This window comes from Oceaniglobus sp. K40-3, from assembly GCF_055808395.1.
This window is the reverse complement of record NZ_JBVVRW010000006.1, coordinates 1-55,731: the sequence shown is the minus strand read 5'-3', so window position 1 is coordinate 55,731 and position 55,731 is coordinate 1. Positions and strand designations below refer to the sequence as shown.

Annotated in this window: 53 protein-coding genes and 10 pseudogenes (1 of these 63 only partly in view); 23 read left to right on the top strand and 40 right to left on the bottom strand. The window is 60.3% G+C overall.

Annotated elements, in window-relative coordinates; translation table 11 throughout:
- Positions 1-626 (top strand): annotated as a pseudogene (locus AC0L7P_RS22980) (hypothetical protein); it begins 129 nt to the left of the window's first position.
- A 120-nt stretch (positions 627-746) separates the two neighbouring features.
- Here AC0L7P_RS22980 and AC0L7P_RS22975 read toward each other — a convergent pair.
- From AC0L7P_RS22975 to AC0L7P_RS22965, 3 genes are all read right to left on the bottom strand, one after another.
- Positions 747-974: a hypothetical protein gene (locus AC0L7P_RS22975; RefSeq protein ID WP_007120687.1), complete on the bottom strand. Its 228-nt coding sequence runs from the start codon at positions 972-974 to the stop codon at positions 747-749.
- A 169-nt stretch (positions 975-1,143) separates the two neighbouring features.
- Complete coding sequence (locus AC0L7P_RS22970) at positions 1,144-1,401, bottom strand: helix-turn-helix domain-containing protein (protein ID WP_007120686.1); 258 nt, start codon at positions 1,399-1,401, stop codon at positions 1,144-1,146.
- Positions 1,402-1,525: 124 nt separating this feature from the next.
- Entirely contained in the window at positions 1,526-1,786 is a 261-nt protein-coding gene (locus AC0L7P_RS22965; RefSeq protein WP_007120685.1) for a hypothetical protein, read from the bottom strand.
- A 201-nt stretch (positions 1,787-1,987) separates the two neighbouring features.
- On the opposite strand from AC0L7P_RS22965, the gene AC0L7P_RS22960 reads away from it, so the two are divergent.
- The 15 genes and pseudogenes from AC0L7P_RS22960 (at position 1,988) to AC0L7P_RS22890 (ending at position 13,687) form a co-directional block, all read left to right on the top strand.
- Complete coding sequence (locus tag AC0L7P_RS22960) at positions 1,988-2,356, top strand: hypothetical protein (protein WP_007120684.1); 369 nt, start codon at positions 1,988-1,990, stop codon at positions 2,354-2,356.
- A gap of 43 nt (positions 2,357-2,399) precedes the next feature.
- Positions 2,400-3,020, top strand: a complete 621-nt coding sequence (locus AC0L7P_RS22955; protein ID WP_040701729.1) for a lytic transglycosylase domain-containing protein — start codon at positions 2,400-2,402, stop codon at positions 3,018-3,020.
- Positions 3,021-3,127: 107 nt separating this feature from the next.
- Positions 3,128-3,412 (top strand): TrbC/VirB2 family protein, encoded by a 285-nt coding sequence (locus tag AC0L7P_RS22950; RefSeq protein WP_473436406.1) that lies wholly within the window; start codon positions 3,128-3,130, stop codon positions 3,410-3,412.
- Complete coding sequence (locus AC0L7P_RS22945) at positions 3,405-3,683, top strand: VirB3 family type IV secretion system protein (protein ID WP_243254692.1); 279 nt, start codon at positions 3,405-3,407, stop codon at positions 3,681-3,683. Before AC0L7P_RS22950 ends, AC0L7P_RS22945 begins: the two co-directional genes overlap by 8 nt.
- Positions 3,673-6,047, top strand: a pseudogene (locus AC0L7P_RS22940) (VirB4 family type IV secretion/conjugal transfer ATPase). Before AC0L7P_RS22945 ends, AC0L7P_RS22940 begins: the two are co-directional and overlap by 11 nt.
- On the top strand, positions 6,044-6,211 hold the full coding sequence (locus tag AC0L7P_RS22935) for a hypothetical protein (RefSeq protein WP_165481287.1): 168 nt from the start codon (positions 6,044-6,046) through the stop codon (positions 6,209-6,211). The pseudogene AC0L7P_RS22940 and the gene AC0L7P_RS22935 overlap by 4 nt, the downstream one beginning before the upstream one ends.
- Complete coding sequence (locus AC0L7P_RS22930; RefSeq protein ID WP_007120678.1) at positions 6,201-7,355, top strand: lytic transglycosylase domain-containing protein; 1,155 nt, start codon at positions 6,201-6,203, stop codon at positions 7,353-7,355. The genes AC0L7P_RS22935 and AC0L7P_RS22930 overlap by 11 nt, the downstream gene beginning before the upstream one ends.
- Positions 7,355-8,164: a type IV secretion system protein gene (locus AC0L7P_RS22925; RefSeq protein ID WP_007120677.1), complete on the top strand. Its 810-nt coding sequence runs from the start codon at positions 7,355-7,357 to the stop codon at positions 8,162-8,164. Before AC0L7P_RS22930 ends, AC0L7P_RS22925 begins: the two co-directional genes overlap by 1 nt.
- Positions 8,165-8,278: 114 nt before the next feature.
- A complete protein-coding gene (locus AC0L7P_RS22920; RefSeq protein ID WP_007120676.1) occupies positions 8,279-8,932 on the top strand; it encodes a VirB8 family type IV secretion system protein in 654 nt (217 codons plus the stop codon).
- A gap of 2 nt (positions 8,933-8,934) precedes the next feature.
- Positions 8,935-9,629: pseudogene (locus tag AC0L7P_RS22915) on the top strand (TrbG/VirB9 family P-type conjugative transfer protein).
- Positions 9,626-11,005 carry a TraB/TrbI/VirB10 family type IV secretion system protein gene (locus AC0L7P_RS22910; RefSeq protein ID WP_007120674.1) on the top strand — a complete coding sequence of 460 codons (1,380 nt, stop codon included), beginning with the start codon at positions 9,626-9,628 and terminating at the stop codon, positions 11,003-11,005. Before AC0L7P_RS22915 ends, AC0L7P_RS22910 begins: the two are co-directional and overlap by 4 nt.
- Positions 11,006-11,009: 4 nt before the next feature.
- The gene (locus tag AC0L7P_RS22905; protein WP_007120673.1) at positions 11,010-11,996 is read left to right on the top strand and encodes an ATPase, T2SS/T4P/T4SS family; all 987 of its coding nucleotides are present in this window, start codon (positions 11,010-11,012) and stop codon (positions 11,994-11,996) included.
- On the top strand, positions 11,993-12,187 hold the full coding sequence (locus AC0L7P_RS22900) for a DUF4177 domain-containing protein (RefSeq protein ID WP_007120672.1): 195 nt from the start codon (positions 11,993-11,995) through the stop codon (positions 12,185-12,187). The genes AC0L7P_RS22905 and AC0L7P_RS22900 overlap by 4 nt, the downstream gene beginning before the upstream one ends.
- Positions 12,184-12,597: a hypothetical protein gene (locus AC0L7P_RS22895; RefSeq protein WP_007120671.1), complete on the top strand. Its 414-nt coding sequence runs from the start codon at positions 12,184-12,186 to the stop codon at positions 12,595-12,597. The genes AC0L7P_RS22900 and AC0L7P_RS22895 overlap by 4 nt, the downstream gene beginning before the upstream one ends.
- Positions 12,598-12,609: 12 nt before the next feature.
- Positions 12,610-13,687 (top strand): annotated as a pseudogene (locus AC0L7P_RS22890) (TrbL/VirB6 family protein).
- Positions 13,688-13,918: 231 nt separating this feature from the next.
- Here AC0L7P_RS22890 and AC0L7P_RS22885 read toward each other — a convergent pair.
- From AC0L7P_RS22885 to AC0L7P_RS22875, 3 genes are read right to left on the bottom strand one after another with little or no spacing between them, the layout of a single operon-like run.
- Positions 13,919-14,713, bottom strand: a complete 795-nt coding sequence (locus AC0L7P_RS22885; RefSeq protein ID WP_407705406.1) for an E2 domain-containing protein — start codon at positions 14,711-14,713, stop codon at positions 13,919-13,921.
- Positions 14,710-15,735: a nucleotidyl cyclase domain-containing protein gene (locus tag AC0L7P_RS22880; RefSeq protein WP_473436399.1), complete on the bottom strand. Its 1,026-nt coding sequence runs from the start codon at positions 15,733-15,735 to the stop codon at positions 14,710-14,712. The genes AC0L7P_RS22885 and AC0L7P_RS22880 overlap by 4 nt, the downstream gene beginning before the upstream one ends.
- A complete protein-coding gene (locus tag AC0L7P_RS22875) occupies positions 15,617-16,312 on the bottom strand; it encodes a hypothetical protein (protein ID WP_473436398.1) in 696 nt (231 codons plus the stop codon). Before AC0L7P_RS22875 ends, AC0L7P_RS22880 begins: the two co-directional genes overlap by 119 nt.
- A gap of 128 nt (positions 16,313-16,440) precedes the next feature.
- Here AC0L7P_RS22875 and AC0L7P_RS22870 point away from each other — a divergent pair, with 128 nt between their 5' ends.
- Both AC0L7P_RS22870 and AC0L7P_RS22865 read left to right on the top strand, forming a co-directional pair.
- Entirely contained in the window at positions 16,441-17,316 is an 876-nt protein-coding gene (locus tag AC0L7P_RS22870) for a WYL domain-containing protein (protein ID WP_007120668.1), read from the top strand.
- The gene (locus AC0L7P_RS22865; protein WP_473436397.1) at positions 17,295-18,077 is read left to right on the top strand and encodes a cyclic nucleotide-binding domain-containing protein; all 783 of its coding nucleotides are present in this window, start codon (positions 17,295-17,297) and stop codon (positions 18,075-18,077) included. Before AC0L7P_RS22870 ends, AC0L7P_RS22865 begins: the two co-directional genes overlap by 22 nt.
- A 610-nt stretch (positions 18,078-18,687) precedes the next feature.
- On the opposite strand, the gene AC0L7P_RS22860 is transcribed toward AC0L7P_RS22865, so the two are convergent.
- From AC0L7P_RS22860 to AC0L7P_RS22830, 7 genes and pseudogenes are all read right to left on the bottom strand, one after another.
- A complete protein-coding gene (locus tag AC0L7P_RS22860) occupies positions 18,688-20,667 on the bottom strand; it encodes a type IV secretory system conjugative DNA transfer family protein (protein WP_473436396.1) in 1,980 nt (659 codons plus the stop codon).
- An 8-nt stretch (positions 20,668-20,675) separates the two neighbouring features.
- A pseudogene (locus tag AC0L7P_RS22855) lies at positions 20,676-23,010 on the bottom strand (relaxase/mobilization nuclease domain-containing protein).
- Positions 22,997-23,590, bottom strand: coding sequence for a helix-turn-helix domain-containing protein (locus AC0L7P_RS22850; protein WP_473436395.1), 594 nt, complete (start codon positions 23,588-23,590; stop codon positions 22,997-22,999). Before AC0L7P_RS22850 ends, AC0L7P_RS22855 begins: the two are co-directional and overlap by 14 nt.
- Before the next feature lie 564 nt (positions 23,591-24,154).
- Positions 24,155-24,361 (bottom strand): hypothetical protein, encoded by a 207-nt coding sequence (locus AC0L7P_RS22845; RefSeq protein WP_007120662.1) that lies wholly within the window; start codon positions 24,359-24,361, stop codon positions 24,155-24,157.
- Positions 24,362-24,897: 536 nt separating this feature from the next.
- Positions 24,898-25,827, bottom strand: coding sequence for a DUF2493 domain-containing protein (locus AC0L7P_RS22840; protein WP_007120661.1), 930 nt, complete (start codon positions 25,825-25,827; stop codon positions 24,898-24,900).
- A 568-nt stretch (positions 25,828-26,395) separates the two neighbouring features.
- Complete coding sequence (locus AC0L7P_RS22835; protein WP_007120660.1) at positions 26,396-26,881, bottom strand: PIN domain-containing protein; 486 nt, start codon at positions 26,879-26,881, stop codon at positions 26,396-26,398.
- A gap of 7 nt (positions 26,882-26,888) precedes the next feature.
- On the bottom strand, positions 26,889-27,950 hold the full coding sequence (locus AC0L7P_RS22830; RefSeq protein ID WP_473436394.1) for a helix-turn-helix domain-containing protein: 1,062 nt from the start codon (positions 27,948-27,950) through the stop codon (positions 26,889-26,891).
- A gap of 178 nt (positions 27,951-28,128) precedes the next feature.
- On the opposite strand from AC0L7P_RS22830, the gene AC0L7P_RS22825 reads away from it, so the two are divergent.
- Genes AC0L7P_RS22825 through AC0L7P_RS22815 form a run of 3 tightly spaced genes read left to right on the top strand, consistent with a single transcriptional unit; the run spans position 28,129 to position 31,429 of the window.
- On the top strand, positions 28,129-29,454 hold the full coding sequence (locus tag AC0L7P_RS22825; RefSeq protein ID WP_007120658.1) for an SMODS domain-containing nucleotidyltransferase: 1,326 nt from the start codon (positions 28,129-28,131) through the stop codon (positions 29,452-29,454).
- Positions 29,435-30,043, top strand: a complete 609-nt coding sequence (locus AC0L7P_RS22820) for an SLATT domain-containing protein (protein ID WP_007120657.1) — start codon at positions 29,435-29,437, stop codon at positions 30,041-30,043. Before AC0L7P_RS22825 ends, AC0L7P_RS22820 begins: the two co-directional genes overlap by 20 nt.
- A 3-nt stretch (positions 30,044-30,046) precedes the next feature.
- Positions 30,047-31,429, top strand: a complete 1,383-nt coding sequence (locus tag AC0L7P_RS22815) for a phospholipase effector Tle1 domain-containing protein (protein ID WP_473436393.1) — start codon at positions 30,047-30,049, stop codon at positions 31,427-31,429.
- Positions 31,430-31,838: 409 nt separating this feature from the next.
- On the opposite strand, the gene AC0L7P_RS22810 is transcribed toward AC0L7P_RS22815, so the two are convergent.
- The 16 genes and pseudogenes from AC0L7P_RS22810 to AC0L7P_RS22735 all read right to left on the bottom strand — a co-directional run bounded on the left by AC0L7P_RS22810 (position 31,839) and on the right by AC0L7P_RS22735 (position 45,430).
- Positions 31,839-32,567: a DUF736 family protein gene (locus AC0L7P_RS22810; protein WP_007120655.1), complete on the bottom strand. Its 729-nt coding sequence runs from the start codon at positions 32,565-32,567 to the stop codon at positions 31,839-31,841.
- 124 nt (positions 32,568-32,691) lie between these two features.
- Complete coding sequence (locus AC0L7P_RS22805) at positions 32,692-32,994, bottom strand: hypothetical protein (protein ID WP_007120654.1); 303 nt, start codon at positions 32,992-32,994, stop codon at positions 32,692-32,694.
- Positions 32,995-33,094: 100 nt separating this feature from the next.
- On the bottom strand, positions 33,095-33,565 hold the full coding sequence (locus tag AC0L7P_RS22800; protein ID WP_040701721.1) for a DUF6915 family protein: 471 nt from the start codon (positions 33,563-33,565) through the stop codon (positions 33,095-33,097).
- Between the two features lies 1 nt (position 33,566).
- On the bottom strand, positions 33,567-33,953 hold the full coding sequence (locus AC0L7P_RS22795) for a DUF6878 family protein (RefSeq protein WP_007120652.1): 387 nt from the start codon (positions 33,951-33,953) through the stop codon (positions 33,567-33,569).
- Between the two features lie 121 nt (positions 33,954-34,074).
- Positions 34,075-38,338: pseudogene (locus AC0L7P_RS22790) on the bottom strand (strawberry notch-like NTP hydrolase domain-containing protein).
- Between the two features lie 102 nt (positions 38,339-38,440).
- On the bottom strand, positions 38,441-38,593 hold the full coding sequence (locus AC0L7P_RS22785; protein WP_007120650.1) for an antitoxin PaaA2 family protein: 153 nt from the start codon (positions 38,591-38,593) through the stop codon (positions 38,441-38,443).
- Positions 38,583-38,747, bottom strand: coding sequence for a hypothetical protein (locus AC0L7P_RS22780; RefSeq protein WP_007120649.1), 165 nt, complete (start codon positions 38,745-38,747; stop codon positions 38,583-38,585). Before AC0L7P_RS22780 ends, AC0L7P_RS22785 begins: the two co-directional genes overlap by 11 nt.
- Before the next feature lie 94 nt (positions 38,748-38,841).
- Positions 38,842-39,360 carry a type II toxin-antitoxin system YhaV family toxin gene (locus tag AC0L7P_RS22775; RefSeq protein WP_007120648.1) on the bottom strand — a complete coding sequence of 173 codons (519 nt, stop codon included), beginning with the start codon at positions 39,358-39,360 and terminating at the stop codon, positions 38,842-38,844.
- Complete coding sequence (locus AC0L7P_RS22770) at positions 39,357-39,683, bottom strand: type II toxin-antitoxin system PrlF family antitoxin (protein ID WP_040701733.1); 327 nt, start codon at positions 39,681-39,683, stop codon at positions 39,357-39,359. Before AC0L7P_RS22770 ends, AC0L7P_RS22775 begins: the two co-directional genes overlap by 4 nt.
- A gap of 125 nt (positions 39,684-39,808) precedes the next feature.
- Positions 39,809-40,463: pseudogene (locus AC0L7P_RS22765) on the bottom strand (DUF6927 domain-containing protein).
- Positions 40,463-41,056, bottom strand: a complete 594-nt coding sequence (locus tag AC0L7P_RS22760) for a hypothetical protein (protein WP_007120644.1) — start codon at positions 41,054-41,056, stop codon at positions 40,463-40,465. The pseudogene AC0L7P_RS22765 and the gene AC0L7P_RS22760 overlap by 1 nt, the downstream one beginning before the upstream one ends.
- 72 nt (positions 41,057-41,128) lie before the next feature.
- Positions 41,129-43,111: a ParB/RepB/Spo0J family partition protein gene (locus AC0L7P_RS22755; protein ID WP_007120643.1), complete on the bottom strand. Its 1,983-nt coding sequence runs from the start codon at positions 43,109-43,111 to the stop codon at positions 41,129-41,131.
- Between the two features lie 158 nt (positions 43,112-43,269).
- Complete coding sequence (locus AC0L7P_RS22750; RefSeq protein WP_007120642.1) at positions 43,270-43,659, bottom strand: DUF3768 domain-containing protein; 390 nt, start codon at positions 43,657-43,659, stop codon at positions 43,270-43,272.
- Between the two features lie 87 nt (positions 43,660-43,746).
- Positions 43,747-43,956, bottom strand: a complete 210-nt coding sequence (locus tag AC0L7P_RS22745) for a DUF6330 family protein (RefSeq protein ID WP_007120641.1) — start codon at positions 43,954-43,956, stop codon at positions 43,747-43,749.
- 23 nt (positions 43,957-43,979) lie between these two features.
- On the bottom strand, positions 43,980-44,918 hold the full coding sequence (locus tag AC0L7P_RS22740) for an ArdC family protein (protein WP_007120640.1): 939 nt from the start codon (positions 44,916-44,918) through the stop codon (positions 43,980-43,982).
- A 40-nt stretch (positions 44,919-44,958) separates the two neighbouring features.
- Positions 44,959-45,430: pseudogene (locus tag AC0L7P_RS22735) on the bottom strand (hypothetical protein).
- A gap of 366 nt (positions 45,431-45,796) precedes the next feature.
- Here AC0L7P_RS22735 and AC0L7P_RS22730 point away from each other — a divergent pair.
- On the top strand, positions 45,797-46,090 hold the full coding sequence (locus AC0L7P_RS22730; RefSeq protein WP_007120638.1) for a hypothetical protein: 294 nt from the start codon (positions 45,797-45,799) through the stop codon (positions 46,088-46,090).
- A 28-nt stretch (positions 46,091-46,118) separates the two neighbouring features.
- Here the strand turns inward: AC0L7P_RS22730 and AC0L7P_RS22725 are convergent, their stop codons facing one another.
- From AC0L7P_RS22725 to AC0L7P_RS22690, 8 genes and pseudogenes are all read right to left on the bottom strand, one after another.
- Positions 46,119-46,475, bottom strand: coding sequence for a hypothetical protein (locus tag AC0L7P_RS22725; RefSeq protein WP_007120637.1), 357 nt, complete (start codon positions 46,473-46,475; stop codon positions 46,119-46,121).
- A 52-nt stretch (positions 46,476-46,527) separates the two neighbouring features.
- A complete protein-coding gene (locus AC0L7P_RS22720) occupies positions 46,528-46,797 on the bottom strand; it encodes a type II toxin-antitoxin system prevent-host-death family antitoxin (RefSeq protein WP_473436392.1) in 270 nt (89 codons plus the stop codon).
- Positions 46,798-46,897: 100 nt separating this feature from the next.
- Positions 46,898-47,281, bottom strand: coding sequence for a hypothetical protein (locus AC0L7P_RS22715; RefSeq protein WP_007120635.1), 384 nt, complete (start codon positions 47,279-47,281; stop codon positions 46,898-46,900).
- 153 nt (positions 47,282-47,434) lie between these two features.
- The gene (locus tag AC0L7P_RS22710; protein ID WP_473436391.1) at positions 47,435-48,484 is read right to left on the bottom strand and encodes a helix-turn-helix domain-containing protein; all 1,050 of its coding nucleotides are present in this window, start codon (positions 48,482-48,484) and stop codon (positions 47,435-47,437) included.
- 155 nt (positions 48,485-48,639) lie between these two features.
- The gene (locus AC0L7P_RS22705; RefSeq protein WP_473436405.1) at positions 48,640-49,374 is read right to left on the bottom strand and encodes a plasmid partitioning protein RepB; all 735 of its coding nucleotides are present in this window, start codon (positions 49,372-49,374) and stop codon (positions 48,640-48,642) included.
- Positions 49,375-49,388: 14 nt separating this feature from the next.
- Positions 49,389-49,709 carry a ParB N-terminal domain-containing protein gene (locus tag AC0L7P_RS22700; RefSeq protein WP_473436390.1) on the bottom strand — a complete coding sequence of 107 codons (321 nt, stop codon included), beginning with the start codon at positions 49,707-49,709 and terminating at the stop codon, positions 49,389-49,391.
- Positions 49,709-50,895: pseudogene (repA, locus tag AC0L7P_RS22695) on the bottom strand (plasmid partitioning protein RepA). Before repA ends, AC0L7P_RS22700 begins: the two are co-directional and overlap by 1 nt.
- A 282-nt stretch (positions 50,896-51,177) precedes the next feature.
- Entirely contained in the window at positions 51,178-52,059 is an 882-nt protein-coding gene (locus tag AC0L7P_RS22690; RefSeq protein WP_007120630.1) for a recombinase family protein, read from the bottom strand.
- Positions 52,060-52,303: 244 nt separating this feature from the next.
- Here AC0L7P_RS22690 and AC0L7P_RS22685 point away from each other — a divergent pair.
- Positions 52,304-53,354: pseudogene (locus AC0L7P_RS22685) on the top strand (hypothetical protein).
- A gap of 173 nt (positions 53,355-53,527) precedes the next feature.
- On the opposite strand, the gene AC0L7P_RS22680 reads toward AC0L7P_RS22685, so the two are convergent.
- The 3 genes from AC0L7P_RS22680 to AC0L7P_RS22670 all read right to left on the bottom strand — a co-directional run.
- A complete protein-coding gene (locus AC0L7P_RS22680; protein ID WP_007120628.1) occupies positions 53,528-54,847 on the bottom strand; it encodes an MFS transporter in 1,320 nt (439 codons plus the stop codon).
- A gap of 8 nt (positions 54,848-54,855) precedes the next feature.
- Entirely contained in the window at positions 54,856-55,116 is a 261-nt protein-coding gene (locus tag AC0L7P_RS22675) for a metal-sensing transcriptional repressor (RefSeq protein ID WP_007120627.1), read from the bottom strand.
- A 175-nt stretch (positions 55,117-55,291) separates the two neighbouring features.
- Positions 55,292-55,731, bottom strand: a 440-nt coding sequence (locus AC0L7P_RS22670) for a hypothetical protein (RefSeq protein WP_473436389.1), incomplete at its 5' end; no start/stop codon positions are given.

Here is a 55,731-nt window from a genome sequence, read left to right as displayed (position 1 = left end):
GGGGTTGGCCCGCTTCCGTGCCTTGCAGCCGTGCCCGCGCCGAGTTCATTCGTCGCATCACGCCATGGCCTGTGGAACCACCACTACAGATTTGGCGCTGTCCTATGGGCGCATCTTATGAGACCGAACGGCATCCGAGCAATGTAGGCCGGATCTTCGAAACCTTGTTTCACGCCAAGGACTATTCGCCCCACCAATCGTTTCCAGGCAATGATGTTGCCGTCCAAACAAAATCAACAAATGCCGTTTGGCGCTCTCCAGAAACCGGAACGGGCGGCATTCCAGCAGACTTCGTGCTTCGCCTTGTTCAGGATCGTGCTGATATCGATATCAGCGGTCCGGAGTTCAATTTTGTGCGGTCCATCCGCGTCTTTGACGTTCGCTATGCCCGCCAGCACGAATCCGGGCGAGATGGGGATTGCAACCTAAGTGCGACCGTGGTCCTCGGCACATATGGGACCCAAGGTGACTTCGCCTGGCAAAGGTCTTCCGTCACTGCCCTTCCTTCGGCTCACGTAGGTCTTGAACGCTGGGGCGAGCATTGCCCTAGCATTTATCACCGATCCGTCTTCGTCGATTGGCGTGACTATGAGGGCAACTACGGGTTCGAGCAGGTGAACTACTGACCTGCCGCCACGTAGATTTGTCTCGGAAGACGGCTCCTTTGGCGTGTACGACCGCACCGCATACGCGTCTCGGTCCACATGCTGTTTGGCGTTTCGGCAAACACTGCGGGTTCGCTCTGTTCACCTGTCGTCGCTTCTTCCGATCCTCGTCAGCGCATCGAAGTCGATTTCTTGCTTCTGTTCGTCACTTATATCCGGCCGGGTTTCCGATACCGGCTGGGGCCCTTGGACGTCCCACATCACCGCATGTGAGCCTGTACTCCAGCGATAAACCCAACCAACAACACTGCACCCATCGGTCCCGATCAGATTGGCGATCGCGACGCCCTCACCCTTATCATCGTTCACTGTTTACTGACTTCCTGCACTGTGGCGCTGCGAAATGCGGCGTGTGGTTGCAGAGTGTTCACTACGACCATGCACCAGCCTTCGTTGATTTTGGCTACCTGGTCCTCGATGAGAGAATGATCATCAGACCGGGAAAATGGGTTCCGGTTTTCTCAACAATTCATTGGCTTTAAATCCTGTGGTCGGGCTCCGTGGCGGATTCAACGATCGCCAGAACCTCGAACGGGTCAAAGCCGATGGCGCGCGCCAGAACGACCAGCTCGACAACGTCGACCCGGCGCTGACCGCTTTCAAGGCGGGCAATGAGGGATTGGTGGCATCTGAGCTTGGTCGCCAATTCATCTTGGCCAAGGCCTGCCTTGATCCGAGCGTCGACCAACGCCTGGCAGAGTGCCACCTGCCCTTTGCTTCTGATTGTCTTTGCCACGCGTCACATACCTTTTGTGACGTCGCTAGCGGATGAAATCTGTTATCTAAAAAGTAGATATATGAGGGTGTTATCGGCGTCTGGTTTCCATGGGCTGCAAGTCTGATGCTCCCGAGGCTGCCCATCAATCCCCTACCAATTGCAGAAATCGGCCATAGTCCTCGCTGACTTCGCGCGCTTCCTCGAAGGCGCGCGCCCGTTCGCCGTCTAGGCAACGGAAGTAGCTCTGGATATCCTGGATGTAATCTTCGAAATCGCCACGGATGATGTCTGCATAGTCCCGCGCTGCCTGCGAATCGCTTGGCAGGAAAGGACGGGCCGGGGCGAAGCAGGATTCTGCGAAACCCGCGCCAGGGACAACCAGGAGTATCGGTACAGCCCGCAATAGGTGTTGGCCTCTCAACCTGCGGTTTCTCAAACCTGTTATCTCCTTGATCGCGGACACTGGCCGTGACTAGTGTTTGCGTAACCAAACTACAGCTAAAGCATGATATTACATCTTGCGGTTGATAGTATACTATCGTAACTCTAGGCTTCAAGTGGGAATGCCTGGGGTCGCGCCATTGGAGAAAGCGTGAGCCGGGCCATGAACTGGGACATCGAAGCACCAAATGTGGTTACGGAAGCCAGGTTCCGCGAGCTCGTGGAAAGCGGCTATAGCGCAGAAATCCTGTGCCAGGAATCAGCACATAAGAAAGGCCCCAGCTATTACGGGGTCTGGATCATGCGCGTTGTCTCTGATGACGGGGTGGAAAAGCTCCTCGTCACCGCCCGCACGCGGACGACCTACAACGATATCAAGATCCGCGAGTTCAAGACGATCTCCGGCGTGGTGTCTTTCTTCATTGGCCTTGGCTTTGCGCATATCGACCTGCCGCTTGAGGCGGGTACAAGCCGCACGCATAAACTCGCCCCGCCAGACAAAGCCCCATCAGACTTGGGCACTGGCAACTAACCTCGTCTGTCTCTGGCTGGTCGCAGCACCTGCCTCAGCGCAAATGGTCCTGATCATGGAGAGCGACGGCTCTCTGACCCCGTCGCGGTCTCAGAGCGGTTTTGCTCGAAACTACAATGACGGCGTTGGTCTGGGATCGGCGTCCGATGGTTTGGCCATTCTTGGTGAGACTGAAGCAGCTTTCGAACTTGACTCGCTGAGGCTTGCGGCACTCGCCCAGCCAGCACCCCTGACCCGCGCAGACGTTCTCTTGGGCATCGAGGCAACAGCCCTGCGCTATGTCGGCCATCCCGGCCTGCGCCGCGCGGGACTGTCCGTCACGGATTGGCTGGCTCTCTACCGGGCCAATATCGAGGTGGAAAGCGCCTACAGGCAGAATGCCGTCTCGAGCGCGGGCGCCATTGGTCTGGGCCAATTGATGCCTGCTACTGCCCGAGATCTCGGTGTGGATCCTCATGAAGCGCTGCAGAACCTCGACGGCTCCGCCCGCTACCTGACAATGATGCTGGAAAGCTTCGGCGATCCGCATTTGGCGCTGGCAGCCTACAACGCCGGGCCGGACGCCGTACGCCAGTACGGTGGCATTCCACCTTACAGAGAAACCCAGAACCACGTGGCCCGCGTCATGGCTGTCGTGGCCCGATTGGAAGGATCAAATTCATGATGTCCCAACCTTTTTGGAAATCATTCCTCAAAACACTTATCGGCAATGTCACGAGAGCGCGCAGCGCGGCAGTGCATTGGCGATACCGCTTTTTCCAAACAAGTTGGATTCCAAACCTCTTTGTCGCCTCGCTGGCACTATCCCTGCTCATTGCCGAGCCCGCACTTGCACAGAGCATCGATCTCTCCCCGATCCAAAGCCTGTTGCAGGGCATTGTCGATGCGCTGACCGGACCCCTTGGCGTTGTCATCGCGACGCTGGCCGTACTCGGGGTCTTTCTCAGCTGGTTCTTCAACATCATCGATCTGCGCCAGGCGCTTTGGGTGCTTGTCGGCATCGCCGGTGTCGCGGCTGCCCCGGCGATCGTTGCTGCGGTCTTTGCCGGTGGCTGAGCGCTCACCTCTCTTTCTCGGCCTCGTACGCCCGCCCAAGCTAATGGGCCTGCCGATCATGTATGCGATGGTCTGGCTCTTCGGTTCGGTGCTCTTGTTCGTCTGGGTCCAGCACATCGTAGTGCTGGGTGTCGCCGCCTTACTCTATCCGGTGCTGTGGAAAGCCGCGGATTGGGACCCGCGTTTCATCGACGTGATGATGACGTCGCTGCAGGAGACGCCACCCACGCGAAACCGCAGCATCCATGGCGGGGACAGCTATGCCCCGTGATGAAGCCCGTGACGAGGCGCTCGATCCCCGCACGATGACGCCGGACTGGTATGCGCGAGAGACCCGCCTCGCGCATATGCTGCCCTATGTGAGCCTCGTTGACGACCAGACCGTGCGGACACGGGTGAACGAGCTCTTCCGCTGCATTCGGCTCGAGGGGATCAACAGCTACACGACGGACGATGCCTATCTCGACAAGGTGACAGCGCTTTTTGCCCGCATTATCGCGCAGCTTGGGCCGGAATTCAGCTATTACGTCCACAAGGTCTCCAAGGCGATCAAACCGGATCTGGACCCGATCCGTGAGGACAGCTTCGCGGGCGAGGTGGACCGGCGCTGGCGCGCGAAACTCGAGACCAGCGGGCTCCGCGACAAGACGCTGACGCTCACCGTCATTCACCGCCCACCCCCAAAAGCCTCCTGCCGTTCCTGAGCCGCAGCGCGCCGGACCGACTGAAGGAGGAGACCCGCAAACGCCTGCAGCGCCTGGGCGAGGCCGTGAACGTCTTTCTGTCCGGCCTCACCGAGCTCAAGCCGCGGCTTCTCTCCGCCGCATCTGGGGAATTGGTCGGGTTTCTGGGCGCGCTCAACACGGGCACCGAGCTGCCGCTCTACCCGGCCAACACCTACGGCTTTCTGTCCTTCAACGTCGCCAATACCCGCGTGACGTTCCACGGAGACCATTTCGAGCTTTCCGAGGGCGTCGTGGGCCACCGCTACGGCAAGAGCTTCACCATCGGAGAATACTCGGAAGGCACCTCCTGCACCATGTTCGACATGCTGAACCTGCCGGTCGACATGATCGTGACGCACTCCTTCACGCCGATCAATTCGAACCTCATGGCGGGCCGCATCAAGCGGCAAAAGCGCCAGATGCAGGCCAGCCAGGACGCAGCCCTCTCGCTCCTGGAGGCCCTCGACATCGCCGCCGATGATCTCGAGGCCAAGCGCCAAAGCTTCGGCGAGCACCACATGGTCGTGACGCTCTTCTGCGACACGCTCGAAGAACTGCAAACCCTCAGCGCCGAGATCGTGAACGCCGCCGCAACCGAAGGCGTGAAGATGATTGGCGAGCGGGTCGCGGCCAAGGCGCATTACCTCAGCCAGCACCCCGGCAACCAGCCAAAGCGCGTCCGCGCCAGCGCCGTCACCAACCGCAACTTCGCGGATTTTGCGGCCTTCCACCGGACACAGCTCGGCAAACCTGCAGCACTTACCCCCTGGGGCCGGGTCGTCACATATTTGCCCACGCCGGAGCAGAGCGCCTACCGGTTTTCCTATCACGAGCAGGGATCGCCCGATAAAGAACCGACCAGCGGCCATACCCTGATCATGGGGCGGCCCGGGTCCGGCAAATCGGTGCTGTCGGCCTTTCTGATGACCCAGGCCCGTCGCGCGGGCGCCCGGATCTTCGTCTTCGATTACCGTCTTGGCATGGAGATGGCGGTGCGCGCCAATGGCGGGCGCTACGCCTCCCTGAACGCCGGCCAGCCCACGGGTCTCAACCCGCTCTGGACAGAGACCGATGCGCGCGGCACCGCCTGGCTCTCGGATTGGCTCACAACCCTGCTCTACCGCGCCGACAAGCCCCTGACCCCGGCGCAGACCAACCGCATCCAGGAGGTCGTGCGCCAGAACGCGCAGGCCACCAATCCGGCCCTGCGGAACTGGCGGGATTTCGCGTCGCTTTTTGTGTCCACCGATGATGGCGGCGATCTGCACCAGCGCCTGCTCGAGTGGACCGAAGACGGCCGATATGGCTGGATATTCGGGCAGTCGCTGGAAGATACCTTCTCGCTCAAAGGCGATGTGGTGGGCTTCGATCTCACCGGCATTCTCGACAGCGAGGCCGACAAGGAACGGATGGCGGTCCTCTCCTATCTCTTCCGCCGGGTCGAACGCGAGATCGAGGATCGCCGCCCCACCATCATCGTGATCGACGAGGCCTGGAAGGCGCTCGACAACGCGTATTTCGCCGAGCGGCTGTCGAACTGGCTGGTGACCGCGCGCAAGCAGAACACCGTCGCGGTCATGATGACGCAATACGCGAGCCAGCTCGAGCGCACCCGGACCGGCAAGACCATCGTCGAGGCAGTTCCGACACAGATCCTGCTGCCCAATATCCGCGCGCAACCCGCGGATTACGCCATGCTGAACCTCACGGAGAAGGAGCTCGACATCCTTCTCAACACGGGCAGCAACAGCCGCCTCGCACTGATCCGCGACGATCAGGGCTCAATCGTCGTCGATGCCGATCTCAGTGCTCTCGGGCCCAATCTCACGATCCTTGGCGGCATGGAAAAGGGAGAAGCGCTTGTCGGCGCCGATTACCGCGACCGCCCAGATTTTTGGAGGCTTTCATGATCCGTATTTTTATCGCTTTGGCTGCGCTCGGCGCGCTGGCCTCCTGCACCCAGTATCGGGAGCCGCAGGCCAATTGCTTTTCCTTTCTCGTCTCGACGGCAGCGACCGGCCAGGATTGCCACTTCGCACCGCTCGGCGCGCCGGAGGGCGACGTTGAAGTCTAGCCTGCCTCATATCCTCGCGTTTTGCCTGCTGCCCGGTCTCGCCTTGGGCCAAGGTGTGCCGACCAATGACAGCGGGCTGACCGCGCGCGATATCGTCGAGACCGGCGACCGCGAAGCAGACTTGGCCGTTCAGGCGGACAAGCTTGCCCTGCGCGAACTCATCGCCGAGATCGAGCGGGAGCAGCTGGAAACCCTCCGACGCATCCTCGATGCCCAGACCAGCTTCGGCGGTCAGGGACTGCCCGCCATGGTCTCGGGGCTAGAAAACGGCAGCGGCGATCCCGACCGCGCCGTAGAAGCCGTTTATGGCACGGGCGAGATCGATCCCAATCCCGGCGGTGCGCAGATGTTCGGGGATGCGTCTGAGACCATCGAGCAACTCATCATCCGCGTGGCTCAGGAGACCAGCGGCTTTGCGGGTGTTGGCCGCGCAGGGCTCTCGTCCGTCCAGTGGCGCGCGCTGCTGCAAGCGCTGATCTGGCAGGAAAGCCGTTTCACCATCGGTGCACGCTCTCCCGTCGGCGCCTATGGCCTCACCCAGATCATGCCTGGCACCGCCAGCGATCTCGGCATCAACCCGGAATATTACGACAGCCCCTATCTGCAGGTGCATGGCGGCGCGCGCTATCTCGCGACCCAGCTCAACACATTCGATGGCAACATCATCAACGCCCTCGCGGCCTATAACGCCGGACCCGGCCGGGTCTTCGAGTATGGCGGCGTGCCACCCTTCCGCGAGACCCAGCACTACGTGTCGGTCATCCCTGAACGCTACAATCTCTATCTAAGCCGTATCGGCGGGATCGACGCCCTCGGCACGATCGACCCCGCGCTTCTGGCCAATGCCAACCTCTCAATCACCGGGCACGGCGCGGCCTTCTATGGCAACAACTCGCCCGCCGCGATCAGGCAAGCCGCCCTGCGTATTGCGGATATCGTCGAACGGATTTCCGAGACTGAAGACGTGCAGGAAAGCATCGCACTCAACACCTATGCCCGCGCCGAACTCGTGCGCCTCGTCGCTGCCCGCATCCGGCTTCAGGCCGCCCGCACCCGCGTGCTCTCCGCCGAAGAGCTGGCCCAGGCCAGCGCCCGCATGGCCGAAGGCGCGTTCATGGATTTTACGATCAGGGAGATTGAATGATGGGACATCTGCTCTTGAGGACAGCTTTGGCCACGACACTTGGCGTTGGCTTGCAGTTCAGCGCCCTACCCCCTGCCGCAGCACAAGGTGTACCGGTCGTCGACACCCAGAACATCGCGCAAAACATCCAGCAGCTCCGGCAGATGATCGAGGACGAGATTCTGCAAAACGAGCAGCTGACGCAGCTCCGCGAACAGCTCGGCCTTCTCACGGACCAACTCGCGGAGCTGCAAAGAACCTACGAGGCCCTCACCCGCCTCGCCGAGCTTCCAGAAATCATCCGGACGGAAATGGAAGACGAGTTGAACGGTCTGCTCGACCAAGAGTTCGGGGACATCCTCGCCACGATTGAGGCGATCAAGACTGGGGATTTCTCCGGCCTGTCCGGTTCTGGCGCAGGCGAGATCGAAACCCAGATGGACCGGGTGCTGGCCGATCTCGGATTTGACGATGACACCCTCTCGGAAATGGCCACGAGCGGCAATCCCGGGGCCAACCGCGTGGCGACGCAGGCCACCACCGGTGCCCTTGTATCGGCGGCGGCCCAGAACAGCTATGAGGATGCCGGCCAATCGCTCGAGCGGGTCGACCGCCTTGTCGGACTCATCGACGACATGGACGAACTAAAGGAAAGCATCGATCTCAACACGCGCGTGACCGCGGAGCTCGCCATTGCGCTGGTCGCCATGTGGCAACTCGAAGCCATCCAGACCGTGGGCGATGGCACCGGCGGCGTGATCGATGCCGCCACCATCGCCGAAGAACAGCGCTTCATGGATTTCACCTTGCCGGACCTCCGGGCAGACTAAGGCGTTTCGAAATTGATCCCCAAAAACAAATATCGGTTTTCGCGTTCGAGCGCAGCGAGAGGCAGCGAAGAACCGCTTCAACTCATTTCGAAACGCCGAGCGGGGGCATGACGGGTGGCGACTGAACAAGAAATCATCGAGGAAGAACTGGTCTACGGTGCCCTGCGCCGCGAACGGCTCTGGCAACGCCTTGGTCTGACAGGTCTTGTCTTCGGCATCATCGGCTGTCTGAGTGCCGCGGCTGTCTCGATCCTCGATGTCGACCCGCCCCCCGTCGTTGTCCCCTATGATCCCGCCACCGGCTTTGCACTCCCCGAAGCCTCGGTGGGCGCCTCCTCGGTGACCGCCAACCAGGCGATCATCGAGGCGGAGGTGTTCCGCTATGTGGCCGACCGGGAGGTCTATAACCAGCTCGACAACGATCTGCGCATCCGCAGCGTCCTGCGCCGCTCGGACGGAGCTGCCGAGAGCGGGCTGCGCCAGATCTGGAACAGCGCCAACGAGAATTACCCGCCGACGGTCTATGGCCCCAATGCTCGGCTCGACGTGGAAATCCTCAGCATCAACCGGATCGGAACCAACCGCGCGACGGTCCGCCTGCGCAAGCGCCTGACGTCCATTAACGGCACCCAGACCGGCCTCTTCACTGCGACGCTTCTCTTCGAGTTCCGCCCGGAGACCCGCCGCTCCATCGATGAGGTCTGGACCAATCCATTCGGCTTCACCGTCCTCGAATATTCCATCCGCTCCGACAGATTGGAGAACTGACGTTGTTGTTTATAAGATCGCTTATTTTTGTCATTGCCCTGTTGCCCGGCCTCGCCTCTGCCGAAGCCATCCCGCGCGGCGGTCCCAACGACAGCCGGGTGCGCTTGGCCACCTACCAGGAGGGTCAGGTCTACCGTCTCAGCGTGTCGCTCACCCATGTGACCACCATCGAGTTCGGCAAGGGCGAAAGCATCCGCTCGATCATCGCGGGCGACACGGAAGGGTTTGAGATCGATGGCGTGCCGGGGGGCAGGCCTTCGCAATCAAGCCCGTTGCGCGCGGCGTCCATACCAATGTGACCGTCTACACGAACAGGCGCAGCTACTATTTCAACGTCGAAGAGGTCCGAAGCCCGACCTTCTACGTCGTGCAGTTCCGCTATCCAGACGACGCTGCGCGCCCGACCCGGGCCATCGCGGCCCAAGCGCCGAACTACAATTACGGTGCCAGCGCGCGGACCGAGTTCACGCCAACCCGCATCTGGGATGACGGGACGTTCACGTATTTCGCCTTTCCGAGAAACGCACCTGTGCCAGCGATCTTCCGCTACGCGGGCGGCCGTGAACGCACGGTCAACACGCAAACCCCTGAGGACGGCGTGATCCGCGTCAGCGGCGTGAACCGCCAATGGGTCCTGCGACTTGGCGAAGAGGTGGTCTGCATCGAGGCGATCCCGCCCGCGGAGGTGGCCTCATGAGCGATACCGAGAACACCGGGTTGGAAAAACGCCTAGCCGCCCTGGAGAAAGGCAGTGCCCGCGCCCCCACGGCGGCGCAGCGCCGGTCGCCCCTTCTCGCGCTGATCGTGGTCCTCGTCATCGGCGCGGGTGGTGTCCTGCTTTATCTCCTCTCACAGCCCGACGAAGAGGAAGCCTTGCCGACGGCCACCCCGGACGTCTTCCAAAACGAGGGGGACGGCTTTGGCACCATCGAGACCTTGCCCCCGCCCGAGCCCGAGGTTGTGTTCGTCGGACCAGACCCCGCTGAGCCCAATGCCGAGCTTCTGGCGCAGATCACCGCCCTGCAGGCCCAGATCGAGGAGTTGCGCAACGCCCCTGAACCGGTCGTCGAGGAAGACACCGCCGCCGCAGAGGCGATCGACGCGCTGACCGCTCAGATTGCGGCGCTGCAAGCCGCCTCGGAAGCAGCACAGCAACGATTCCAGGACGAACTGACGGCGCGGGATCGCAGCCTTGAGCAACTCCGCATGGATCTGGAACTGGCCCAACTCGAGGCCAGCCGACCCCAACCCGCTCCAGCGGGCCCCACGGAAGATGAGCTGCACGCACGCGAGCAAGAGCGACTGCGCCGCGAGGAAGAAGCCCGGCGCATGGCCGAGCTGGAGCGCCGCGCCGCGGAGGAACGCGCCTTCCAGGAGCGGCGCATCGCCTCGCCCACCATCGCTTTTGGCGGTGCCTCCGGAGCGAATGAAACGGCTCTGACCGAACGCACTTTTGGCGAGGTGACGGATTTCGTGCTGAACGGTGCGTTGCCCTCCACCGTGACGCAGGCCGAGGTGATCGCCAATCCTTCCAACACCATCATCCAGGGCACAATGATCCAGGCCGTCATGGAAACCGCCCTCGACAGCTCGCTGCCCGGCCAGACCCGTGCCGTGGTGTCCGAGGATGTCTACAGCGTCGATGGCGTGCGCCTCTTGATCCCCCGCGGATCCCGTCTCGTCGGGCGTTACCGCGCTGGCGTCGATATCGCGCAGCGCCGTGTCACGATCGCCTGGGACCGGATCATCCTGCCCGCGGGCCAAACCGTCCAGATCAGCTCTTTCGGGGGCGATGAACTGGGCCGTTCCGGTGTCACGGGTCTCATAGACACACGCTTCGCCGAGCGTTTCGGGTCGGCCGCCTTGATCTCGCTGATTTCCGCGGCACCAAGTGCCGCCGCCTCCGAGGTCCAGGATGAGACTGCCGCCGACGTTCTCGAAGACGTTGGCGATGATCTGGCAGATGCCACGGACAGCGTCATAGGCGATTACCTCTCCATCGGCCCCGTCATCTATGTCGACCAGGGCGCCCGCGTCACGGTCATGGTCGACCGCGATCTGGAGATATTCTGAGCCCATGTCGCTGAGCTATCTCGAAACCTCCCTCGACAGGATCGACGCCGCCGCACGCGACGATGTCATCGAGATCTGCATCAACCCCGACGGGACCTGCTGGGGCGAATTCCAGGGCGATCACTTCATGCGTGCGCTGAACCAGAGGTTGACGGGTGTTCAGGTCAAGGACCTTGGCAACCAGATCGCCTCATCGGCAAATACCACGATGAGCAAGGACCGCCCGATCGTCTCGGTCTCGATCACCTACAAGGGTCGCCCGATCCGCGCACAGGTCATCACCCCGCCCGCTGTGCTCTCGGCCATGTCAATCAGCCTGCGGTTCTTCTCAAGCCTGCCACTCGAGGGCATTGCGCTCGATTTTCTCTATGGCAAAGAGCGCAAGCTCGAAGATCTGCGCGTGGAAAAAAAGCGCGCCTTGCGTGCCGTGGTGGCCGCGGGTTTGATCGATGATGCGCTGGCCTTCTGCGTCGAGAACAAACTCAACATGATCGTCTCGGGCGGCACATCCACCGGCAAGACCGTGGCCGCGCGCAAAATCCTCTCTCATGTACCGGCAGAGGAGCGCATCGTCACCATCGAAGAAGCCGCCGAGCTGTCGCCGACCCAGCCCAATGCCGTGACCCTCATCGCCAATCGTGACGCGGAATTCCAGACCGCCGATGTGCTTCTCACTGCGACGCTGCGCATGCGCCCCGACCGGATTATCCTGGGCGAGGTGCGCGGCAAGGAGGCCATGACCTTTCTGGAAGCCATCAACACCGGCCATGGCGGGTCCATGACCACGCTGCATGCCGAAACCCCGCAATTGGCCGTGCAGCGCCTCGCGATCGCGGCACTCAAGACCGAAATCCCGATGACCTATGCCGACATGATCCAGTACATCGAGAACTCCATCGACGTGATCATCCAGGCCGGCCGCCATGACGGCAAACGCGGCATCACGGAATTTTACCTCCCCGGCGCAACTGAGATTGGAACTTCCCCATGAAGACCTTTGAATACGATATCTTGTCCTTTCCCATGACCCGCAAAACCAGCCTTGCCGACATGCAGGCCAGCCTGAATGCCAAAGGTGCGGAAGGCTGGGAGGTCGTGTCGATCAGCTCCTCGGAATTCACCAATGTCGGGCACACCGTCTTCCTGAAGCGTGAAACCACACCCGCTGGAGCCAAGACATGAGGCAAGCGCGCTGTACCCTTGTGCTGGCCGCGCTGGTCCTGGGACTGACGACCGCGCCCACTTTCGCCGAGCGCAACCTGGTGCCGACCCTCGAGCGCAGGTTCACCGTCTGCCCGGACCGGCCCGCCGAGCCCGTCTGGATGCAGGAGATCCCCCTGCGCCAAGCCTATCAGCGCGTGTTGGTACAGGACATCTACCGCGCCCATAACCTCGAGCGCATCGTCGAAACCGGCAGCTGCGACTGCGAGACCCGGTTCCCGTCCTGGGACGCTGCCGAGGCTGTGTTTCGGGAGAGCTACGCGAGCGACGAACGATGGGAAATGCTCGAAGCCTCCGACGCCTACAACCGCCGCGCCAACGCCGCCCGAACTGCCGGCAAGGCCATCTGCGACGCCGCAGGTAATTGGTAAGGCAGCCCCGCGATGAGTGTCGTCACCTACTTCGTTGAAACCTCCCAAGCCTATCTCGACACCGCCGCTGAGACCCAGTTTGGTGCGGTTGCGGCAACGGTCGGCACGCTCCTGGTTTTGGGGACAACGCTGGTGGTGATCCTCGTCGGCATCAACATGATCTATCAATATCGGGCCATGGATGGGCACACAGCCTTCTGGGCTCGCGGTCAAGATCGGGCTCATCGGGATATTCGCGACCAATTGGATGCAGTTCAACGCGTTCTCGTCTGCCATTCTCTATGGGATCGACAGTATCGCGGGTGCCCTGGTAGCCTCCGTCGGCGGCGGCAGCCCTGGCCCCTCAGGCACCTTCGCCGAAGAATTCGACCGGCTGATCGCCGAGCTGGGCGACTATCTGAACGCTGCCGGGTCCGAGCTGAACTGGATGGCCGGCGCCATGCTCGACATCGTCGGTGTTCTTCTGCTCTCAATCCTCGGCGGACTGGCCGCCTTCATCCTCGTGGCCTCCCGACTGATGATCGCGCTTCTGATCGGGATCGCCCCGGTGATGATTTTCCTGACCCTCTTCGAGGTCACCAAGGATTATTTCGCGCGCTGGTTATCCGCGCTGATTTCCTTTGCGCTATACCCTATCGTGGTCGCAGGCGTGTTCGCAACGATCACAGGCGTTTCCTCCGCGCTCATCGGCGAACTAGGCGATCCCGAAGGGGCCTCAAACATCGGCGCGCTCATCCCCTTCTTCATGATGGTGCTTATGGCCAAGGGCTTCATTATCGCCACGCCCTTCATCGTCCGCGCGATCTCCGGCAACATCATGATGCCCGCCCTCTCCGGAGGTCTCGGCGGCGGCTACAGCTTTGCCCGCGCCGCCATGGGAGGCCAGCAGGCCTACAATCGCTACCTCATCGGCGGGGCCAGTGGCGCAGAATACGCAGCCCTCAGGGCGCGGCAGTTCTTTGGCGTGCAGCAGATGCCTGCAAGGCAAGGCATGGGGCAGAAGGGTTCCGGAGGCGGCACAGGGTCCACTGACGCAGGGTCCAAAATGCTGGCGCAGCTGGCGAGACTGGGTCGGCTTGGGCGACGGTGACGGTCCTCTGCGGACATCGGCTGGACAGGCTATCGCTTCGATGACACTTCCCGGAACCGGCCATCCATGCAGTCGTGCAGAATGGGTCAAGTTTGCAAGGTCCGTAGTTGCCCTTGCGAATTGTTTCGGTAGGCTTTTCGAAGTGAAAAAGGGTATAGGTACTAGTGGGCACCCACTGTCGAAAGAGGGCAAAAGGCGTTCCTAATTTTTATAAGGCGCGCTCTGCACACCCTACGTAGCAAGCGGGCAGCTCTTCATTGAACCGCAGCATTTTCTGCCATCTCGCTTTAAGATATCAACTATCTCGGACTCGATCCGCCGCCGCTCATGCTCTCGCAGAACTAACTCTTCAATCACATCTTTATTTGGGCACTCGGCACGTAAAACCGGTTTATGAAACCGATTGCAGCCCGGACTGCACTTTTCAGCGACGCAAGATTTCTTTCGCAGAAGCCTATGTTTCCACCTGCATCCTCTTGGACAGGGTGTACGCACATTCAAGACTTGCCTGCGATCTCTGGATATGCGCGGCAAGCTCTCGGCCAACCATCCTTCGCCCCGAAACATCGCCAACCACAAATCCTCCTCCCATCCCAGAGGTTTGGCCAGCGCCTCCATTTCGACCTGAACATGTGCCGCATCGCCATGACTCAGACCGGAACCTAGCGGCCATACACCTCTCTTGTGGGCGTACACCTGGTTTCTCAGGTAAACGCCCAAGTAGGACCACCACGTCTTGGCTGCCTCTTCATCGTCCAGCGGATATTCGGAACGAAAATAGACACAGAATGTGCTGTCCGGATTGATGTGTCGTTCGAGACAGAACTCAGGGAATTGGCGTTTATTCTCCGCCTCCCTGACCGCAACGCCGCCATGCGCTGAAATTTCAAGCTTGAGACAAAACCCGTCGGGAAACACACTTCTTGTGCCCTGAGGTAAAACCAACACGGTCGTTTGGCGGGTCTTTCTGTCCTCAATGCTCGCCCATTCTGGGATATTTTGGAGTAGTCGGTGCAGCGTGTTCATTCGGACTTGAAATGTGCCCGAGGTTGAGGCGACTGGCTCGGAACATGGACTCTGGCGTAGTTCGGGCTGGCAACTTGTGCTGGAGCAATCGACAAGCAGGCCGCTACATCGTCATAGTCCATGCTCGCAGTATAGCCGTCCTCGTACAGCAAGTCCCCAAGCGCTACGGGGGCAACACTCAGCGCGCGTGGTCCGAACTTGACGCCGTTGTCCTCGCAGTCGCGCTGCATCTGCTCCGAACGCGTTGTCGCGATGCTTGATGCCACGCGCACGGACCGATCACCACGGATACCAATCCGGGAAACCGGTGTCGGACCAAGCTCCACACCGATGGCCAGCCCAAGATTGTCGAGATTGCCGAGAACAGATTTGCACAAGCCGAATGACGAGTGGAGACCGCCAGCACACTGCGCTGCGGAAGATACTGATTTGCGTTCGTCGGTCTCGGTGCGCGTTCCTTCGGCAATTAGCGCATGGATACAGTCCCCGATAAACCTGACCTTCCGGCCTCCAAAATCTTTCTCCACCACGTTTTGAAACTCTTGTCGGATCACGTGGAGGGCGCGGACTGCGTCGCGAATGCCTCCTGAAGCCACGGCTGCATCGATATAGTCGGTGTACCCGGACAAGTCAGCGTACATGGACACCAACGGCATGCGGATCGAGCGGCTGGGCGACAGCTCCCCATAGTCGATATCACGCAGCGGCGGCTCCCTGTGAGAGAAGGTGAAGCTAGGGTCAGTGAAGTCTGGAAACTCACCACGCCGCACTTCTTCTTTCCAGTTGGCTACCACATCCGGCGTGTAAGCTTGGCGATCTTGGACGCCAAATACTAGGTTGCCACTGGCATCCTGGCGCGCAGCATTCATGATGATGTCAGCATCGGCGAGACTAACGAACTCACTAATCACACCGAACTCCTGAAGGTTCAGAAGAGCCCGCACGCGGTCGGAAACATAGACACCCGCTTCCTTGCCAAACGCTAGCTTTGCGGCATGGTTTGCTGCGCTGCCAAGGAACATCGGCTCCTGTTCGCAGCCCGTGCCGTTGTTGATGGCAACGCATGTACCTACGTCGATACCGATCCGGAACTCTGCATTGAACTCGCTCCGAGCAAGGCTCGCGGTTTGCCGCATCGGCAACCCGCTTGAAGTCATCGACGAAAGCGAGTGCCTGGGCAAGCGTGTCACGGGTGACACCCTGCTTTCCGCGCTCCAGTACAACAGCATGAACGCGGCCATTGTGGAAATCCACCCGTTGCGCTGCGGATGGCTCAATCGCTCGGTCAGCCGCGCTGTAGTAGAGGTGCAGCAGGCGCATCGCGCGCTCGTGCGAGGCTTCTGTCTCGCGGCCTTCGTCAAGACGAAACTCATCATAGTTAGTGATCGCGATGTAGATTTGCACGGTGTCCACCACCACGGCCTTGCCTCTCGGTAGACTAAACAGCGGCGGCGTGGTGGGCTGTTCTTTCGCTACCCGCATGGCAATGTCGGCCTGATACAGGCGCTGGTATTCTTCAAAGCGCTGAACGTTGAAGTCTGGGGCCTCGCCCTTCAGCTTGTTGATGCGCGCGAGCGCTGTTGCCTCATGCCAGGCCATCTTGATCTTCCTTTCTGCGTCACCGGATGAGCCGCCGCGCCGATTCTAGTTTTTACTGTACTCCTATAATTTAGGGGTATCACATAATTTGTCAATATGCTAGTCTATGGCAGGGAGACAAAGCAGTCATGAAACACGAATCCATCAAGCCAAGTCAGCGAAAACGCTACGAATTTATCGAGTTCCAGCTCATGTGGGGCGGTACGGTTGGACGCAAGATTCTTACGGAGAAGTTCGAAATTTCTCCGCAGCAAGCAACGCTGGACCTCACATCGTACCTGGATCTCGAACCTAAGAACATGGCCTACGACCCGCGTCAGAGGACCTACATCGCACGCTCAGGATTTTGTCCGGCTTTTGTGAAGGGAGAAGCGACGGAGTATCTTCAACACCTAGAAATGCTGCACCATGGTTATCGTGCCCCCGATGAAATATGGCCTGCAAACATACCTGAATTTGACGCGGTAGCGGCTTCTACGCGTAAGACTGACCCCGCCACCTTAAAGGCCGTGCTTCGTGCCATTCGTGACCGCCACTGCGTTGAGGTCTTGTATGTTTCCCTCAGTTCTGAATCAGAGTCGCCTCGCTGTCTTTACCCGCATGCGATTGCCAGTGATGGCCATCGCTGGCACATGCGTGCATTCGACCGCGACAAGAACCGCTACTCAGACTTTGTGCTTTCGCGCATTGAGAAGATCACAACCAAAAAAGATAATGACCAAGAGCTTCCAGAAGATAAAGAATGGTCAAAAATCGTAGATTTACGCTTGCAGCCTGATCCAACTCTCGGTGATAGGCAGCGTGAACGTCTGGAAATCGAATATAACATGAGCGACGGAGATCTGTTGCTGGAAGTGCGCCAGGCGATGCTGTTTTACTATCTACGCTTTTATGGGTTCAATCCTCACGACATTGAGGAAGGGATGATCCGCAACAAAAGTAGCTTTTCACTATCTATCAAAAACCTGGAAGAAGTAGACGAATGTATTGGTCGGCGAAGCTAAGAAAAATCATCGGCTGGGAAAAAGAAGCCAAGCTGCCTGCGCTGTTCTCCGGGGACAGTGCGCCCGACCTTGTCCGAAAAACGCTTCGTGAGAACCGGGCAATTCGTGGCGACACGACAATCGTAGACCAACTAATGAATCACGGTGAGATTGTATTTTTTCGCAAGGGTGACTGTTTGATTCATGAAGGTGATCAGGACAATGATGTTTATTTTCTTCTGTCTGGTGAGGTGGATATCGTTTTCAAGCGTCAGCTTGGTTCGAAACGCGTTGCTCCGAACCAAGTTGGCGAGATGGCAGCGATTGAACTTGGAAGCAAGCGATCGGCAAGTGTATATGTCCTGACAGATGAGGCTGCCGCCCTTAAAGTGCCGGGACAGGAATTTAACCGAATATGGACGAATAACCCAGATTTGCAACAAAACCTGCAAATAGAGATGACCGCGCGCCATCGCGAAAGGATCGCTGCTGGCGAAGTTGCAAGGCGTAATAATTCCTCTTCATGGTTCTGGACTTCTGTTGGAGTGGGCTTGGCATCGTGTCTCATCACTTGGCTATTTCTTGTCCCTGCAACATGGACACATGATGCCCGCCTGGCAGCAACCGCCATGTTTGGTCTTGCGGCGTTCATATTGATGCTTCTTCATAATCCGGCTTTTTTTGGAGGCGATGCTTCGGCCTTGTCTTGTTGGCTATGGTGGGGGTCTTTGCCCTTGCTCAGTTTGTATCTGTGGAGGCAGAGCATGGATTTGCCAGCCTAGAAGTAGCAATTCGTACTGGTGAGACCCAAAGTGACTGGCGGCAAACCCTCATAAATCAAGGAGCCTTTGTCCTCACTTTGATTATTTGTGCGTGGATGGATCGCAGGAGCAACCCGGACTAAGAAAGAAGCTGCACTGCATCTTGAAAACTAGACCGTTTGAGGAGAAAGTTCTCCGCTGTTCTTTCATGGCTGGAGCGGAACGCTCTGCATAAAGTACCGGATTCCGCCCTCCTCTTCGGTCGCCCCATGTCTGCCGGCACGGAACTGATAGTGTGTCCGTTTTTGCGGCCAGTCCGTGATGCTGCCTGCAGCTAACTTCCGGAATCTTCGCTCAATGTCGATTACCAAGGTCCGGCAGCGTGAACCAGACTGAGGGCCGCTCCCGCCGATTCTGTGGAAAAACTCCTTTCTGCAACTGCGAATTTAGGAAATGTAAGAAGCCGCTCCCCGAAGAGCTGATTGCGCCACGTGACGCCGCCGAAAACTGAGCGATTCAGAATTTTGTTCTGCGAAATTTGCGACCGACGCGCTGTATAAGAGTTATTCAACAGAATTCGCCCTGCCCGACAGACATACCATCCTCGCCACCCTATCGAGCAACCAGCTTTTCACTCCCCCTCCCGCAGCATCTCTTCCATTTCATCCAATCCATCGACAGCGGAGCGCATCTGCGCCTCATCCACCACGATCGCAGCCTCGGCATCCACAACCCGGCTCCCGAAATCCATCTCCATCTGACGCTGTTTCTCGGCGATGACGGCTTGAACGATAGGCGCGGTCTTCTTTGGGGTGACATCGGTTTGCCCTGACGATTGGCCATCAGCAGTCTGGCGTGCGGCCTCAACATCGGTCTCGGATCCGCCTGACCCGTCCGGTAGCGGCGTCATCGGCATGGCGCGCACACTCAACGGCAGCGTGCCCTGCGACCCACCTCCCCCAGGCTTCGGAAACGGCAACTCGCCCGTCTGCGCCGCGTGGATCGCCTTAAAGAGGCGATCGTCGAAGTACTGGATCCGCTTTGCCCGGACCGGCATCTGGGCATCGATGACCATGACGATTTCATCGAGGGGCAGGCGGCGCGCCTCATCTTCGGGCAGCAAGGAACTTTCTTCGGTCCGTGTGGATTGGCTGCGCCCTTCAAAGGGGTTCTTGCCGATGGACTGGGAGCGCGTGACGACGGTTTTCGTGGTCTTACCGACCGCCTTGCTCAGCTCCTCGACGGTCTTCTCATCCGAGGGCGTCAGGTAGAGTTTCACGCCCGCGTTGCCCTGCAGCGCGCGGCGGGTGTTCTCGCCATAGATTTCATCGAGGGCGGGGATGGTCTGAGTGACGACGGCCAGGTGCCCACGATAGGTGCGCAGGGTCTCGATGCTCTCGACCACGATGGGCATCTTGCCCAAGCGATTGAACTCATCGAGCATGATCATCACGGGCCAGGGTTCGTCGGGGCCGGGATCCTTTTCCTGCATGGCGGAGAGGAGATCGGAGAAGAAGAGCCGGATCAGCGGCGCGAGGGGCTTCACCATCAGAGGCTGGACCACGAGATAGACCGAAAAGGGCTTTTTCCGGATCGTGCGGAAATCAAAGTCCGACACCGCCGTCGCCTCATCAATCGCTGGGTTCTGCCATTGATCGAGCCCTGAGGTCATCAGGAGCGAGACGTATGAGGTCAGCGTGTCGTTGTTGGTCGAGGCCAGCCGCGTGAAGATCAGCTTGGCGGCCCTGTTGTCGACCTCGTGGCCGCGCGCGAAGTATTCCTTCTGCTTGTTCCCGCCCGAGGCCGCGATGCGGTAGATCTCGCCCAAGGTGGGGCGCTTGCGCTGGAAGGCCAGCAGCCCTGCCGCCACGAAGAGATCGATCCCGCCTTTGAGGAGGCCCTGCACCCGGTCGTTGTCGCTTTGCAGGAACAGCGTCGCCAGGAGCTGCAGTTCCATCTGCTGGCGCGCGGGGTCTTTCAGTTGATAGATGCGCAGGAGCGGGTTGTAGCGATGCGTGCGCCTGCCCTCCCAATCGGTGGGGGAAAAGCGATAGACCTTGTCGCCTTGGGCTGCGCGGTGCCGGGCCGTCGCCTCGAAGCATTCGCCCTTCACATCGAGCGTCACGGCAGAGCCCTGCCAGGTCAGCAGGTTCGGAATGACAAAGCCCGTGGTTTTGCCACGGCCCGTGGGGGCCACGATCAGCGCATGGGGGAAGACCTTGGAGCAAATGTAATTGGCGCGGGAGCCCGGCGGCCCCAGCTTGCCGAGGATGAACCCGGTCCCTGGCGCCCCGAAGAAGCCATTGGCCTTCATCTCGCGCGCGGTCTGCCAATGGGTCTGGCCAAAGCGTGTGAGGGCCGAGCCTGAAAGGGCGAGGCTCAGCATCAGGCCGGCGGCGGCGAAGCTGCCGATGATCAGGTGAATAAGTTGCGCGTCCTCCGGGCGGCGATCGAGGATCGTGATGTAGTTCTGCGCGATATAAGCAAAGTCGATCTCGGCCCCAAACCCAAGATCCTGGTAGGTCAGCACCGCCGAGGCGATGGTATAGCCCATGGCCCCGGTCACCAGCGTCACAAGCAGGACGCCCGTGGCGATCCCCGCTTTTCCCATGGAGGCGCTCAATGGACCTGTCCCCGCTCGGTCTCGCCATCCACATCGCCAGTGCGGTGTTTTTCATATTCGGTGTCGGCAAGATCATCGACCACCTGGCGCAAGGCCTCCGTGTTGGCCGTGGCGGCATCGGATTGCAGGTAGACCTTGGCGACATAGAGCCGGTCGAGGCGGTCCTCGAGAACCTGTTCCAGCGCATCGGCGTGGCCGGATGTGAGCCGGTCGAGTTGGCGAACGTCCAGCACCCGCGCGATCTCGCCACGGAAGGCGTCCCGCTCCGCCTCGGTCTCGAAGGGCGCGGACAACTCCCCCGCCCGCTCATGCTCCAGGACGCGCGCAATCTCGTCTGCAAGGCGGTCGGCACGGTCAGACTGCGACGCAGTTTCATCGCGGGTTGCGAGGATGTCGTTGCGCGTGCCAGACCCGAGCCCGTCGCGCAACTCGTTTTCGCGGCGGACCTGATTGATGACCTCCGTGTCCCGGATCTCGACGACGGCCGCGTAGGTCGCGCCAAGCCCGCGGGCGAGATGGGCCGGCATGTCCGGATAACGCGCTCGGAAGTCATCTGCGACGGCATCCGCAACGGGGGTGCGGAGGTCGCGTCCCTCCACGATCTGGTCGACTTCGCGGGTGATCTCGCTGGCGCGGGCCGCATCGGTAATGCTCTCCCTGTGGGGTTCAGACCGGTCGATCACATCGCCAGGACGTGCGAGCAGGTCCGGGTGTGCCTCGAGATACGCGCGCTGCTCCGTCTCGATCCGGCGCTCCGCCCTTGAGACAACCTCCCAGTCCCGGTCCTCCACCTGCTGCACTGTCAGGCCCTCTGCGCGCATCTCCTGACGGATTGTCCTTTCCATCGCCCGGACCGCGCCCTCATGATAATGGAACCGCTCGCTGTCCGGTTCCGCTTCCATGACACCATCCCGGCGCAGCACCTGTTCGCGTTCCAGCAGCGTGCCAAGTTCGACGTGCACATCGTTGAGAATGTCTCGCGCCTGTTCCAGATCGGCGCGGCGCTCGAGGTTCAGATCCCGCGCCTCGGCCACTTTGGAGAGATCATCTGCGATCCATTGATGCTCGAGCGCTGCATTTGAGGCCCCGGACTCGATCCGGGCCACCACTTCGGATGTGCTGATCCCCGTGCCGTGTAGTGCCGCGTCAATGCGCGATCTCAGATCGGGCTCTGCCAGACGCTCGCGCTGGTTGGTGTCGATATTGGCTTCGGAATAGATCCCGCCCTCCGAGGGGGCCTCTGACAGCGTGGATGATCGCAAACCGAGAGGCTGCATGTGCTGGACCTGCGTCTGGATCTCGATGAGGCGTTTTTCCAGCACGGGACGTTCCGCGTCAGACTTCTCGGCGATCATGCCCTGCACCCACGCGAGCTTCTCGGCATAGAGGCTTCTGAGATCCTCGAAGCTTTGATCCTCAGCCATATACACATCTCCTGTTCGGTCCACCTGTCCGCCATGCGCCAGCACCTCGCCCGCGCGGAAGAGTGCCGCGGCGATGTCTTCCCGGGCCTCCCGGGAGGCCTCTGCGGCAAGCGAATGGTAGACGGTTCTGGTGTTGGCGATCTCCGCCAGCGTCCGGGTCAGGTCCTGCCCCACGCGTTCGCGGCTCGCGGGGCGCGCGGCCCTCGTCTTTCGCGGCGTAAACCTCGCTGGTGCGGGCTGGGTAATGCACGACGCCGCGATCCACCCGCCGCGTGGCCTCCAGCCGTACACCATACTTTTCCGCCTCCTCGACCATGGCGAGGCGGAAGTCGTCATAGTTGAAGCGGTGGTTGCGCCCCAGAAAGAAGAACTCGCCTTCCTGCGAGCGGCGGTTCAGCACCAAATGCGCATGCGGGTGATCGCGGTCCTCATGCACCGCGATGATGTAGTCGAAATGCCCCTTATCGGTCTGGAAGAACCGCTCGGCCACGTCCGTCGCGATGTCGCGCACATCCTCCCCGCGCGTGCCGATGGGGAAGGACATGAGCATGTGGGTGGTCTGCCCAAGCTTGGGCTTGAAGCCCGCATCCCACCGCTTGGCAAAGCGCTCGGTCAGATCCTTGATGTCACCCGCCTCGAGCTTCGTCTTGCCATCCAAGAACCCGCTACTGTCCACGATATGGGTGGACTTGGTGGTGAGGTAATCGAGCTGGTTTGCGAGCTGCGATTTGGTATGCGTTCCCCCGCCCCGGATCGCCTTGAAGACTGCTGGCCGATGCCCTGCTGCCGCGCGCACAAGCTGGGTCTGCTTGGCCACGTGCAGCCCCTGCATTGAGCCCCGGACGCGGCTCCAGCCGTCCCGGAAGACCTCGCCCGTGACGGCGTCAACGGCATCATTCAGCCGCATGGGCAAACTCCCTCAGCGCGGCCGTGGCCTGCAGCTGCATGGCATCGCGACGGCGGCGCAGGAGCAGGTCGATCTCGTCAGCAGAATCCAGGATGAACCGCGCCAGCCCGCGCATCTGCGCGAGGCGCAATTCGGTGAACTCGGCACTCGTGCCGCCCACGGCCCCCTGCCCCATCCGGTTGGCCCGCGTCATCTGCTTGGCGATCTGCGCGACCCCATTGCCGACCTCGTGCAGAGAGGCCCTGTAGCGCGCCATCTCTGCTGCCATCTGCGCGTCCGGAACGAACACCCCGCCCGCCGCCTGGATGAGCCGCCGCAGCCCTTCGGCCCGGCTCTCGATCCCGGCGGCGGCCAGCACTTCATCGAACGCCGCAAGCTCCGCAGCCGTAACTTTCACACTGACTGCTGAGACCGGAATAGCGGTATCGGTCTGGCGCTCGGCATCAGCTTTCAGGACGTAGCGCACGGCGCGCGATGTAACCCCGAACCTCGCAGCCAGCTCGGACGTCGACACACCCTCCGCGGCCTCGCGGACGATCTGCATCTTCTCGATCTCTGTCAGGCGTTTTGATCGGGACATGCGGAAGAAAGACCCCCTATTTCCTGCCACCTTCCACCAAGGCTGCCCCCACCTTACGATAATATACCCAGCTGTCAATTATATACTTACGTCGCATTCAGTCTCAGGCAGCCTTGGTGTCCGCTTCACGCCGCGGCCCTCAGGGACGCGGCTCTGCCGCCCTCACCACCGGGCGACCCACCTGTCCAATGGGTCCCCTTCCCCAACACCGCCCGAGGCTCTGGCCGAACACCCATGTGTTCGGACGGAACCGCGGGCGGGCGCAAACCCCACCGACAGGGCGGACAGGCAGGGTCAAGGAGGGCCAGATTTGGCTTGCCAAATCTCTGCCGCAAAAACCGGGAGGCCCTGGCCGATAGGTTTTTGAGGATGGCCCCCTTGAGGCTGACCGGCCGGTCTGTCGCGGCCAGACTATTCCGAGCGGCGATCGTCCTTTGAGAGCGCAGGGACCGGCACCAAGGGGAGGTCGCTGTCGGCGATCACCCGCGACGGAACCGGCATCCCTGGAACAGGGATCGGGCCGCTCCAAGATCGTCCCGGGGCGGCCCATCTTCGTCAGAGGATTCAGTCCTGGGGATCCTTCGCGCTCGGCGGGAACATCACCAGCTCCGAGACCGCGACGGGGAAGTCGAGCTTGAGGCTGAAGAACTCCGATCCATCCCCGTTGCGGGTGTTGCGGAACATCGCCCCCACGCGCTGAAAACGGGTGCGCTCCTGGCCGTCGGTATCGGTGAACTTGACGGGGACGGTGGCGACGTAGTGGTTGGTCATTTGGGTTACTCCTTGTTGCGATGGGGATCACCCGGCACGGGGGCAAGAGGCCCGGTCGCAAGTGCAAATGCGGAGGGTCCGCGGCCAGCCGTGGAAGCCGTATTTGTGCTTGCCGAAGCGTGAGCTGAGGGCCGGACGGGCCGACCCCGTGCGATCCACATGCATAGCAAAAAGGAGCGACCCAAATGACCCCTGCCATCACGCAGCCGCCACCATCCGCGTCCTCGTCCCGCCGATCCTGGCCGGGGTGCTGATGAAGCCCGCCCGCGTGGGTGCGATGTTTAGAAACACCACCCGAGGGACGTGCAGGTCTTCAGCCTCAAGTGGGACGTCTCGAGCTTTCGTGTCTTGCGATGCTGACGATGTGCGTGAGGTGCGCACCATCCCCAGCCCGCACCGATGCGGATGGGCCGAACTCTGACGGACTTGGTAGAGGGATAACGGTGCTGGCCGCCGCAGACTGCCGATCACGTGTGACCGATCGCACGCGCCATGAGACATGACGAAAGGGCCGCGCCAAGCGCGACCCCCTCTCTTCAATCCTGCGACGCCTTCTTCGCCGGGTCAGCAACCCGCATGACCGTCAGACCTTTCGCTTCCGCCTTCTGCCCGAGGTTCAGCGCGACCCCGTTGCCGCCGAAGAGGACAACCCCTGTCGCCGCGAACTTGTCGTCCAGCATCTCATCGTTGCACTTAAACGGTGCCGCCCGCCCATGCGCGGACCAGCGCGGATCAAAGCGCGCTTGTGCGACACCCCGTGTGCGCGCCCACCGAGCCGCAATCATCTCCGCACCGTGCTTGCCACCCTTGTGGCAGAGAAAGATCTCCTGATTGCGGTTCTGTTTGATCCGTTCGCGAACCTTGTCGAGCGTGTTGAAGATCACATCGACATCGGTCCAGTCGGTGGCGCCTGAGACGATCAGGGGCACCCCCTCGACTTTCGACTTCTCGGCGGTTTCGCGGTCGTGCTGCTCCAGGAGCTGCCGCGCCTCAAAGACTGCCCCGGTCTCCTGCGCCCGGACGCTTGCGCGCGACCCGGCTGCCGGAATGAAGGCGTGGCCCGTCTCGATCTCGTAGCATTCCGCCGCTGCCTCGCTCATCACCTCGATGGCGCTGACAATTTCGCGCAGTTGCAGAAAGCGCGCCTGCGCCTCCTCGAGCGCGGTCTCGGCGATCTCTGATCCGTCGTGGGATTTTGCCAGCGCGCCGATCTTGTCGGCGGTGCGGTCGACCTCCTTGCCAAGCGCCACCTTGCGGCGCTGCAGGATCGTCGCGATCCCATGGGCCAGCGGTTCGATCTCTGCTTCAAGCCCGGTCCCGCGCAGCTGACCGAGCAAAGCCTCGAAGCTCTCGCGGATAATGTGGTCGGTCAGGATTTGATCCTCGGGGATCGGCAGCTGCGCGTCCTTCTCGGTCAGTCCGAAAAGCTCGATGGTCTCGTAGGTGTTTGCGGTGTCGTAAGCCATGTCTGGTCTCCAGTGTTCGTTTCCAAGGCCACCACGTGAGTGTGGGGGCATGGCCGAATGCCTGGTTTCCGAATCTGCCCGGGTCAGGGACGGCGCAGCCGCCGGCTTGCCGGGCGCAAAAGTTTTCGGCGCGCAGCACGGGACCGCCCCACGCCACAGGCCCCGCCCTCGCCGAAAAGTTTTGCGATCCTTGACGCGGGCTGATTTGGGGGCCATCCGGAGGATATGCTTCCGCACTCATGTGTGTGTGTTTTGACGGTAGGTTTGCCCGACCCGAGCAGGCAAACGGCCCGACCGGACGCGGAAGACGGATGAAGCGGCGGGATCGTTTTGCCCCGCAAAACAGACCAGAGCGCAATCCGGCGGAGCGGCCGGGGAGGGACGTGCTCGCGAGGCGGGCAAACCGGGATCCCGGGTGCAACACCGCGGTGAGGCCGCATGGCCGAATGCGCGACGGACCGTAGGGCTGTTCTCCCCTGCGACACGCGAAGCCGAGCTGGGGAGGCCGCAAGGCTAAAGCGAAGAAGAGCTTCGCAACAATTTCCCTCCAGCAAGCCGAATAAACAATCTAGTATCTCGCAAGGCGCCTATTGATTTCCCTAATGGGAAGTCTGCATCTCGGGTGATCACGAACCGCCTCGAGGCCCGACTTGAGGAGGACGGTCGAACAAACCTCGTGATGTTCCATCTCATCGAACACCCACAAAACACCATGCATCGCGAGTTCTTGGCGCTCCGCCTCAGCCCTGAGCGCACCGTCTCCGGTTAGTAGAACCCAATCCCTTCCCGCCGCCAGACAAAACGCAAAGACATCAGGCGTCGACAACATAGCCTTTGCCCGCTTCAGCTCTGTCGCACGTGCGGTTTCTTCTGGCGTGAGCTCTTCTATTCTCAGCCCCAGGTCAATCAGATCTGGCCCCATCCAGTCGAGGAGTTCGGCTTGATAGAGAGCATCCGGAACAACAAAATCATAGGGCAGGTCAAAGAGCCTCGCGGTCAGCGAGGCTCTTTCAATGTCAATCAGGACAGAGGTATCAGAAACAAGAATTTGCACATAGGCACTATGCCATGTGGTCCAACCGCTCTTCCAGTTCTTTAACCCGTATTTCGAGAAGTTCTGCCGCGCGAGACAACCCAATCAACCCCTCGGAGAGGGCACGAAAACACAAACGTTGAAAGCGGTCCGGTTCTTCTCGTTCCCAAGGATTGGAATTTGGCTCCTCGAACGGCTCATCGCGCCAACCTCGTTGCTTATAGACCTTGAACAGACGCGCAAATGTTGCCTGGTTGATGATGTCCAAATCCTTGCATCGATACGTCAGCGCTTGAATGCTGACGCCAAACCGATCCTTCAGACTAATGAGCTCACCAATGCTTATGTCCGTTCTGCGGGCACCAATCTCCTGCCGTAGCACTTCTGCCGGAACGAGGAATGCACCAGCAAATCGATTTGCGGCGCGTTCTGAATCACACCCTTCGGCGACTTTAAGAACCATGTGGCCCAATTCGTGAGCTAAACTGAAGCGCTTCCGCTCAGACCAGGTCTTCTTCTTGATCATGATAACACGGGCGGAGTGATGCTCTTTTCGACGCACTTTCGCCGCAAGCCCGTCAATCCGATCAACATCCAAAGACAGCACTTTGATCCCGTGCTCCTCGAGGAGTTCGGCAAGCATTGGAATCGGGTCATGACCCAACTGCCAAGAAGCACGCATGTTGCGAGCCGCGTCCTCGGCATCTCGAACATCGGCCACCCAATAGGGTGCTTCGTGCGGGGCATCCCATTCCTGGCTCGAAAGATTCAGCAAGCTTTCGATAGCTAGGTACTTTTCAACCATATTAAGCGTCTTGGCTTCGATCGTCGCGATCTCTTTGGCTGAAGAGCTGGCTGACTTGCGAAACTCAACGCCCTCCAACTCAAGCTCATCATCGCTGAGCAGGAAATCCACAGAGACGCCGAGTGCTCGGGCAAGACTTAGCAGCACGCCCGAACCGGGCATGTCTTCATTACGCTCGTACTTGCCTATGGCTTGGGCGGATACCTTGTTCTCCATGGCATCAGAAAGTGCACGGAGCGAGAGGCCAGATGCCGCTCGGGCTCCTTTGAGTCGCTTGCCAATCATAACGTCCTCCCAGTGGGTGGTTTACATTCCACCTATATGATTGATATTTTGTAAACTACAACGCTTGAAAGTGCGGTCTTTCGTCCCTAACTTATAACAGGAATCCGAAAGAAAGGCAAATTTGTAAACCGCCGCACCGGCCTAAGAGGCGCTGAACCGGCAAAAACGCGAGACTCCAATGGGCACCTCTGAAGACTTCAAGACCTTTCTCGATAACATCAAGATCGATAATGCCGCGACGATTGCCTTGCGATACGGCGAAGTCACTGCTTCCCTTAACAAGGAGTTTCGCGACACAGAGTCAAAAACGGCTAACAGCCTTCAAGTTGGCTCCTATGGCCGTTGGACGGCGATCAAGGGCATTTCCGACTTGGACATGATCTACATCATGCCTGCCGGGAAGTGGGATAGCTACAAGGATGGGGGCCAGTATCGGCTTCTTCACGATGCCAAGGCTGCGATCAAGCGGCGATACCCTTCGACGACCGTCAAGGTGGATCGTTTGGTTGTCCGGGTGCTCTACAACGATTTCCACATCGAAGTGATGCCGGCCTTCAAGCTAGCTGATGGGAGCTATAAGTACCCTGACACCGCAAACGGTGGGTCGTGGAAGAATACCAAGCCGCAGGCTGAACTCGATGAAATGAGAGAAGCCAATGAGCGCAAGAACCGGAACCTTCGCCGCTTGTGCAAGATGGCGCGCGCCTGGAAGAACAAGCACGGCGTCGCCATGGGCGGCCTTCTGATCGACACTCTCGCCTACAACTTCCTCGAGTCGACCGACGAATACGATACCAAGAGCTACCACTACTACGACTACATGTGCCGAGATTTCTTCGAATTCCTGGCTGATCAGCCCAAGCAATCCGAGTATGCAGCGCTTGGCAGTCGCCAACGCGTCCGCGTCAAGAAGCGGTTCGAGCGGAAGGCGAAGAAGGCATACGATTTATGTCTAAAAGCCATCGATGCGAGCGGACAGAAGAACGAGCGCCAAAAATGGCGGGATGTGTTCGGGAACGCCTACCCAGCACCGGCAAAGAGTGCAGCGGGAGAGGCTGCCGCATTCGCGCATGTCTTCAAGAACACTGAGCAGTTTGTCGAAGACAGATTTCCGGTCGATATTCGATACCATCTTCGTATCAACTGCGAAGTGACGCAGGATGGATTCCGTCCGGGAATGCTTCGGGACCTATTGGAGCGGCATGGCGTTCTGCTGCCGAAAAAGAGCCTTCGATTCTTCATCGCGGATGCAACCGATCTTCCCGATGATACCGAGTTGTTTTGGAAGATCTTGAACCGTGGCGAAGAAGCCGAGCGTCGAGACGTGATCCGAGGACAGATCGTGCGCGACGAAGGTCGCGGTGAGCGCCAAGAGACCACAAACTTCCGCGGAGATCACCTCGTAGAATGCTACGCGGTCAGCCGAGGCGTGGTCGTTGCGCGTGACAACATCCACGTCCCGATCCGTGTGAAAGATGCCGAGGATGAAGACTATGCCGCCTGACTACGATATCGCGTTCGAGGATCAGGTCCGTGAATGCTTCGGACGGGTGGTCTATACCCACAAAACCCACGAACGTATGGCCGATCGCTCTGCCGATACACTTCGCAGGTACAAGGTTTTGCAAATCACCCTTTCAGCACTGACGAGCGCAGGGGCGATCGGAGTCGTGGTGGGAGAAGAATTATGGGTCGAGGTCGCGACTGTCGGCATTTCATTTATGACGCTATTTGTTGCGGCATATCTGAAGAACTTCGATCCCGGTGCTATCGCCCAAAAACATCGTGACGCAGCCGCGAAGCTCTGGAACGTCCGAGAATGCTACCTCTCACTGCTAACCGATCTGCCAAGACTGTCACATGAAGCCGCAGTTGAGCGTCGGGACGAGTTACAGGCCATACTTTCTGCCCTCTATGAAGGGGCACCTCAGACTGACGGAAAAGCCTACGAGGAGGCCCAAAGACGGCTGAAGGAGATGGAAGACATGAGCTTCACAGCTGACGAGATAGACTGTTTTCTTCCACTCTCGCTAAAGCGATCCGGCGGACGGCCTAAACAGACAGAAGTCAATCAGGCTGAAGGAAAAAGGTAAAAAATGACAAAGAATATCTGTATTTTTTCCGATGGGACCGGGCAAATGGGCGGGTCTAGGCCGGACCAACGCCTTTCGAACGTCTACAAGATGTATCGCGCCATGCGTCCCGGCCCAGACTCACCAATTAGCCCAAAGGATCAAGTCACCTTTTACGATCCTGGGCTGGGCACGGGCGAAAGCGGGGGACTCTTTGGCCGCATCAAACCTATCCTTGAAAGCGCAGTCGGCACCGGCATCGATCACAATATCATCGATTGCTATGAACAGATCATCGCCCATTATGAGCCCGGTGACCGTGTGCTGCTATTCGGCTTCTCGCGCGGGGCGTACACGGTCAGGGCACTAGCGAATGTCATGAACCTTTGCGGTGTCCCGACACAAATGCCCGATGGCAAACCCATCCCGCGTCACGGACCCGGTTTACGCAAGATCGCCACGGATGCGGTGAAGTTCGTTTATAACCACGGCGCCGGAAAGCCTCGCGGACAGAACCCGTACTTCAAGCATCGCGAAGAGCTCGGTCACAGATTTCGCGAGAAGTATTCGAGTGCTCCCCTCGAGGGCGAAGACAATCAGGGCAATATTCAGCCAACCTTCATCGGAGTGTTCGATACGGTGGCGTCACTGCGGACTGCGGTCGTGCGCGCGCTTGTTTGGGGAGTGACGTTCACAGTCGGTGCCGCCTTTCTTGCCGGAATCGTGCTGGGATGGTCATTGCTTCTTGTCATCCCGCTCGGCGCCTTGCTCGGAGTGCTTGTTTGGCAACTCGGCTCACTTCTGCTCGATAATTTCAAGTATTTCTCGGATGATCCTGGTCGCAAATTGAAGATATTGCGCCCTACAGACTGGCCACAGATTCTGAAGACAGGGCATTTCGCCGCTTGGAACAAGCGCAACTACGACATGTGGCTGGATCCCGACGTAAACCACGCCCGCCACGCCATGGCGATCGATGAAGACCGCGCAGACTTCCCGCGAGTTGGATGGGCGTCCAAAAAAGCCGCTATAGAGACCAAGAACCGAGAACCGGCTTGGCTCAAGCAGGTCTGGTTCCCGGGTTGTCACAGCGACATCGGTGGCAGCTACCCCGAGGCCGAATCCCGTCTCAGTGATATCGCCCTAGACTGGATGGTCGATGAGTTAAAGGAGTGTGTGCCTTCAATCAAAATCAACGAAAATTACCTTAACCGCGCTCCTGACCCTTTGGGCCTGCAGCACCGCGAGGACGCGATCTTGGCGTTCGGACCAGTCAGCATTCCATGGAAAAAGGAATCCGAGAAGTCGGCGACGATTTCCCTCTCCACCCATCCGTACAAGAACGCATGCAGGCGACCGCGGTCGCTCAATTCGGAGAGGTCAAACCATACCGACCGCAACAACTGAGCAAGCGACGCGATCTAAAGCGTTTCTATAAGACGTAAAACGCGTCTTCGGGCCTTTTCCGCAACATCTTTCTCGGCTCACCTTAATGTGGGACTGACCACGTCACACTGGAAACAGCAAGTGAGAGAAGACCATAGTGTCGCACGAAAGGAATCCCCTGAGATCACGCGCTGCGCAGCGATGTGCGAGTTCAATTGACCCAACACCCAGTGACCACAGCGAGTGACTCATTTGCCAAGCTGCAGCGTAGCATCCTGGAATTGATGTAGATCTCAACCTCCGGTAGGATATGGATGGTGTCTTCCCAAGTATCGTACGATATGTCTCGCTGCGACATCGAGATAAGAAAAAGGGGAACCGCGGTCCCACGGCTCCCCTTTCGGTGCGGATGTCTAATATCGCGCGTTGATCATGCGACCAGCGACAGCCCCGCGCCTGCGTCCTGCGGCTGCTCACCGCTGTCGATGAACGGGATGATCGAGAAGGTCTGCCCGCCGCGCTGTTCTTCGTTCTGCACGGCGTTGACGCGCAGGTCGCCATCAGGCGTGTTGATCAGCAGTGACAAGTAGTCATTGCCCGTGCGGCTGCTTTTCGCCATCCAGGCCGAGCCGACGCGGATCGGTGTGCCACGGGGCGAGCTGACCTCAATGCGGTAATCGGGGTGGGTCTCCTCGGTCTTGTAGCTGTTCTCGATCAGCATGAACTCCAGATCGAACATCATGTTGGCGATGTAGCCGGTGAAGGCGTTGTCGGCGTCCATAGCGGTGAGCTCGCCCGAGATCGAGCCGGATTTCATCAGGCCGTTCGAGACCAGCGGGATGATCTCGAACGCGCCGCTCTGGGCCGCGCGCGCCTCTTTCGTCTGCACCGCGTTGACCCGGAACGGGCCGAGACCAACATCGATCTGCATCGAGATGTAGGGGTTGCCGCTGGTGTTGCCGGTCTCGTTCCAGGCCGTGCCGATGCGTACCTTGCGGCCCGATTTGTTGACTGCCGTGACGTCAAAATCCGGGCTGCGTTCGGACATCTTGGCCCGCGCCTCCAACTGGATGGCGATGTCAAAGCGCGCCCCGTGGATCATGCCGGTGTACTGAGCGGCTGCGGTCTCGACATTGCGGGTGAGGGTTCCTGCGAACATGGGATGGTTCCTTTCAGATTGGCCGGTGTCTGACGTCCTTGCCAGCGCATCCGGGATTGCTTTCTCGACCCCTTGAGGGATCACAAATCAGAAAGCCTGCTTTCCTTTCAGCCTCGCCCACGGGTCAAAGCTGCCGTCCGAGTGGGAATGCCCCCGCGCCTCCGGGTGCTACGCCCCTCCCCTGCCCGTCTGGTATTGATTGGCTGCCCGGATTTTCCGCGCCGTCCTCCGATCGCGCGATGAAGAACTCCGCCTCTTTTCCGTTCAACCGTTGCCCGCCCCGGTCGGTCAGACCGATGCAGCTACCGTTCGGCACATAGGTGATGAGGTACTGACCGAGCCGGTCCTTGTGGACAACGTAGCCGGTATTGGTCCAGTGCACGGTCTGGCCGGCATCGACGGCGGCCTTGATTTCATCGAGTGTCATGGGGGTCTTCCTCAAGAAGAGTGGTGTGAAACGACGCAAGAAGCCCGGTCGTGCAACCGGGCTTCCATTCAGCATTCGTTTGGCAAACGGCCCAGAGCTGTCAGGCACCTTGCGTGGCTTGCGTGGCTTGCGTCGCGCGTGCGGCCATCCAATCCTTCAGGCCAAGAACCGTTCGTCCGGCGGCGACCTCGGAGGCCCAGGCAACCCTTGGGTCGCCGCAGGACTCATCGCCAGAATGCCGGTCGATGTGGCCATTGGCCATCCATGGCTCGGGCTTGATCCGACGCAGCCAGTCCGCCATGCTCGGGATACGGCCTTGGCAGTCTTCGCGGACATGTTGCTCGCCGATCCAGCGCACGGGGATGTCCCGACCCGCGCTATTGGTCAGGGTCAGACTGAAGACACGCTCGGCTTCAAACAGGCCTTGGGCGTGGTGACGCAAGGCTCTGTGCGTGAAGAGCGCAAGATGCTCTTTCGAGGCATCAAACCAGTCATGGATGGCCTGATAGTCAGACGGCACCCCGCCGAATTTCCGGGCAGAGCTTTCAGCATGATGAAGCGGATGGGCCATCTCAAAGACCCTCATCATAGCTGTGCGAGCATTCGACATAGCGGTCCGCGTGATCGAGGGTGATGCTGTCGTTGCGCAAGTCCCAGGTCAGTGTGCCGTAGCCGCCCTCGTTGTTTTCGAACCCCGGGTGATGGTGATAGGCGAGCGACCAGGCGAAATCGCCAACTTCTGTGACAAGCGCCTCCGGCAGGTTGCCCTCTGCAGGCTGCACCGTCACATCCTCGACATTGCCGGAGTCGCCATAGCCTTCGTATTCGACAGCGACCTCGCTGATGCCAAGCGCACGTAGTTGCGCGAGCAGCTCCACTCTGGATGCCTTCAAGGTGGTTTCGCGCTCTGCACGCCACTGAGCCGCCAGTGCGGCATAGTCGATCTGGGGATTGGTCATGGGTCCGTCCTCTTGTCTGAATTTGGGGGGCCAGGCGTGGCATTGGTCTGCGCGCGCCCGGAAAGCGCAGACCGGTGAAACCCAAATCCGCGACGCCCGACCGGAAGCCCCCTTTGACTTTTCAGGCGGCTTGTTCTGCCGCTCTGGCGGCTTCCTGCCCCACGATCCGGGCCAGAATGCTTCCCGCGTCGATCCCGTCCCCATGCGGCAAGAACACCCTCAGCTGGAAGGCGATGATCTCCGTGAAACACCCCATGGCCTTGAGGCCTTCGATCATGCCCTTGTCCGCGCCGCCAAGCTCGAGGCGCATCTCGCCTGCGACCCGGCGACGGGTCAGGGTCAGTCCCCGGCCCAGATCGACCGGCGCGGTGGTGCCAAGGGCGGCGGTCAGCATCTCCTGCGGCGTTTGCGGGTTGGAGACGAGGAAGCGGGCGCGCAGCGCGGCCGCCCCTTCTTCGCTCAGCGTGCGCCCGATCATGGCGGTCGCCCCGTCCGGCGTGACCCTGTAGATGCGCTCATTGGTGGTTGGAATATCCTTCCAGATCGGCAGTAGCAGCCCGGTCAGCAGGTAGAGCTTGGTCGTGGTGGTTTTCGGCAGGGACCCCGCCTCGGCATCCCAAAGCCGTGCGAACTCAGGCTTGCCGATCTCTTCCCAGGCCGAGGACTCGAACCGCGTCTCCTCCAGATAGCTCGACCCGTTGGGCCGCACCGCCTTGCGCATCAGCGTGACGATGTCCTCGTCATACATCTGCATCGGCCGCGCCGAGATGAGCGCCGCGCGACCGGAGGCGCGATTCACCATTGGCAGCTTGTCCGGATTGCGCGATATGGCCTCTTCGGCGCCCAGGACATGGACCGGGTCCGTCACCTCAAGCCCGATGATCCGCGTCACGGCGCCGGATTTCGGGCAGGTCCAGAGATCCTCTGTGGAGACCTGCTCGATCTTTTCGCCGCGCAAGGTTTCGACGCCGAGATCGAGCGTGCCCGCCGCCCGCGCGCGTTCGGTCTGATCAGCGATCCGGCGCATGAACTCGCCAAAGAGCGCGTTCTGCATGTGGATGGGAAGGGCAAGCACCCGATTCAGAAACCGCTGGATCGGGGGAAGCTCCTCAAGGAGCACCCCGTCCTTGTCGATCAGCCGCAGGGCCGTCCAGTCGGTGAAGCTCTCGTAGCTCATTGCCTCGGCACGCCCGGCGGCCAGATCGGCGAAATAGCCACGCAGTGCGGCCCGTGCGATCGGGCTTTCGAGATTGTCCTCCTCCCGGAACATGCCTTGCGAGCCGGTCTCGCGCTGGCCCTTGGTCAAGGCCCCCAGCTGGTCGAGGCGTTTGGCAATCGTCGAGGTGAAACGCTTTTCGCCATGCACATCGGAGGTGCAAACCCGGAAGAAGGGCGCGCTGACCTGAGCCGAGCGATGCGTGCGGCCGAGCCCCTGGATGGCCGCATCGGCGCGCCAGCCGGGCTCCAGAAGATAGTGCCGCCGCCGCTTCTGGTTCTTCGCCGTTTGTGCCGCATGATAGGAGCGGCCCGTCCCACCCGCATCGGAGAAGATCAGGATATCCTTTTCGCCGTCCATGAAGGCTTGGGTCTCGGACGAATTGCTGCTGGCGGCGCGCTTTTCGATGAAGAGGTGGCCATCGTCCGCCTTCAGAGGTCGAATCGACCTTCCGGTCACTTCGGCCACGGCCTCGTCGCCAAAAGCCCAGAGGATCTGATCGAGCGCCGAGGGGATCGGCGCCAGCGTCATCAACTCCATCATGGCCGCATCGCGCAGGGCGAGCGCCTCGCGCGAGACAACGAGCGCCCCGGTCTCATCCCGCAAAGGTTCCGCCACCATATTGCCGTCGATCTCGACCAGCTTTTGCGCATGGATCGGGAAGGCCTGTTCGAGGTAGCCCAGAACATAGTCGCGCGGCGTCAAGGCACCCTCGACGAGTTCATCCTCCGGGTCCATCGACTCAAGCCGACGCTTCAGCAGGCTCTCGCCTGTCGAGACAACCTGGATGACGCAAGCATTGCCTGCCGCCAGATCGTCCGCGATGGCGCGGATGATGGTCGGGGCCTTCATGCCCATCAGCAGATGATTGAAGAAACGCTGCTTCGTGCTCTCGAAACGGGACTTGGCCGAGGCGCGTGCGGCCGAGGCATTGGTCTCTCCCGAAGCATCGTTGACACCGGTCGCCGTCAGGGCAGCCTCGAGATTGTGGTGTATCGTCCGAAACGCACCTGCATAGGCGTCGTAGATCTCGATCTGGGCCGGGGTCAGCGCATGTTCGAGCACGTCATACTCCACGCCATCAAAGCTGAGGGCGCGGGCCGTGTAGAGCCCGAGCGTCTTGAGATCACGCGCGACCACCTCCATGGCGGCGACACCGCCGGCTTCCATGGCCGAGACGAAACTCTCGCGGCTCGGGAAGGGGTATTCGGGCCCTTGCCCCCAGAGACCGAGCCGCGCGGCATAGGCGAGGTTGTGGACGCTCGTGGCGCCCGTGGCCGAGATGTAGAAGACGCGAGCGCGGGGTGCTGCCAGTTGCAGCCGCAGGCCCGCAAGACCCTGCTGCGAGGGCTTGACCCCCCTGCCCTGCTCTGACCCTGCGGCATTCTGCATGGCATGGGCCTCATCAAAAGCGAGGACGCCTTCAAAGTCTGCGCCCATCCAGTCGAGGATCTGGCTCAGTCGCGTGGTGCCGCATTTGCCCGCGGACCGCAGCGTGGCGTAGGTGACGAAGAGGATACCGTCGCCCATCGGGACGGGCTGGTCCGGTTTCCACTTGGAGAGCGGCTGGATGTCGGCTGGCGAGCCGCCGAGATCGGTCCAGTCGCGGATCGCGTCCTCGATAAGCGTGGCGGATTTGGAGACCCAGATCGCCTTTTTGCGCCCGGCAAGCCAGTTCACGAGGATGAGCCCCGCGCATTCGCGGCCCTTGCCGCAGCCGGTGCCGTCGCCGAGGAAGTAACCGAGGCGATAGGCCCGTGCTTTAGGGTCATCATCAGCGCGCGTCAGCTTGTTCTGGTCGTCATCTAGGCGCATCCGCCCCGGCAGGTCGCGCCCATGGGCATCATGCGCCATGATGATGGTCTCGAGCTGCGCCTCGGAGAGATCTCCCTCCTCGACCAACCGTGCGGGCAGGCGCAAGTCATCACTGCCCGTGTTTGAGGGCATGGGCGGGGCAACCGAGGCCATGGCGATGCTCTCGACCAGCGGCGTGGGATGTTCCTGCGCACCCGCGATCTCGATCCGCTGCGGCCGGTAACGCGCATAGATGTCCGAGATGGGCGTGTTGTCGCGCGGGACATCGAAGCTTGTAAAGCTGAGCGGACGGACGGCATTGGCCCGGGCTTTGGAGGCGGCGACAGGCGCAGCGGCGGTCTTGCGCGGGGCAGATGATGGAGCGGTCGGCCGCCCGTGAGGGATCGCTTCAGGCCGTTGGGCGGGGCGCATCTCGGGCCGGGTTGCGGCCGCGGCGTCGACAAAAGGAAGGGCTTCGTCCAGATCGCACACAATGGCGCGGATCATCTCGCCGTCCTCCTGCACCTTGTCGAAGACCATCAGCTGGGTTTCGACAGAGGTGCCGAGCTTGCGGTAGACCTGCCCCGGCATCGTCAGCGCCAATCGTGGCGTCAGGAGACCGCAGGCGCGGGACCAATGCGCGGCATCGCGTTCGGGCGTGAATCCCGGCGGCATGATCGCCACCAGCCGCCCACCGGGCACGAGACGCTTTGCAGCCGCGATGAGATGTTTGGCGGCGATGTGCTTGTCACGCGACCGATCGACCGAGGAGGCGAAGGGCGGATTCATCACCACGACGTCGGGTAGAACCGGCGACTGCAGCAGATCGTCGATATGCTCGCCGTCATGGCCCGTCACCTCGCCGCCGAAAACCGCGCGCAGGAGGCGCTGGCGAAAGGGGTCGATTTCATTGAGCAAAAGCGTGGCACCTGCGCGGGCGGCGAAAGCGGCCAGGGCACCGGTGCCAGCCGAGGGCTCCAGAACGGTCTCGCCCTTGCGGATCGCCGCGGCCCGAACCGCCATGGTCGCAAATGGCAGCGGCGTGGAAAACTGCTGCAGCCGGATCTGCTGCTCTGACCGGCGGGTTTCCGTGAGGAGCCGCGAGGCAAGCAGCTTTGCAGCGGCGATGTCGCCTGCTGCACCGTCCCCACGCAGCAGCACCTGGATTGCCGCAGCCTGCATCAGGTCATAGGCCATCCGCCAGTCCCAGGCACCACCAGCATCACTGCCATGAAACGTCTCGCGCATAATGCGCGCGAGCCGCTGAACTGCGCAGGGGTCGGTGGTCGACCTCCGTGCCGATCTGCGCGATGGCATTTGCGAGATCAGTGTCGGAGATTGGGAAAGCCGGGTTTGCCGGTTTGGGCTTGGACATGGGGATTTTCCTTTGGATCAGGGTCTGAGTTCCAAAGGACAAAAAGCCCGCTTTCGCTTTTCAGGGAGATGAGGTCGGACCGCGCTGACCTCCAAGGCTTGGTCAGGACTTGGGTTCGACCTCGCGCTTCGCATCAATCAAAGCCTGCGCGGCCTGCATTACCTGAACCTGTGAAGTTCCGGCGCGTGCATCCTCCAGCGCGGCCTGCACCTGCGCGCAAAACCACGCGTCATAAGAATTCGCTTCAGCGGCCACGGAAATGCTCCTCGAGCCCGATATCCAGCAGCTTGCCGAGGTCATCGGGCATGTCTGCAACGCGCACAGCAATTGGGAAACGGTGCCCCGTCAGGTCAGGCGCGCATTGCTCCTCTAGACCGAGGTGCTGCCCATCCTTTTCCGTTTCGTCCATTGTGCTTTCTCCGACCGTATTAACAGCCGATGCTACATCTTCCAGCGTGGCGTCGTAAACGATAATGCCATAGCGTCACAGCAAGCTGGCCCACTTACCGATCTGGCGCCGCTTCAAGGGAAGTTTCGAACCGCTTGTCCGCCGCCGCTGCTTCTTTCAAGAGCGCGTCGAAATTGTCAGGTGGGTTGCCATCTTCCAGCATCCCTTTGAACGTCGCATAGGCATCCGTCTTGCTGCCATAGGCGCGCAGGGTCTTGTCATCGTTCACCCATGCCACCACGATGACCTTCGCATCGCTGTTGAACCGGTAGAACAACCGATACTGCTGGAAAAATTTCGCCCGGAACCAGTGCTTGCGGTGATCGCCGAGTGTGCCGCCTTGCCGGAAGGCCGCGGCACCCGGATCCGCCGGTATGGCCTCGGTGACCAGCTTGAAGATGGCGGCCAACCGTTTCGTGGAATTTTTCTTGCGCCAAGTCTTGGGATCGCGTGCCTTGCGCGCCTCGACCTCCAGGGTCAGCCCTTCGAGCTGCTCCAGAAAGAGCGGATGCGCATAAATCGACCATCCGTTTACGACAAGGGGCGCTTGGGCGGGCACGCTATCGCCGCTCATTCATCCTCGAGCGATAGCGGCGCATCGAGATCGACACCAACGTCTCCGACCAGTGCTGCAAGACGGTCATGCAAAGCCCCATCGAACGCCCGAATGCGGTCCGGATGCGCCTTGATATCGGCCTCGACAAAATCGAGAAAGGCTCCGAGCACGGGATCTTCCTCGTCGCTGCGCACGGGCTCGATATAGACCCTGCCACTCGGCTCGGTGCAGTAACGAATCTGGTCGCCCTTGCCCAGCTTGAGCTGTTTGCGCACACCCGCCGGCACGGTCGTCTGATACCGATCCGTGAGTTTCGAGACATCTTGTGCGAGCGCTGTCATGGCAGTCTCCTGAAAGAAAAGGGTCGTTGCTGCCCGCGATAGGTAATGCATTTGCATTGCCTTGTCAAGACAAGCCGCAGGATCTGCTGTCGCCGGGCAGGTCGATGAACCGTCGAGCGCAGGACCTAATTTCGCCCCGCGAGATACTCCGCCAACACAGGACTGGCCGCACCCTTCGCGGAGCTGAGCAGCTCCGAGCCCGCGAGCCGAGGCTTTCGACAGGCGCACGAGCCCGCCGGTTTCCTCGATGCGGTAGCAGCGGCGCTTTTGCCGACCCCGCCTGTAGTGGGTCGCGGTGACGATCCGGCATGTACTGCCATCGGTGAGCGTCACGGGCGCTGCGAGCCTGATCTTGTCGCCTTCCTGGTAGTCTGGAATCGACGCCCAATCCCGGCAGCGCTGGCGCCAGTCCTGGGCGTAGCTGTCCGGGTCTTTCAGGTCGGAGAGGAGCTCGATCAGCCCAAGGGGAGCACGAGATTCGTTCGGGCCAGCACTTTCCTCCATGTCCTTGTAGCCTCAGCAGCCGTCATCGTATCGGGTGAGGAAGACAGCCCCGAACGTGATGGAGTCATCCGCATCGGTCATATAGGTCGCGTCTTCGACAGCGGTGCCGTCGAGATTGGTGACCCTTGCCGCCGCATACCAGGTGGAGGCGACCTTGCAGGCCTTGACCAGTTCGGTTCTGCGCGTGTCGCCCTCGAAGGTGCAGAGCCGTGTAATTTCCGCCTTCTCATCCGCGTAGGATTTAACGCGGCCGTCGGTGTAGAAAAGCCATCCCACTATGCCGCCCTCCGATCGTCGATCTCCATGAGCGCATCAAGCGGCACGCGATAGGGCTGCATGGCGTCAAAATCCTCGCAATTGCCGCAGTTCTGCACGATCGCGAAGGTGTCGCAGGCATCCTTGAGGATGACCCGGAAGGTGCCGCCGAGGCCTGACGGCACCTCGTAGGTCCCGCCGATGAGATAATCCGAGGCCCGGCGCACGAAGACGCGGATGCTGTGGCCATCGGTGGCGAGCCGGATCGCCCCCCGCCCCCTCTCGATGAGCACCTGCACGTCATCCAGGATGTCGGTGTAGAACTGGCCGGTCAGATCGCGGAACGCCATTCGGCGCTGCGCCATCCAGTCGGTGTCCCGAAACGGGTTCATGCCGTCGGCGAAAGCAAAGGACGGATCGGCCTGTTCGGTGGTGACGATACGGGTGGTCGTGCCATCGATGCCGTTTGAGCGCAAATGCACACCATTGCCGACGATCAGGATCAAGGCCGGCCTGTCCACGGGCCCGTTCCAGTTGGGCAAGAAGGTTTTGCAGGCGCGTGCATGGGCGATCTGCGCCGCAACAGCGGAGGCAGAGAACTTGAGAATAGCCATGGGGATGTCTTTCTGTGTGGTTTGGAAGGGTCGACCCGCGCGGGGAATGCCTCGCGCGGGTCGCGTGATGGCTCAGGCCGCTTGCGCGATCTCGCTGTCAGGCTCCGGGGTTTCCGCAGCGGGCTCCGCCTCATCAAAGGCGACACCGGCGGTCTGCATCATCAGCGGGCACCAGGCGGCAACGGCAGCGCGCTGCGCGTCGGTGAGCGTGGCGAAGGGCTCGGCAAAGAGCTTGTCGCAGAAGGCGACGATCTCTTTCTTGCTCGACGAGGCGAGCGTCACAGCCTCCTGGGCGAGACCCAGATCCTCGCCGAGGATCTTCAGGAGCCAAGCCTTCTTGAAGCGGTTGAAGAGCGCCGCGTTCGGCGTCCAGTGGGCGCGGATATCGGGCATGATCTCGATCTCGAAGTCATGCATCAGGCTGTCGCGCCGCGGGTCCCGCGCGAAGCAGGACTGCGTGGTGCTGGCCGTGGCATAGGCCACGAGCTTGGCCTTCTCCCCTGTCTCCAGCGCGCGAAACGCCGCGAACTGATCAGCGGGCGCGCGGGCGTCATCTAGCCACGAGAGATCAAGCACATCATGCGCCGCCGCCACCTGCTCGAGCGAGGTCTCGTCGATCTCGTCCATCTTGGCATGGCTGCGGTATTCCTTGCGGGCATCGATCTTGATCGCCTGCGTGACACTCGTTCCGCTGGCAAGAACGTCGCTCACCAGCTTGAAGAGCGTCAGATCGAGCGTGGCCTCCGGATGCAGCGCCATCGCAGCGCCAAGGGCCATGGCCCGCTCTGTCTTGAGGTCCTCAGCCAGTGAGGCCGGGTAGCTGATTTCGCCGGCGTCTGGGGCCTCCTCCGCGGTCGGGCTTGCCGAGGAGCCGCGCGCGCCCTCCTCTTTGACGGTGTCTTTCGGGCGGACGAGGCCCACATGGAGCGTGATCTGCCCACCTTGCCACGACGCGATCACCCCAGACCGCGCGAGGTCCTCGGTGCTGTAGGCCTCCTGCAGATCGCGCGCTTCCTCTTCCAAGGCGTCCACGCGCTCGTAAAGCACGTTGTAGGCACCGTCCTCGAGCCCCTCATCCTCCATCTCGATCTGCAATTTCTCAAGCTCGGCGGTGATCTCATCGATGCGCTTCTGGGCAGCCTCATCAGGCTCGATCGGGCCGGGATAGACGCGGCCGTAGTCGGCCATGGTCGCGTAATCATAGCGGACCATCGCATCGGCCCAGGCAAAGCCCAGCTTTATGCGGGCCTCTTCGGCAGCAGCCCCGAGCTTCTCAAGCAGGATGGTCTCGACCAGCGCCGCATCCTCAAGCACGGAATGCTCTTCCAGAAGGTCAGCTGCGACGGCACCGCCACGCGCCTCGTAGTCTTCGCGCACGAAAGCCCCGATATCATCGCTAACCTGCACGCCGCGGGATTTGAGGGCCTGACGGACGGTATAGGCCTGCAGATAGCCGCCGTCTTTCGTGAGCGCCTCGAAGACCTCGCGCTGCGCCTCCTGGCTCGGGTGCTCGGCGAAGGCCTTCATCGTGTCGAGCGTGATCACCTTGCCCCGCGCCGCGGCGCGGATGTCGGGGTGGATCAGGCCATAGCGCAACCGGCCTTTCACGGCGGCCACCGTGGTGCCGAAGGTCTTTGCGATGGTCTCGGGCGTCTGGCCGTCGACCCCCATCATCCGGGCGAAAGCCTCGAACTCGTCGATTGCGTTCATCGGGGCTTGCGTGATGTTCTCGGCGAGCGACAGCGCCGTGGTCACGTCACAGTCCTCCGGCACAAGGCGGCAGTCGATCTTGGTTTTCGCAGTGAACCCTTTGGCGACCTTGTCGGCGACCAGCTCCTTCAGCGCGGCATGGCGCCGGCCACCGGCCAGCACTGCATATTTGCCGTCAAGCTTCTGGACCAAGAGCGGCTGGAGCAGGCCCAGCACGGCGATGCTGGCCTTCAGATGCGCGATGTTCTCGGGGTCATAGGTTTCCGGCGCGTTGCTGCGCACATTGGCGGGATGCGGGACCAGATCGCCGATAGCGACGGTGAGAGGGGCAAAGCTTGTGGTCATGGGATATCCTTCCAGGTGGGTGAGGTGTGGCCCGCGCGCTCACGCGCGTGACCAATCCCCGGCTTCAGGGATCACCACGACAAAAGGCCCACTCTCCCTTTGAGGGGTCAGTGGGCCTTCATCGCCTGGGGTTTCAGGAGGGGGTGTCCCCTGCCCTTCTACCAGTCGCGCGCCAGCATGATGGTCAGCACGCGCATGGTGGTGGCGGGATTGTCCGGGGTCTCAGCCCCGTAGCGGAAATCCGAGTCTGCCTCATAGAGATCGATTTTCCAGAACACGGTCTCGCCCCGGATCTCGACCGCCCCGAAATCGTGCAAGCCCTCGGGATCATTCTCAGGCTCGAACGTGGCAAACTCACGGGTTGCCTTGACCGCCTCGGCCATGAAGCCATCGCCGGCCTCCATAAGCGAGCGGGTGACATGCATCCGGCCCTGGATGGGCTGCGCGGGCGGCACTCCAAGGCACGCGAGCTTGCGAAACGCGTCGTTCTGCGCCGCGATCACCGTCGGATCCGGACGGTCTGGCTGGGGTTGAACGGTCATGGACATGGGGATCTCCTTTGAGAAGTTGAAACACCCTTCCCAAAGCCTGCTTTTTCTTTTCCGCTTGGCGGCAGGGCCGAAGGAGAAGGTGCCCTACCCGAACAGCCCCTTGGGTCTGTAATTCGGGTTGGGAATGGTTGCGATCCAGCCGCCCTGGTCCGTGATGCTCTCGAGCGCTGCCGAGAGCGGATAAGCGCCCTCGGACCGGCTCCACCAATAGGCACTGCGTTTGAAGGTGATGATCTTGCGGCGGCCGTCTTCGAAGCAGGCCACCCGCAGCGTCTTGGGTTCCTTGCGTGACATGGACGACTCCGTTCTCCGTGTGGTCACGCGGCCTCGGCGCTGCGCCCTGCCCTACCCGCTTCAGATCTGGCGATCAGATAGTCGCAGGCCCGCTGCGCGTCCACGGCGTGCTTGAAGATCGCACCCTTGTCCGACCGAAGGACGCGCAACCAGTTGTGCAGGTAGGCGGCATTCATCTCGAGCGTATGCGCCGTGAAGCCGAGCGTCTGCCCCAAGAACACCGAGGTCAATTCCGCGACGATCTCCTCGCGCGCATAGGACGTGTTGCCAAACTTCGAGAACCCGAAATCACGGTTCAGTCGATGGGGGGCCTTCGTGGCATGGGCCAGCTCATGGGTCCAGACCCCGTAAAAATTGCGCGGATCCTGGAACCGCGTGATGGACGGCATGTAGACCTTGTCCACGGGCGGCAAATAGTACGCCTCCGTGCCCGTGAAGACGGTTGTGATGTCGATGGCATCGAAAAACGCCTGCATGTGCGTGACGGGCTCGGACGGCGGATGCTCGGGCACGGGTTCCGGATCGGGGAAGAAGCTCTCGGGCAAGCCCTCGATCTGGCAGGCGTTGAAGACGCGGTAGGATTTCTGGAAGCGGAAGATGCGGGCCTCCTCGGAGCGATCATCTCCGTCGCTGCGGTCGTCCTCGCCATCGGCGTCTTTCCGACTTTGACCGTAATAGATCACGACCGAGGACTTTTCGCCCTTGCGGACCTTTGCGTGCAAGGCATTGGCCTGCGGCAGCGTCATCCAGAAAGGCGAGCTGTGGCCTGCCATCACCGTTCGCATGGTCAGCAGGAAGTTGTTGACCCCCTGGTAGGGCTCACCGCCCACGCGCAGGGGACGAGAGCTGCCGCCTGCGGTCCAGGGCTTGCGCCACGGCAGAACGCCGCGCTCAATGATGCGGACGATTTCGTTTGTGATGACCTCGGAGGCATCGAATTTGGGCGTGCGGGATCGGGCCATGGCTGGCCTCCTTTCGAGTTTTTGTGAGAGGAAATGGTGATTAGATTGACTGACGGGGCCGCGGATCGTTGATGATCCTGGCACCGAGGGCTTCGACCATGTCGATGTAGGTGGTCAGCGACACGGACCTGCCGGGACCCCAAGGTTCAGAGTCGTCCGATCCGTCCCGCGCCACCCGCGGCAAGTTCGCGAAGGCAATGACATCGGTGACGGGCCGGACATCGATGAACGGGGTCCCTCGTGCGACCGCAAGAGTGGCCAAGGGAAAGCGCTCGATCGGCGCGAAGGTCGACACGGTGGTCCAACCAAGATGGATGAATGTCCCGCCCTCTCCGCAGATCATATGCGCGTTTGGCAATGACGCCGCCTGCTTCAGATAGCCGAGGTCACGCAGGACAGTCTCGCGGCTCGCGCCGTTGTGACTGCCCCGTCTGGCCGGTTCGGCGTAGTTCCTTGTGTCGCCACGACGAGGCAGCGGTCGCGCGCAACACGCGCAAGACACCTGTTTGCATGGGAATGCCCTTAATCAGGAAAGACAGACCGGAACCCGGCCCGGACCCATCTGAGGGACCCCAAAGGCCCTCATCCGTCAGTCACAAAACCCGAAGGACACTTTCACTCTTTAGGGATCTGATGCCGGAGATTGTTAAATGCGAAGCTCATGAGAACGCAGGATCCTGCACTTTCCGGCATCAGACCCCGATGAGGAACAGGATCAAGCCGGTTCAACCCTCTTTCGGGTACCCTCTCTCCGACACCCTCAGGCCTGACCCTCTCCGGCCCTCCTCTTCCTCTCAAACCCCATGATTTCCGGAGGTGGCTTGTATTTGTTCCCGTTATGTTCTTTTTAAGAACCGAGCTAAGAAGGGAAATCCCCGATGGAAAGCACTACTTACGCCCTGCCCGCGACGCCAAAGCAGATTGCCTATGCGCGGTTGCTGGCCCTGCGCAACCAGACGCTTCTGCCGTGGGAGGTTCAGCAAGATCGGCGCTCCTTGAGTGCCTGGATCGACGCACAAGCCAAGTTGAACCCGGGCGCGCAGGACAGCCGCCCGACATCGAAGCAGGTCGCCTTCGCCGAGCGTCTCGCCCGGATCAAACGCCGCGCCGTCCCGGATGAGTGTTTCCGCGACAAGGGGCTGATGTCAAAATGGATCGATGGGAACAAATGAAGCTGGGTAGCCCCTGCGGTGATTGAGACTACTTCAGCCGATCAACAATCGATGCCCCGCCCGACCTGGCAAGCGCGATCAGGCTGGACTGGATTTTGAATGTGAAGACGGAACTGAACGCGCCGATGGGCGTGCGGTCCTCCCAGACATAGGACCGCTCCAGAATATCGGTGTTGATCTTGTCCAGCATGACCCATTTGCGGACATGGGTCTCCAACCCCACACGCTGCGACTCGATCTGTGGCACCTCGATGCACTTGCGCGAGGGCAAGGGCGGTTGCGTCGTGATCGGCAGGATGAACACCACGGTCTCGCTATCGGACTTGGCGACAGTGACGGCGATACAGACAGGCCGTGTCTTGCGGCCCTCGGTCTCGCCCGCCATCTGCTCGCGTTTCCATAGGAACGGGTAGCGGAAAACCTCTCCCGCACTCGGCTTAGTCATCCGCCCGCGTCAAGTCCCGCTCGAGCCCTTCAATCATCAGCGCCTTGAGATCCTCGGGCATCTCGTCAACCATATGAGCCTGTTGCGTGGCCCCCGCGCGAGCCTGCTGGTACTGGTCCATGCTCATCAGCACGAATTTCGGCTTGCGATGCTTGGTGATCGCAATCGGCGACCGAATGGCCGCGTCAAACAGGTCACTTGTGTGCCGCGTCAGGTCGGCCGCCTTGAACTCGGGAAGCTCATGCATGATCTGGGTCTCCATTCGTGCAGAATATACGTACATTCTGGATATTCTGCAAGAGATGGGTTGAGCCCTCCCATGTGTCATCCGAACCGCCGCACGGTCCAGTGTAGGCGTACTCTTAGGCGGTGTTGCCGTCTTCAACGGACTCGTCCGAGGTCAGGTGGTCGTAGCCGCGAGAGACTGCCAGCGCGCCGTAGCGGTCAAACATGACGAAGGCCCCTGCCCGCCCGATGTCTGTCGGATTGAAGGCTAACGGCCGGATCTCGATCTTTTGGATCTCTGCTTCCAACACGCCAAGCTGAGTATCAATCTCGGGGGGTTCATCTTGTCTAGCGTACTCTTCTTCCAAGGCCTGATACTCGGAGAGTAGTTTGGTATGGGTCGCTTGTTCATCCGTCACCAGCCAATCGAGCAGCATTGTATCACCCTCGGCGTTATAAGCATTAACACAGACAAACACGACGGTAAGGTTGGCCACTTGGGCCGAGGCGTCTGTGAACATCTAGCAAACCTAGAATGGCTTCTTGTTCCATGATAAGCTACAACATTCCAGACTTGCACCTGACGCGGGTGATCTGAAGTGTGCCGCAATTGTCTCTTGATCTTCGATGGCTATGCAGACTCACCAGCCGGTCGAGTTTATGTGGCAAGAGCATCAGTTTCCTTGCCTCATCATAGCATCAAGGTAGGCGTTGTTGTTTTTCACCTGTCCTAAGCTGGCTCTCAAAATTAATTCGTTGAGTGCAATAAGGAGCTGCCCTGGACCTCGTTCTCTAAGGTGTTTCATGATCCTGCCCTGTTCTATTCTTAGCAATCTTCCGACATCGGCCAATATTTCGAGAACTGATTGATGATCTCTTGGTTCATGCGGGAAGAAGTCCGATATGTTTTTCAGGTCCGTCCATGCCATAATTGTTGGATCTCGGCGTTCCTGAAAACCAGAGGTGCAGTGTGCATCTGCTCTATCTTTTTTTATATTCAATCTTGTGGGTTCTACGTGCCGGACATTTGGTCCGTCGTCGCCGGACATTTGGTCGGGCATTGTTTCCTGAGCGTCATGGTTTCCGGCCGGAAACTCTCTGATGGTCGCTCCGACCAACTCTGCCAGCCTCTTGATAAGCTCTATGATTTCGTCGGCTTTGAGAGTTGCACGGCGTAGGATGTTTCGTACGTTCTGGAGAAATGAGACAGTCTCAACATCCTTTGCTTGGCGCAAAGCCTCGACACGAAGGGCCAGTGCCTCCGCCTTGAGTGACCGTAGCTTTTCCTGATCGCCCACAAGCTGTTCTGCGTGTTCGGTGAACTCTCTTTCCCGATCATACATTGGCTGCAGATCGAAGCCAAAGGCATCTCTGATCAATCCACCGTAGCGAAGAGGGAACCGTTTGCGGGTTGCGCTATCCCTGCGCTGGATCAGCCCGGCATCCACGAGGTGTCCGATACACCGTCGAATCGTTCTCTCGTTCAGGCCGTTCGTTCTCTCAGACAATGATGCGTTTGAGGGAAAGACGATAGTCATTGGAGCTGTTTGTCCGGCCTTCTTCGGCATGAAGCTGATCAAGGCCTGCAGTGTTACCAGGTCATTTGGTGTCAGACCGAGTTCTTTGCGAATCGCTCGGATTGGCTCGATTACCCTGTACGGGTTCGTACCGGGTATAGTAGATCGTTCCGCCAAGGCGGGTGTGTGAGAAAATACCTGTCTCATGATGATTTCGGCTGAAAAAGCTTCCCCGTTCACCGCGAACGGTGTTGAAAACGATTCGGCTTCGGGGTATCAATCAGGTGTCTAAGCTAATCGAGGCCCTTCGGAAGCACTGCTTTCGGGGGGTCTTTCCTTTTCTGGCCTGTCCTCCTTTCTGCTCAGTTTTTGTTATCGTCTATGTCAGGACCATCAAGATCCTGATCCCTGCCGGAGACTGGGTTACCTATGGGTTCCATTTTCTCTGGGGTAATGATCTGCCCTGGACCAGCGGCCTTCGCGTTCGCCAACGCTAGAAGAGCGGCCTCTGGATTCTCAGAGATCCACTTATGAAGCCCGTCATTTCCGTTCTTGACGGTGATGATCACATTTCTTTTGGTGACCTTCACCATCCCGAGTTTTGTCTTGATTGCCGATGGGGCAGGGGGCTTGTGCTGTTTTAGGAGCCCTTCGAAGATCGCAAAGCGTTCGTCGGAGGTCTTGCCTGAACCTCTGGATTCCATGAGAGCATCATGGAATTCTCGGTTTCCGGCCGGAAACCCTTCATCTCCAGAGAAGCCAAGGCTCTCATAAGCCTTTGCGGCAGCATACCAACGATCCCGTCCAACCCCGGGTGCCGCCCCGATCTTTTGGATGAGTTCAGTCGGAATACAGGAAGTGACTTGTTTCATGCGAGCAAGTCCCGTGAGCTTGTCACCGGCTTTCCTGGCTTTCTGATCGATGTTGAGGGCGTCACAGACCAGTCCCTCATCCTTGCCGGACTCTATGAGAGAACGTGCAAACAGGGCTTTCTCGATCCAGCTGAGGTCTTTTCGGAAGCTGTTCTCTTGGCCTTGTGCAAGAATCGCTTGATCCTCATCCAAGCCTCTGATGAGAGCCTTTGCGGGCTTGCCGATAAGTCGAAGGGCGGCTAATCGCCTGCGCCCATAGATGATCCTGTACCGCCCCCTTCGGGGCTCAGAAGTATCGGGATAAGCTGTCCCTGCTTGTCAATGCTTTCAGCCAGTTCCCTGATGTCATCTTCGTCATCCAGGGCCAGACGATCCTGGAACTCGGAATCATCAATAAGGTCGGTACTGATTTCTTGAATTGAAGATTGTGCCGCATCCTGAAGAGAACGGGCCATTCCCGAAAGGGCAGGGGCTCGTGACTGGGTTCGAGTCGGAGAAATCGACGAGCTCTGCTGCTTTTCTTCATCCTCGGGAATGTCGAATGTGACTTTGCGGGCCATTACTTACGCCCCCATGCCGTTTTGATGAGCCCTTCGACCTCCGCCACAACCCCGTTGATGGACTCGATAGCCCGATCGTACGTCTGGCGATGAAAATCCGTTCTGGCGATCTCGAACAGTGTCTGTTGCGTGAGTCCAGCGTCAGAGACTGCGGAGGATTTCAGGAAAGGCTGAGTAAGAACGTCATCCGTGAACATGGTCCGCAGGAATGCCGCCATCTGAGTTTGGGGGCCGTCATTGGGCTCGAAACGAGTGATTAGAAATCTCATGAAGTCCCAGTCGGGCGATGCGCCCACATCAGCAATTGTTGCCATGAGGCTGGATGTGAGCTGCAGGAATTGGGCCATCGAGGCGACGTCAAGCATGCTTGGAATGACAGTGACGACTAGGGATGTCGACGCTACCAAAGCCGATAGTGTGGTAAACCCGAGTTGCGGTGGGCAGTCGATGACGACAATGTCGTAGTCTGTCTCGACTTCATTAATGCAAAGAGCAAGCCGCTGATAGAACGGCGGCCTGATATTGTTTCGAAGCGCGTGTGCGGTTTCGGTCTCGAACTCAGAGAGCAACAAGCCGGCCGCGGCTAGATCGAGGTTGTGGAAATACGTTTTGCGCACAACGTCTCTAAATGGGATAGGGTCCTCATACCGGAGGGCATCGTACACCGTTCCGGCCTCAGGGAAGTCGATTTCCGGCCGGAAACCGAACATGGTGGTCATTGAGGCTTGTGGGTCGAGATCGATTGCCAGAACTCGATAACCATCAAGGGCAAGCTTTTGGGCCAGATGGATCGCCGTTGTCGTCTTCCCGGCCCCCCTTTGAAGTTGGCGATCGAAATGATCTGGATATGCTCCCCATCCCGACGACGAGGAACGATATGCTGGAACTTGGTGCTTGACCGGGCTATTTCGTGGCGCGCTATATCGATTTGCTCTGCAGTGTAGAACCTGCGGCCGCGGGCGTCTGTCTCGATATCACCGAGATCGAGCTTGTCCTCGAAAAACATCTTCCGCAAAAAATCTTGGCTTACCCCGAGGATCTGGGCAACTTCCGTGGATGAGAAGCGTCTGAGAGACTTTCGTTCATCAGGTAGAAACGACTTGCGCATATTCACATCAAGCGATTTGCTTAGACGTGTCGCCATCGTTTGGATTTTTTGATCCATTCTGATCCGCTGCTCGTTCATGCCCGTCCCGCCGCCCGTCTTCCGGGTCTATCTTGAGAAGGAACGCAAAACCGCCGGAAACTGATGGTTAGCGTTCTTCCGCAAAAATGTCAGGAAAGCGTTTGACAGGCAAGGATTTTTTCAAATCGTGGGCCGGTATCCGGTGAAATCATTTATTTACAATGACTTATCTTATTTTGCGGATCCAGCGCGTCAAGTGCTTGTGTCGCTGCCATCTCTTAAACGCAAGATGTACTCGATTCACATAGGCGGTTTTGCTTCCAAAGAACGAATCTGAGTCTCTTAAATCATTCCCAGACTCTCGGCTCGCTCCAACAGCATCTTGACCGATGAGGGCTGCCATCTCGTTCGGCCACGGGGCGTGCGTTCGCGCATAGCTTCCAGCCGTTCACAGATCGCTCGAAGCGTGATGTCAGGATCTGCGCCCTTGATGCCAGCAATAATGGCGGGCAGGCGGTCGTCGGTTTCGCGGCGCCCGGCGCGGGCCAGAACCTCGGCAGGCAGGAAGCCGTCGCGGACATATGCCTTCACAGCGCGCAAGAGACGGCTTTGGGTCCAGCGACGCGCCTCGGGCAAGGGGCCGTTGATGATGCGCAACACGTCTTCCCAGGCCAAGTCGGGGCGCAACCGGCGCACATGGGGCACCCAGTCTTGTGCCGTCTCGTTCAGGCGCTCCATGTAGCCGTCCTGTCTTGCCAGCCGTACCTTACGAAGAGCGGCAGGGTCTTTGGCGCGCAGCCCAGGGTTCCCGCCCACGCGGCCCTTTGTGCGCGCGCTGGCGAGGCCGGCCTTGGTACGTTCCCGGATCAGGGCGCGTTCGAACTCGGCCGCGGCCCCCAGCACTTGCAACGTGAACTTGCCCTGCGGGGATCCGGTGTCGATGGGGTCGTGAATGGAACGAAAGAACGCGCCCTTGGCCTCCAGCCGCTCGATCACCTCCAGCAGATGCGACAGGGATCGCGCAAGGCGGTCGATCCGCACGACCACCAGCGTGTCGCCCTTGCCGATGCGCTCCAACACCCGCGCCAGCACCGGCCGCGCACGATTGCCGCCCGAGGCCTGTTCTTCATGGATCTCGGCGCAGCCCACGGATTTCAGGGCCTGCGTCTGGGGCAGGGGGGTCTGATCCTCGGTCGAGACCCGAGCGTAACCTATCAGGGGCATCAAAACAGTCTTTTTGCAGTTTTATGTATCGCTAATAAACGACCGTTTGAAAACGAATGCAAGGGCGTGCACTGTGGCGCTGCTCAGCAGAGAACCCTTGGTTTCCATACGCTGAGCGCGATCAGCGAGCTCTCGCAGACCATCGCGCGCCCGTGCTATATAAGGTGTGCAGGCGCACTCTGACAAAACACTTTGGTAAAATGCAAAAGTGCGGTATTTTGCATACATGAAGACTCAAGTATCTATGCAGTATGATATTTTTTACGATCCTCTTGTGAATGCGGAGGGGCTTGAAGAGACGTCTGAGGACGACCTGTGGTTCCTGCCCGGTCCGATGGACGAGGAGCCAGATTATCTGCCGCCCGGACCTAGGGCAGAGCTTCGTGAAACCGCAGTCCTCGACGATTGGCGGAAGGCAGAGGCGGGCAATGCCGCGCGTCTCGCCCGTGTGGCTGGCCGGATCGGCGCGCTGGACGACCGGCTGCGCCGTGGCCCGAAAGGTTGGCGGCACAGGCTCGCGCTGATGGAGGCGGCAGACCTCAGCTGGTTTGTAGGCGACCGAATTGGCCCGGATCGGCTGGCGCTCTGGAAATCCATGCGCTTGTCCGGCGTGCAGGACGACACCGCGGCGGCTCGCGCGTGTCGGATGGGCAGTGCGGCGTCTTACAGGCGGCCTTGGACCGGAAGTGGACCTGTCCGCCTTCCTCGACCGCCGCGACCCCGAGAACCTCGGCGTTGAAGCCGAACCGTTCGCGGATCGCGCGGGCGGTTGGCTCGATCTTATGGCGCAAGCCGCCGATCTTCACCCAATCACGCGCGCTTGCATGGGCTTCCATCTCTGGAGTCTCGCGGGCCTCGGGCAGCACGGCGACCGGATGGAAGCGGCGGTCACAGCCGCACGGATCGTGGCCAGTGAGGGCAAGGGGGCGCTCTTCGCGCCTTTGGCCATGGGCGGGGCAGGAGGATTGCGCTCCGGTGGCCCACCCGCTGACCGTCTGTCTCGTTGGCTTGACGGGATGGAGACCGCATGCCTGACCGCAATGCGTCACCTCGATGATATCGAGGCATGGTCGGCGAGGGCGGAAGCCGAGATGAGCCCGCTTTCCGGCCGCACGCCCCCGGCCTTGTGCGCGGTACTTACCGAATGGCCGCTCGTGTCCGCTCCGATGGCCGAGGCCCTGATCGGCGCCAGCCGTGCTGCCGTCCAGCGCAACCTTGCTTGGATGGAAGCGCGTGGTATGATCCACGAGATGACGGGGCAGGGGCGGTATCGGATGTGGAGGGTCGCAACTTAAGCCGTGCTCTTTGTCGGGGGGCCGACAGTTTATGTTAGAGTCAACGCTTCTGTCCGCCAAACTTGCAGAGAATTCGCGCATCGAGCCCACTTTGATGAATTTTGCTCGAAGCACGAATGTCCGCATGGATGAAAACGAACCGCCCGTGTCCAGTCTTCGTCTCTTGCTGCGGCTTATAAATGCGTGGCCCAGCGAGGATGGCTCTCGTCAATGATCAAGGCATGGCTGTGCCTGCGATGTCCCCTTAGGTGGGGATGGTCGAGTGGCAAATTATCGTGGGTGTGCTCAAGCTCAACGGGATCGCCGGACGGCCAGAGTTTCAGCGCTGCGAGCATTCCGAAGGCGGCGATGAGGGCCAGTCCGATCAGTGCGGGAACGACACCATAGACTGTCAGCAGCCATCCCGACAGCGGATAGGTCACAAGCCAGCAGGCGTGGGACAGCGCGAATTGCGCCGCGAAGAGTGCCGGGCGGTCCCCGGCGTGGGCGGAACGGCGCAGCAGTCGGCCGGAAGGGGTGAGGACAGCGGAATATCCGAGCCCCACCAGCAACCAGGCTGTCAGAAGGATGGACCAGCCAAGGCCCGCTCCAAGGACCGTCAACGCCAGACCGACCAGAGTAGCCACCATCAGCGTGGCTCCGCCGAACATCACGGGCCGGTCCGGCAACACATCGAGAACACGCGGCAGGACCAGCGCGGCGATCATCGACCCTGCGCCGAAGGCGAACATCGTCCAGGCCAGAGCACTTTCCGAAAGGCCGAGCGAGCCGCGCACAAGAACGACGGTATTGACCAGCACCATCGCACCTGCCGCCGCCGCCGCGAGGTTCAATGCCAAGAGCCCGCGCAAGCGGGGCGTGGCCAGATAGATGCGGATGCCGCGCGTAGTGCGGTCATAGACACCGCGCGGCTCGGATGGGCGGGGACTGGGCAGCACGACCGAAACAACCAGAAGGGCCGATGCGGCGAAACCGAGGACCGTGCCGAGGAAAAGCGAATTGTAGGACATCACCGCGAGCAGAAGGGCCGCCAGCGTCGGGCTGACGATGTTTTCCAGATCGTAGGCCAGCCGCGACAGCGACAGCGCGCGGGTATAGCGCGCCTCTTCGGGCAGAACGTCCGGGATCGTCGCCTGAAAGGTCGGCGTGAAGGCGGCGGAAGCCGATTGAAGAAGGAAGATCAGGACGTAGACCTGCCAGACCTCGGTCACGAAGGGCAGTGCGAGCGCGACACCGGCACGCACCAGATCGAGCGTCACCAGAAGCGCGCGGCGCGGCACGCGGTCTGCGAAAGCCCCTGCAATGGGCGCGATGCCCACATAAGCAACCATCTTGATGGTGAAGACTGTGCCGAGGACCAGCGCCGCCCCGTCGCCCGAAAGATCAAAGGCGAGCAGGCCGAGTGCGACTGTGGCGAGTCCGGTACCCAGAAGGGCTACGACCTGTGCCAGAAACAGGTGCCGATAAGTGCGGTCGGAGAGAATATCGAGCATGGTCAGCCTCAGAGATATCGGGCGATCGCCCGCAACTCGGCGCGATCAGTTTCAGAACTTTCAACGTCGATACAATGGTCCATGTGATCATGGATCAGCGCACGCTTGGCGTTCGTCACGGCCTTTTCGACCGCTTGCATCTGCTGAGCAATCTCCAGACAGGGTTTGCCCGCCTCGATCATTTCGATCACGGCGCGCAAATGGCCGTCAGCGCGTTTCAGCCGGGCGACAAGGGCGGGATGGGTTGCATGGACTGGATGTTTTGTCATAAAGTAGTTCTATCCCCCCCGGGAGGATAGAACAAGATGGTGCCACGACGCACCACGCTAGAGACGGGCAGATCCTATGGATACCTTGAGGACAGTTGTAAACGCCGCGTTTGCGACACTCTTATGTTTGGCCGTACTCCTCTGGTCTGTGGTGCCCGCAACCTCGCACGCACCCTCAGTCATCGGCGTCCTTCAAGAGCACGCAGAAATGGTTGCTGAGCACGGTCATTCGCATGGACTGGAAGAAGACCTCGCCTGGGCCATGCATGGACATAGCCATGACAGCATCGATCACGATCACAGTCAGGCGGTCGTGCCTGGCCCCGACCGATCGCCGCACCCGCTCGATATTTATAGAGCCGCATGGCCGTTGAGTTCGGCCACGTCGAACACCTTGCAGACATACCAAATCGAAAGACCTCCGCGCGTCTGATCGACTGCGTGCCAACAGCGCGCTGCATTCGATCATCAACACATATGCGGAGTTCAATCCATGAATACAGTCCACCAGGGCTGGACCGATCCCGGCATACGCCGGATCGTGATCCTGTCCTTCATTGCCCTTTCGGCGCTCGTCCTGGGTGCGGAAAACGCTCTTGCCCATGCCGTCACAGA

What these genes read in the sequence shown, in the direction of transcription:
- AC0L7P_RS22900 (WP_007120672.1), top strand. Translation starts at nt 11,993, where the DNA reads ATGAAGACCTTTGAATACGATATCTTGTCCTTTCCCATGACCCGCAAA.
- AC0L7P_RS22865 (WP_473436397.1), top strand. Translation starts at nt 17,295, where the DNA reads ATGTATTGGTCGGCGAAGCTAAGAAAAATCATCGGCTGGGAAAAAGAA.
- AC0L7P_RS22715 (WP_007120635.1), bottom strand. Translation starts at nt 47,281, where the DNA reads ATGTTCACAGACGCCTCGGCCCAAGTGGCCAACCTTACCGTCGTGTTT.
- AC0L7P_RS22905 (WP_007120673.1), top strand. Translation starts at nt 11,010, where the DNA reads ATGTCGCTGAGCTATCTCGAAACCTCCCTCGACAGGATCGACGCCGCC.
- AC0L7P_RS22815 (WP_473436393.1), top strand. Translation starts at nt 30,047, where the DNA reads ATGACAAAGAATATCTGTATTTTTTCCGATGGGACCGGGCAAATGGGC.
- AC0L7P_RS22710 (WP_473436391.1), bottom strand. Translation starts at nt 48,484, where the DNA reads ATGAGACAGGTATTTTCTCACACACCCGCCTTGGCGGAACGATCTACT.
- AC0L7P_RS22720 (WP_473436392.1), bottom strand. Translation starts at nt 46,797, where the DNA reads ATGGAGACCCAGATCATGCATGAGCTTCCCGAGTTCAAGGCGGCCGAC.
- AC0L7P_RS22925 (WP_007120677.1), top strand. Translation starts at nt 7,355, where the DNA reads ATGGGACATCTGCTCTTGAGGACAGCTTTGGCCACGACACTTGGCGTT.
- AC0L7P_RS22725 (WP_007120637.1), bottom strand. Translation starts at nt 46,475, where the DNA reads ATGGCGGGCGAGACCGAGGGCCGCAAGACACGGCCTGTCTGTATCGCC.
- AC0L7P_RS22700 (WP_473436390.1), bottom strand. Translation starts at nt 49,709, where the DNA reads ATGGCCCGCAAAGTCACATTCGACATTCCCGAGGATGAAGAAAAGCAG.
- AC0L7P_RS22750 (WP_007120642.1), bottom strand. Translation starts at nt 43,659, where the DNA reads ATGTCCATGACCGTTCAACCCCAGCCAGACCGTCCGGATCCGACGGTG.
- AC0L7P_RS22740 (WP_007120640.1), bottom strand. Translation starts at nt 44,918, where the DNA reads ATGGCCCGATCCCGCACGCCCAAATTCGATGCCTCCGAGGTCATCACA.
- AC0L7P_RS22805 (WP_007120654.1), bottom strand. Translation starts at nt 32,994, where the DNA reads ATGACACTCGATGAAATCAAGGCCGCCGTCGATGCCGGCCAGACCGTG.
- AC0L7P_RS22730 (WP_007120638.1), top strand. Translation starts at nt 45,797, where the DNA reads ATGGAAAGCACTACTTACGCCCTGCCCGCGACGCCAAAGCAGATTGCC.
- AC0L7P_RS22840 (WP_007120661.1), bottom strand. Translation starts at nt 25,827, where the DNA reads ATGGCTTACGACACCGCAAACACCTACGAGACCATCGAGCTTTTCGGA.
- AC0L7P_RS22935 (WP_165481287.1), top strand. Translation starts at nt 6,044, where the DNA reads ATGATCCGTATTTTTATCGCTTTGGCTGCGCTCGGCGCGCTGGCCTCC.
- AC0L7P_RS22875 (WP_473436398.1), bottom strand. Translation starts at nt 16,312, where the DNA reads ATGGCCTGGCATGAGGCAACAGCGCTCGCGCGCATCAACAAGCTGAAG.
- AC0L7P_RS22800 (WP_040701721.1), bottom strand. Translation starts at nt 33,565, where the DNA reads ATGGCCCATCCGCTTCATCATGCTGAAAGCTCTGCCCGGAAATTCGGC.
- AC0L7P_RS22820 (WP_007120657.1), top strand. Translation starts at nt 29,435, where the DNA reads ATGAAGACTATGCCGCCTGACTACGATATCGCGTTCGAGGATCAGGTC.
- AC0L7P_RS22675 (WP_007120627.1), bottom strand. Translation starts at nt 55,116, where the DNA reads ATGACAAAACATCCAGTCCATGCAACCCATCCCGCCCTTGTCGCCCGG.
- AC0L7P_RS22775 (WP_007120648.1), bottom strand. Translation starts at nt 39,360, where the DNA reads ATGAGCGGCGATAGCGTGCCCGCCCAAGCGCCCCTTGTCGTAAACGGA.
- AC0L7P_RS22895 (WP_007120671.1), top strand. Translation starts at nt 12,184, where the DNA reads ATGAGGCAAGCGCGCTGTACCCTTGTGCTGGCCGCGCTGGTCCTGGGA.
- AC0L7P_RS22870 (WP_007120668.1), top strand. Translation starts at nt 16,441, where the DNA reads ATGAAACACGAATCCATCAAGCCAAGTCAGCGAAAACGCTACGAATTT.
- AC0L7P_RS22850 (WP_473436395.1), bottom strand. Translation starts at nt 23,590, where the DNA reads ATGTCCCGATCAAAACGCCTGACAGAGATCGAGAAGATGCAGATCGTC.
- AC0L7P_RS22770 (WP_040701733.1), bottom strand. Translation starts at nt 39,683, where the DNA reads ATGACAGCGCTCGCACAAGATGTCTCGAAACTCACGGATCGGTATCAG.
- AC0L7P_RS22810 (WP_007120655.1), bottom strand. Translation starts at nt 32,567, where the DNA reads ATGTTCGCAGGAACCCTCACCCGCAATGTCGAGACCGCAGCCGCTCAG.
- AC0L7P_RS22760 (WP_007120644.1), bottom strand. Translation starts at nt 41,056, where the DNA reads ATGGCTATTCTCAAGTTCTCTGCCTCCGCTGTTGCGGCGCAGATCGCC.
- AC0L7P_RS22910 (WP_007120674.1), top strand. Translation starts at nt 9,626, where the DNA reads ATGAGCGATACCGAGAACACCGGGTTGGAAAAACGCCTAGCCGCCCTG.
- AC0L7P_RS22830 (WP_473436394.1), bottom strand. Translation starts at nt 27,950, where the DNA reads ATGATTGGCAAGCGACTCAAAGGAGCCCGAGCGGCATCTGGCCTCTCG.
- AC0L7P_RS22795 (WP_007120652.1), bottom strand. Translation starts at nt 33,953, where the DNA reads ATGACCAATCCCCAGATCGACTATGCCGCACTGGCGGCTCAGTGGCGT.
- AC0L7P_RS22825 (WP_007120658.1), top strand. Translation starts at nt 28,129, where the DNA reads ATGGGCACCTCTGAAGACTTCAAGACCTTTCTCGATAACATCAAGATC.
- AC0L7P_RS22755 (WP_007120643.1), bottom strand. Translation starts at nt 43,111, where the DNA reads ATGACCACAAGCTTTGCCCCTCTCACCGTCGCTATCGGCGATCTGGTC.
- AC0L7P_RS22680 (WP_007120628.1), bottom strand. Translation starts at nt 54,847, where the DNA reads ATGCTCGATATTCTCTCCGACCGCACTTATCGGCACCTGTTTCTGGCA.
- AC0L7P_RS22745 (WP_007120641.1), bottom strand. Translation starts at nt 43,956, where the DNA reads ATGTCACGCAAGGAACCCAAGACGCTGCGGGTGGCCTGCTTCGAAGAC.
- AC0L7P_RS22955 (WP_040701729.1), top strand. Translation starts at nt 2,400, where the DNA reads ATGGTCCTGATCATGGAGAGCGACGGCTCTCTGACCCCGTCGCGGTCT.
- AC0L7P_RS22860 (WP_473436396.1), bottom strand. Translation starts at nt 20,667, where the DNA reads ATGGGAAAAGCGGGGATCGCCACGGGCGTCCTGCTTGTGACGCTGGTG.
- AC0L7P_RS22690 (WP_007120630.1), bottom strand. Translation starts at nt 52,059, where the DNA reads ATGCCCCTGATAGGTTACGCTCGGGTCTCGACCGAGGATCAGACCCCC.
- AC0L7P_RS22960 (WP_007120684.1), top strand. Translation starts at nt 1,988, where the DNA reads ATGAACTGGGACATCGAAGCACCAAATGTGGTTACGGAAGCCAGGTTC.
- AC0L7P_RS22845 (WP_007120662.1), bottom strand. Translation starts at nt 24,361, where the DNA reads ATGACCAACCACTACGTCGCCACCGTCCCCGTCAAGTTCACCGATACC.
- AC0L7P_RS22880 (WP_473436399.1), bottom strand. Translation starts at nt 15,735, where the DNA reads ATGTTCCTTGGCAGCGCAGCAAACCATGCCGCAAAGCTAGCGTTTGGC.
- AC0L7P_RS22885 (WP_407705406.1), bottom strand. Translation starts at nt 14,713, where the DNA reads ATGAACACGCTGCACCGACTACTCCAAAATATCCCAGAATGGGCGAGC.
- AC0L7P_RS22780 (WP_007120649.1), bottom strand. Translation starts at nt 38,747, where the DNA reads ATGGACGAAACGGAAAAGGATGGGCAGCACCTCGGTCTAGAGGAGCAA.